Origin of the sequence: Chryseobacterium sp. AG844 (assembly GCF_003182335.1) — a bacterium.
Taxonomy (GTDB): domain Bacteria; phylum Bacteroidota; class Bacteroidia; order Flavobacteriales; family Weeksellaceae; genus Chryseobacterium; species Chryseobacterium cupriresistens.
Genome location: NZ_QGTV01000005.1, coordinates 125,063 through 182,733, shown reverse-complemented (window position 1 = coordinate 182,733; position 57,671 = coordinate 125,063). Strand labels below are relative to the sequence as shown.

Below are 57,671 nucleotides of genomic sequence, written 5' to 3'. Positions count from 1 at the left end.
CTGCCGCTTTTTGGTTATTAGCCGGACTTGCACCATAATCTGCAGATCCTGAGAACTTCCAGAACAAATTAGCGTCAGTACCTGTTGCCGTAGGGTTTATACTGCTCCAACAGTTGGGTGCTGCTCCACTATCAAAGTTTTGAGCAAAAGGAGCCATAGCTGTTCCGCAAAGTGTATTGAAAACAGCAGCCTGAGAACTCCACGCACTCTTATCGGAAGAACTACATACCGATCTCACCCATAAATAGTAAGTACTGGAAGGAGATAAACCGGACAAAGGAGCCGAAGTGGTAGTACTGGTTCCGGAAGCTGCAGTAGACGCTGTAGGAGCTGTACTGCTTGTAGAATAGTAATACTCATATCCACTTCCAGGAGCAGTAGCCGGAGCAGTCCAGGAAGCATTTGCTCCATTGGTTGTCATGCCTGAAACATTAACAGCCAATGGTTCAGAGCAGCTAGGAGTTACATCTATATTGATATCATCAACATAAATCTGGTTCATATTAGCAGCAGAATAAGCCTGGAATCCTAAATAATAAACTCCTGTTGCGCCTGGTGTAAAGTCTACAAATGCATATGTAGCAGTTCCACCTGTAATATTAGCGTGGTCAGCTAAAGTATTTGTCATTGAAGCACTTGCAGCAGAAGAACCGTAAGCAACTTTTAATTTTTCAGGATATTGTGTGGTTCCTGATGCATTCGCATACTTATATTTGATTCTGTAGCTAACTCCTGCAGTAAGATTTAAACCTTGGGTAAAGAACCATGTATTGGCAGCATTAGAACTATTATAGGAATAATTAAGCACTTTCCCTGTAAATCCAGCCGGAGCGGTTGCTGTTTTCCATGAATTTCCGGAACCACTGTTTACCACTGTTGTACAAATTGGTAATGCAGGTGTTGTAACATTTTCAAAATCTAAAGTATAAGGTAAATTAGATGAATTACATACCGTCTGGAATGATCTTACCGTACATGCGGTAGCAGGCCCTGCAATATTAGCTGTATAAGAAGTTACAGAATAATAATAGGCAGTACCAAAATTTAAAGGAGCAGCGAAAGTATAAGAATTATTCGTTCCGCCTGCGATATCCATATCTGCAATATCATTTCCTCCAGAGGTAGTTCCAACTTTCAGTTTATACCCGGCAGCGCCATTTATTGCATTCCATGTAATCGTAGGGGTTACACTTACTCCTGTAGCATTGGATGCAGGAGCGGTAACGGTAGGACATAACCCAAGTGTTGTAAAGTTTGCAGAGCTGGACCAATTTCCTTTATCTGTTCCATTACAGTTTCCTCTTACCCAATAATAATACTGAGTTGAAGGAGTCAGACCAGATAAATCAGCTGTTATTACCCCGGCACCTACAGATCCTGAAGGCGTAGCCGTTGCAAGCGGAGTTGTTGAAGATGTAGAATAATAATACTCATATCCATTACCCGGAGGTGTTGTAGAAGCTGTCCAGGTTATTGTTGCGGATTCAGGAGTCAGAGCAGAAGAAGAAAGACCGGTTACCGTACTTGCACAGTTAGGTGTAGTGGTAAAAGACCCTGAGGAGGCATACCCATTCCCCGTTCCGGCTGCATTTGGAATATGAGAATAGATAGATTTTACAGATCCGTTTAAAGCCTGAACCTGAACCTGGTAGCTTGTATTCTGAGTTAACCCTGTAATTGTAGCAGTTGCAGCAGAAACCGGATTACCAACAAGATCTGTCCAATCACAGTTTCCGACTTCTCTAAACTGAACATTGTAAGCTGTTGCACCTGTCGGAGCCGTCCAGTTTACAGTAGCAGCATTGTTGGTAATTGCAGTGGCAGCTGCAAAAGTCCTTACCGGAGCCTGTGTGCCTGGTGTCCATTTATATTGCAGCCCGGCAGGGATTTTAACACTTGCGTTGGTTGTGCTGGAAAAAAGCATTGTACTGCTAGCAGCATTACCGGTAACAGCTTTAGACCAGTCACAGGTAGTTCCTGACGGCACGTTTCCGATCATCAGGGAATTTACATTGGAAGCATAAGTAGTACTGTTTCCTCTTATCCCTACCTGTGGAGTACTGCCAGAAGTGCTGGTACCCGGATCTGTACAGCTTCCATAAATGATCTTTATTTCACCTGTAGCATAAACCAATCTGATCTGAAAATTTAACTTTTCAGTAGATCTGTTAAAGTAATTGGCATGATCCTGCCACTGTACAACAAATTCAGTTCCCAGGTCTTCATATCTCACTTCATGATTTCCCGCTGGTTGTGTTGCATCTGATGATGAAAAGCCTCCATCCTGCCCAAAAGCAGAAATTGCCCCTGTAGTTGATCCCAGACTTGACATTGGAGTATAATTTGTCCCGGAAGGAGCTGCTCCAAACGTTATAAATCCATTGGCACTCACATAACATGTGGTCATGGCAACACCACCGAAATTAAAAGGAGAAGACAATGGAATTGCTGCGGATACATCATTGTCATAAGTAGTATTAGTCCCTGAAGGGAATAATTTTGTACCTCCTGTAATGGAAGTATAAGCCACCCCGGTACTTTTTGAAAAAGTATAGTTGGCGACGTCGGTTTGCGCATAGACTCCCATACTCAGGGAAGCCAGACACGAAAGTAGTAATTTCTTCATAAAATAGTAAATAATAACAGTTAGGGCGGTAAATGTATAAATATTAATTTAAATTTTAAATGAAATATTAGAAAATATCATAAATTTTTATACAAAAACAATAAAAAATACCATTAAAACATTATATAATTAAACATTTATTTAAATTATATAATTATTTCGCAATATAATGAAAAATAATAACTAATTAAATACCAAATACTTAACTACTATACAATCAAAATAGACTTCAGTAAATTTTTCTATCTTAAGAGAAAAACTATTTAAAATTTTTCATCAATATTGATAATATATAAACAAAAAAAAGAGTGGCAAAAGCCACTCCTTTCTTTATCATGTATTTTTCTAGTTTAAATAAAATTCATATTTATTAAGAAGTTGAATTTCTTTTATCAGATCACCATTCAGATCCACAGTATGTTTCATAGACTGAACTTCAATATGGGAGTCATCTTCCAGGTTTTTGATAAAGAATTTCAATTTTTGGTTTCCTTTGTTTCTGTCGAGAACCGTTCTGAAAAAGTCGAGATCTTCAGGTCTTACATCCATCACATCCATTACCAATGATATACTTTTTGCAAATCGTTCAAATGCTTCCTGAAGTTCAATGACATCATTTACATTAACGAAGACCCTACCATCTTTTACCTGAGCAAATTTTATCTTAAAAATCACAAATCTCTGAACTTCCAGCTTTTCTTTCAATCTCATGTAATCTCTGTCTCCCAGTCTGAATGAATAGGATCCGGAATAATCTTCCAGTGTAACAAAAGCTACTTTCTCACCGCTTCTGAAACCATCCTGAACCCTGTATTCGGTAATAAGGCCGGCTACAGTATATTCTTTACCACCACCGCCATTTTCCCTCTCTTTCTGAAGGGTCTTCCAGTCTTTCTTTTTCTCTTCAAACAGTTCTTCCTGTTTATTAGAGAAAGCCTGTTCTTTGTAAGCATCCACCTCATCCAGATTCAGGAATAAGAAATTCCCCTTTGGCTCTGCCTTCTTAGTAACTTCTTCTATCACTTCCTCTTCTCCTGCCAATACATCATCTGAAACAATTTCCGTAAGATCCACCGCATCATCCAGTGCATCCTGCTCCAAAACAGGCGCTTCATCGGTAACGGCCTTGTCTTCTTCATTTTTCTCAAGAACCGCTTTTTTAGAAAGCTGCCCCTGCATAAACTGGAACTGATATTTAAATTCGTCCAGCGGGTGAGCCGAAAGATAGAAGCCAATGATCTCTTTTTCTTTATTAAGCTTATGCATATTGGGCCATTCCGGACATGGAGCCAGTTTCGGCTGTTCAATCTGAACTTCTTCTGCGAAATCCGCAAATAAAGAGTGCTCCATCTCGTTTTTGCTTTCCTGGAAACTCTGCCCGTATCTGATCAGTCTTTCAAGATTGGTCTTTCCTGCCATGTCAATATCAAAATACTGTCCTCTGTGGAAAGCATCCAGTTCATCAAAAGCACCTGCAAGCACCAAACTCTCTGCTACCCTCTTGTTCATCTGTGAAGGCAGTATTCTTTCGAAGAAATCATAAATATTTTTAAACCTTCCGTTTTCTCTTTCTCTTGTAATTGCTTCACTCGGCCCTTCTCCAATTCCCTTTATCGCTCCCAACCCAAAGCGGATCTGTCCCTTTTCGTTTACGGAGAATTTGTATTGAGATTCATTCACGTCCGGTCCCAGAACATCCACACCCATACTTTTACAGTCTTCCATGAACATAGTGATTGAATCCGTATTGTTAATGTTATTACTCATTACACTCGCCATGTATTCTGCCGGATAATTAGCTTTTAAATAGGCGGTCTGATAAGCGATGAATGCATAACACGTTGAGTGGGACTTATTGAAGGCATATTCTGCAAAAGCTTTCCAGTCATTCCAGATTTTCTCCAGCCTTTCTTCATTAAGGTTGTTTTTTCTACCTCCTTCAATAAATTTCGGGTACATTTTATTAAGAACATCAATCTGCTTTTTACCCATTGCCTTTCTTAAAGTATCGGCTTCACCTTTGGTAAAGTTGGCCAGTTTCTGGGATAAAAGCATTACCTGCTCCTGATAAACGGTAATTCCGTATGTTTCTTTTAAATATTCTTCTGTTTCCGGTAAGTCGTAGACAATCTCTTCAATTCCGTGCTTTCTGTTGATGAAGTTCGGGATATATTTAATCGGACCGGGACGGTACAAGGCATTCATGGCGATAAGATCGGCAAAAACCGTCGGTTTAAGCTCTCTCATGTATTTTTGCATCCCAGGACTTTCATACTGGAAAATCCCGACCGTTCTTCCTTCTTTAAACAACTGATAGGTTTTGGCATCATCCAGCGGAATAAGATCCGGATCAATATCCACTCCATATCTTGCTTTAACAAGCTTCAATGCATCTTTAATAATAGTCAGCGTTCTCAGCCCCAGAAAATCCATCTTCAAAAGACCGGCACTTTCCGCAACAGAGTTATCAAACTGCGACACCAGGATATCAGCATCTTTTGCTGCAATGGTAACCGGAACAAGATTACTCACATCTTCCGGCGTAATGATAACCCCGCAGGCGTGAATTCCGGTATTTCTGATACAGCCTTCCATTTTTTTAGCACTTGCTAAAACTCCGTGTCGTGCATCATCCGGACTCTCCAGAACATATCTCATCTCATCAACGAGCATCTGCTCTTCCGGCTTTAGTTTATCATATTTCGCTAAAGCTTTTGCAATGTTCATTCCGGGAGTGGAAGGAATCAGCTTGGCAATATTATTCGTATCAGGAATCGGAACATCCAGCACTCTTCCGGCATCTTTAATGGCAGATTTTCCTCCAAGTACAGAATAGGTAATGATCTGTGCTACCTGGCTCTGTCCGTATTTTTCAATTACCCATTTGATAACCCTGTCTCTTCCTTCATCATCAAAGTCAATATCAATATCGGGCATGGAAACCCTTTCAGGATTCAGGAATCTCTCAAAAAGGAGATCATATTTAATAGGGTCTACGTTGGTAATTCCGATACAGTACGCCACCGCAGATCCCGCCGCCGACCCTCTTCCCGGACCAACCCAAACTCCCATTTTACGGGCTTCATTACAGAAGTCCTGTACGATAAGGAAGTAACCCGGATAACCGGTATTGGCAATTACCTCAAGCTCAAAGTCAAGACGTTCTTTGATATCGTCGGTAATACCATCTTCTCCATATCTTTTCTTGGCACCTTCATAGGTAAGATAGGTAAGATAAGCCATCTCCCCTCTTTTTCCGCCGTCTACCTCATCTTCTGCATGGATAAATTCCGCAGGGATATCAAATTTAGGAAGAAGTACGTCTCTTTTTAAGGTATAAGGTTTAAATTTTGCTGTAAATTCTTCATATGCATCAAAAGCATCCGGATAAGCTAAAAAGGCTTCTTTTATTTCATCAGAATTTTTGATGTAATATTCACCTGTAGCCAGCCCTCTTCTTTTACCAAATCCTTTTCCAATAGGCGTAGTAAGCTTTTCACCATCTTTAATACAGCTTACAATATCCTGGATATTAGAATCATCTTTATTGGTGTAAAAGGTTTCGTTCTGAGCTAAAATTTTCACATTATATTTATCTGCCAGATACAAAAGAACTTCATTTAAATGTTCTTCTTCAGGAAGTTTATGATTCTGAATCTGCACATAAAAGTCCTCTTCAAAGGTGTCTTTCCACCATTTGAAAAGTTCCTCTCCTTTCTGCTCACCGGTATTTAAGATCGCATCAGGAATATCCCCCATAATTCCGGATGTTAAAGCTATGACTCCTTCCTTATATTGAGCAATCAATTCCCTGCTCACCCTGGGAACTCCGAAATAGAATCCTTTCAGGAAACCGATACTGGAGAGTTTTGCCAGGTTTTTATATCCATTAAAATCTTTCGCCAAAAGCACAACCTGTGTTCTTCTGTCCGGATCATCTTTGGTAAACTGCTTTTGTTCGTAACGGTCTGAAATATAAAATTCACAGCCCACTACGGGAATAAGCGGTTCTGAAACAGGTTCTTCTTCAGTAAATTCTGTCCCGTTTTCTTCTGCTTCCTGTTTTTTTGCCAGGTATTCTTTATGCTTTTTCGCTCTGTCTGCATTAGCTCCTTCTACTGCAGAGACGAACTTGAAAGCTCCCATCATATTTCCAAGATCCACCATTCCGACAGCAGGGAAATTTTCATCAGAGGCTTTTTTAATCAGGTCATTAATGCTTGAGGTAGCCGTAAGCGTAGAGAAAACACTATGGTTATCAAAATTGAAATATTTACCTAAATCAATTTCATCAATACTTCCGAAATCCTGCTGCTTTTTCTTATTATGAAAATCAGCAACCTGTCTTCTGATGACAATATTGAAAGGCTTGATCGGGTCCGGATAAAGACTTCTGAAATAGGCAAGCTGATCTTCTGAAATCTTTAATGTCTCGGCAGGAACTACGCCTATTCTTACCATTTCAAAGAAAGCTCTGGCCGTTGCATTAACGTCGGCTGCAGCATTATGGGCTTCATCAAATTTGTTCCCATAAAGCTTTTCATATAATTCTTCAAGTTTCGGAGGTTTAAAACGGCCTCCGCGGCCTCCTCCAAGCTGGCAGAAGTCCGTTCCCAAAATCATGGTATCCGCTTTTGGCTTTTCCTGAAGGTTATCTTTCAGGTTTTTTCTGTAAAATTCTGCTCCTACGATATTGTAGTCGAACTCCACATTATGTCCGGAAACCACCCTGATTCTTTCAAGAACCTTAGAAAATTCTTCAAGAACTTCCTGAAGGTCACGTCCTTCTTCATTGGCGATTTTGGTTGTAATTCCGTGAATACGGGCAGCGTTGAAGGGAATATCATACCCTTCAGGTTTTATTATATAATCCTGGTTTTCAATCAAGTTTCCATCATCATCGTGCACCTGCCATGCAATCTGGACCATTCTGGGCCAGTTATCCGAGTCTGAAAGCGGAGCGTTGAAATTTTTTGGTAAACCGGTTGTTTCTGTGTCAAAAATTAAATACATATAATGTTCTAACTTTTTTATAAAAAGAGAATGTAAAGTTACTTCATTTTTTTCTAATCACACCCTGGTTTCAGAATATAAATCTCGGCCTTTTTTAAAAATACAAAGCTTAATTTCTTCTACTCCTATGGATTTGCTTTTTTCAATTAATTATCCATAAAATGATAAATTATAGCATATAAAACACCATAGAGTGCAAATCTCAGAGTTTTTCCAACTGTTTTCCTGTCAAAAAGCATCAATTCTCATTTAAATCCAGTAAAATAAAAAACTACAAACACAAAGTAAAATATTAAAATATTCATAAATACCTATAACAACAACTAAAACAATCAACAAAAACAACATTTAATCACTCAAAAACAAAAATAAAAGCACTTTATGTATATATTTAACAATCAAAGAAAACAAAAAAAAAAAAAAAAAAAAAAAAAAAAAAATAAAAAAAAAAAAAAAAAAAAAAAAAAAAAAAAAAAAAAAAAAAAAACACAATGAAACAAATCTTTATTTCGATCGGCGTACTGACAACCATTGTCATGAATGCACAAAACAGTAATGAAATTTTAAAAAAAACATTAGAACGACAACGAATAGAAAACAACAAAAAATTTGATCTGTTTCTCTCAAAACATTTTGAGTCTGATAAAAACCCTGAGACACTTAAAGAACTCGAAGAACAGCTAAAAAATCTGGCAGGATTTGATCCGGATGGAAAGCCTTACTTCTATCAGTCGGATGACTTGGATCAAATAAAAAACTCCAATGCAGACTTTTTACAGAATGGTACCATCACAGGGTTGACAGGTTCATTTAACGGCGAAAATATTAAATATACCATCTTCGATGGTGGAAGAGCATTTGAAGGACATGTTTTCTTTAATAATGCAATAGGCAGGGTAAATAATAAAGAAGCCAGTACCATGAATTACAGTTCACACGCCACTGCTGTTACAGGATTTATCGGCACCAAAGACTATCCTTATACGCTTACATTTACCAATGGAACAACCCGGGTTACGAATTTCAGAGGAATAGCACAAAATTCAACTTTTGACAATTACGCCTTTGCGACTACAATATTAGCAGGAGCTTCTGCTCCCAGTACGGTATTCGAAAAGATAATCCTGGCACAGCCCAAAATATCCAATCATTCGTATGGAATCAATCCCGGATGGGATATGAAAGCAATAAACGGAGCTTATGCATGGATCTGGTTTGGGCAGTTCATAAGCCCTGGAACCACTGCTGATCTACAGGGAACCTATCTTGATAGCGACCAGACTTATGACAATATCGTGTATAATAATCCCACCTATGTTATCGTTAAATCAGCCGGAAATTCATATGGAATGGGGCCAACAGGAAACACCTTAGCTAAATATTATGAAAACAGTGCTGGAACTTATGTACAATTTGCAGCTACAGACACACTTCCACAAAACAACTGCGCTTTAGGATATGACTGTATTGGTTTTGGTTCTTTGGCAAAAAATATTATTGTAGTAGGTGCTTCTGATATCCTGACTGCCAGCGACAAAAGATACTCCTCTCCTTCTGATGTTATAAAATCAACCTACAGCAGCGCAGGTCCAAGAGATGACGGCGCTATAAAACCGGATATCATTACTACAGGAACGAATGTAGCGTATGCATCCACAGCGGAAAACACAACAGGCAGCAGCTTATATAACGTGGGCAGTGGAACCTCTTTTTCCGGGCCTATTGTTACCGGAATCATAGGAGTCTGGATGCAGATTTATAAGCAGCTGTATCCTGCTCTTGAGCTTAATGCAGCCTCTGCAAAAACATTAATGATCCACTCTGCATCGGAAGCAGGAACCGTTGGTCCGGATCCATGGAATGGCTGGGGGTACATCAATGCCAAAAAAGGAGCCGAACTTCTTGTAGGAAAATCCAACAATACCATACTATTTAATGATGAAACCTTAAATAACGGTTCGGTTAATACTCAAACGGTGAAAGCATCCGGATCTGAGCCCTTAAAAGTAACCATATCCTGGATTGATCCTGAATATGTAGTTTCTGAAAACTTAACATGGGCAGAGGCTTACAACAACAGAACATCCAGATTGATAAACGATCTGGATCTAAGAATTATAGATACCGGAACAGGCACCATTTATCAGCCCTGGAAATTAAATGCATTAGATCCAATGACACCTGCCACAAAAGGAGACAACACAGTAGACAATGTAGAGCAGGTTGTTATTGATAACCCAACACCAGGAGCTGTTTATAGAATTGAGATTTCTCATAAAGGAACATTAAAAAATAACGCTTCTCCAAGTGTTACTTCTCCTCAGAATTATTCTATCATTACATCAGGATTTAGTGAAGTGCTGGGAACCAAAGATGCCGGATTAGAAAAGTCTGATGATATAACGATCGCACCAACAGTTGTAAAAGACTTTACCCGTATATTAAAAGCTCCTAAGAAATCTACTTTTAATGTTTATGATCTTTCAGGTAAAAAATTACAGACAGGTATCATTAACAATGATCAAGAAGCGGTAGATTTATCCACTTATACAAAAGGAATTTACATCATTGAAATAAAAACAGACAAAAATGTTATTTCTAAAAAAGTGATCAAGGAATAACCTATATAAACAAAGATTTTTCACAAAATACTAACAGTTGTTAGTATTTTGTTTTTTTATGTATATTTGCTTCCTATGGAAAATGCACTTCACGAAAAAGTTTCACAGGATATATTACTCAAAGCGTATAATCATATGATGCTGGCCAAGGCAATGGCGGATATTTATGAAGAAAACAGAAACGTATGCAAATACGTTCACAGTACTTCCAGAGGGCACGAGGCAATTCAGCTTGCAACAGCCTATCAGCTAAAGAAGGAAGACTGGGTTTCTCCTTATTACAGAGACGAAAGTATTCTTTTAGGAATTGGTTTTGAACCCTACCAACTGATGCTTCAGTTACTGGCTAAAGCTGATGATCCTTTTTCAGGCGGAAGGTCTTATTACTCACACCCTTCAAGCAGGGATGAAAACAAACCCAAAATTGTTCACCAGAGTTCTGCTACAGGAATGCAGACTATTCCTACGACCGGAGTAGCACAGGGGATCAAATACATTCAGGATTTCAATCTTCAGCAATTTGAAAACAATCCTGTTGTAGTTTGCAGCCTCGGAGACAATTCCGTTACAGAAGGTGAAGTAAGTGAAGCTTTACAGTTTGCTGCTCTGCACCAGCTTCCGATTATCTTCCTTGTTCAGGATAACGAATGGGGAATTTCCGTAACGAAAGACGAAGCAAGAACCTGTGATGCATACGATTTTGTAGCAGGATTCACAGGGTTAAGCAGAATGAGAGTAGACGGAACTGATTTTGTGGAAAGTTTCGAAGCCATGAAAAAAGCCGTAGATTTTGTAAGAACAGAAAGAAAGCCTCTTGTTGTCTGTGCAAAAACGGTATTGATCGGCCATCACACTTCAGGAGTAAGAAGAGAATTCTATAGAGACGAAGAAGATTTAACAAAACACAGAGCCAAAGATCCGGGAGAAATCCTTAGAAAACATTTACTGGAAACAGGTGTTGATGAAGATCTTTTAAAGCAAATCACTAAAAAGGCGCGTCTTGAAGCAGAAGAAGCTTTTGAAAAAGCTAAAAATGCAGAGGATCCAAAGCCTGAAACCGTAATGCAGCACGTTTTTGCCCCAACTCCCATTACTGAGGAAACAGGGACACGTGAACCTGCCAACGGAGAAAAAATTGTAATGGTGGATGCTGCCATCCATGCCATCCAGGAACTGATGTGGAAACACCCTGAAGCACTTCTTTACGGACAGGATGTAGGTGAAAGAATCGGTGGAGTTTTCCGTGAAACGGTTACTTTAGGAAAAAAATTCGGAAGCAAAAGAGTATTCAATACGGCCATTCAGGAAGCTTATATCATAGGATCTACTGCCGGGATGAGTGCTGTTGGACTGAAGCCAATTGTTGAGGTTCAGTTTGCAGATTATATTTATCCGGGAATCAACCAGTTGATTACGGAAATTTCAAAATCAAGTTATTTAAGCGGCGGAAAATTCCCGGTAAGCAATATCATCCGTGTTCCTATCGGAGCTTATGGCGGCGGCGGTCCTTATCATAGTGGAAGTGTGGAAAGTATCTTAGCCAATATCAAAGGAATCAAAATAGCATACCCAAGTAATGCTGCAGATTTTAAAGGTTTGCTAAAAGCAGCTTATTATGATCCGAACCCGGTAGTGATGCTGGAGCACAAAGGATTGTACTGGAGTAAAGTTCCGGGAACTGAAGATGCCAAAACGATAGAGCCTGCTGAAGATTATGTTCTTCCATTTGGAAAAGGTAAAATAATTATTGAAGCAGATAAGGATGAAACCGAAAAAGGCAGAACTTTATTGGTAGTTACTTATGGAATGGGAGTTTACTGGGCCAAAGAAGCAGCTAAGAGTTTCAACGGAAGAGTTGAAGTGATCGATTTAAGAACATTGATTCCTCTTGATGAAGAACTTGTTTTCGAAAGAGTGAAAGCGCATGGAAAATGTATCGTTCTGACAGAAGAACAGCTTAACAACTCTTTTGCAGAAGCTTTTGCACACCGTATTTCCAAAAATTGCTTCAGGTATCTTGACGCACCGGTAGAAACAATGGGATCACTGGATGTGCCTGCTGTTCCTATCAACCTTGTTCTGGAAAAAGAAATGCTTCCAAATGCTGAAAAGCTCAGCAGCAAGATCGAAGAAATGCTGAAATATTAAATAATTGAAACCTCTGAAAAATCAGAGGTTTTTTTTATTAATTTTAATCAACAGAACAGATGCCTCATTTTGGTATCTATTTTGTTGATATGCACCAAAAATTCCATACTTCTTTATGATCACTACTAAATACGTCAATTATAAGCAGGTTCTCAATTTATCAGGTTTTCATCTTATACTGATTTCAATCTGGTGTACGCTGATCGCTGTCCTATTCTATTTTTTCAATTGGCAGTGGATGACGATTCCATGGGTTCCTGTAGCTTTGATTGGTACAGCAGAAGCATTCCTTGTTGGTTTTAAAAACAATCAGGCTTATGACAGACTTTGGGAAGCCAGAAAAATCTGGGGCGGAATTGTGAATTCCAGCCGTTCATTTGCCTCTATGGTATATGCCTTCGATACTAAAAATGAAGAAATTGGTGTTTTTGATCTTGAAGACCGTAAAAGAAGAATCGTTTACCGTCATATAGCATGGTTATATACTTTCCGGGAACAGCTTTTGATTCCTACAGAATGGGAGCATATCAGCACAGAAAATAATAAATTCGGTAATATCAACCTGAGAAGAAACAGGTTAATAAAAGCCGGTTTTCCTGACTACGGAAGAGCTCCTATTTTCCTGCACAAATATCTGTCAGAGGAAGAGTATGATCTTAAAAATGATTATAAAAATTTTGCTACCTATCTGATTGCCCAGCAGGCGAAAGACATCAACGAGCTGAAAAATATGAATGCCATTACGGATTTCAATCAGACTCAGCTTCAAAACAGCCTGAATGAATTCTACAATTTCCAGGGACAGGCGGAGAGAATTAAAAAATTCCCTTCTCCAAGACAGTTTGCCAGTACAGCTTTTGTTTTTAATATTCTGTTCATCATGCTTCTTCCACTGGGATTAGTGAACGAGTTTGCCAAATTGGGAGATTGGGGAATATGGACTTCTATTCCTTTCTGTATCATCATTGGATGGATTTATATCATCATGGAACTGGTAGGAGATTATTCTGAAAATCCTTTTGCGGGATTAATGTTTGACGTCCCTATGCTGTCTATCTGCAGAACCATTGAAATAGATCTTCTCCAGATGAGCGGAGAAACAGATCTTCCGGATCCTATTGCTTCCAAAAACGGAGTATTAGTATAATTTCTGAGGATCATTTATTAAAACAAAACTGCAATAAAAATATCAGGTAAAATATATTTTAAAAGTTCATTGTTTTTCATAATTTAGGGCTTTGAAAGCATCAGCTATATTAATTCATCCGGATCAATATAGTTTTTACTTTTTCCATCAGCTAATAATTTATCCCTTCTTTTTAAACAATGAGATCCAAGCAACTCCTGCTGGTTATGACGATACTATGTCTTACCTTATTCTGCCCTAAAGTGAAGTCGCAGGCGGCCTTCAATAAAGAGTTACCTAAAGAATTTACAGATCAGTTCACCCAGGAGATCAACGACAGTATTCCTTCTCTGGGATCGTTCATTGTTTCTCAAAATGATAAACTGATTTATGAGCATTATTTCCACGGAGCCAACAAGGAAACCATCTTCAGCATAAAGTCCGTTACCAAGAGTATCGTCTCTGTTCTGGCAGGTATTGCTCAAGATAAAAACATACTTCCCAATCTCAATACACCGGTTTTAAAAATTCTTCCGGAATACAATGTCTCAAGAAGCAGTTTCAAAAACATCTCCAATATTGAAGGAAAGGTAGCTCATGATTCGATCAGAAATACGTTAACGTTAAGAAATCTGCTGACCATGCAAGGTGGTTTCGATTGGATTGAAAATTCAAAAATATCAACAGCCATGTCATTTTCCGGTGATCCTGTAAAATTTGTACTGGATCTTCCTTTTGAAGAGTATCCGGGAACCGTATTTAATTATAACAGCGGTGAAACCCACCTTTTCGGAGCAGCACTGGCAAAAATTGTGAAAACCAATCTGAAACAATTTGCATCAGAAAACCTTTTTAAACCACTAAAGATCAATGTTCCACGATGGGATACAGATTCCATGAACAGGAATATTGCAGGTTCGGAAATGTTTATGAAACCTGAAGATATGCTGAAATTTGGTTTGATGATTCTGAATAACGGAAAATTGGGAGGCAGACAGATTGTTTCCTCAAAATGGATTCAGGAATCGACAGCTGAGCATGTCAAACTGGATTCCTGGGATGTGATGCCAGGTGCCAATGGATACGGCTATTACTGGTGGCGGAGAAAAACCAACGGACATCAGGCTTTTGTGGCTACCGGATATGGCGGACAGCTTATCTGCATCATTCCTGATTTAAAAATGGTTATCGTGACGACCTGCTTTCTGAATGACAAAAACAGAGGCAGAAGCGAGATTAAAAGACTTCACTATTTTATCGACAAAATGACCAAAGAAGATATTTATAAACATTGATCTTCCATACAGTTTAAATCAAAAAACCTGTGATAAGCTTACAATACAATCGCCGTCGTATTTTTAACTTCGGAAATCATAAATGAGCTGTGCGTACTTGCGATGTGCTGAAGTGTTGTTAGTTTCGTCAGCATAAAACTGCGGTAATCTTCAATATCTTTCACTCCTATTTTAAGGATATAATCATAATCTCCGCTTACATGGAAACATTCCGTAACTTCCTGAAGGTCCATTACCTCTTTTTCAAACTGAAGAACAAATTCTTTTTTATGCTGGCTTAGTTTCACATGGCACAAAACGATAAAATTTTTCTTAACTTTACTCTTGTCCAGCAAGGCTACATATTTTGAAATAACCCCTGCATTTTCAAGTTTTTTTACACGCTCATAAATTGCTGTAACGGATAATCCAAGCTTAGCGGACAGTTCTTTGGTGGTTTGTTTACAGTCTTCCTGTAAAAAAGACAAAAGTTTCTTATCAGTTTCGTCAAGTTCCATAGATAATTTTTTGGTAAAAATTTAATACTATCGAAGATACTAAATATTTTTTCTAAATAAACAATATTTTACAGTTTTATATTCTATAAATTCAAATTTATGTTGTAATAATTAACAATTTAATGCAAATTAGAACCATAAAATAAAAACAATATTTATGGAAAACTTTAACGCAGCCAATGAGATCCAGGATCTTCAGTATTTTGGTGAATTCGGGGGAGTGAATCCTTCTATCTCTGACAGCTCTACCTATACCTTCCTTTCTGCAAAGACAATGTTTGATACTTTCGAAGGCAATGCAGAAGGATGCTATCTGTACTCCAGACATTCATCACCGATGAATCTTTATCTGGCCCAGGCTCTTGCCAAGATGGAGAACACAGAATCTGCCAACGTTACAGCATCCGGAATGGGAGCAATAACTTCTGTTTTGATGCAGGTGTGCAAAAGTGGAGACCATATTATTTCAAGCCGGACTATCTACGGAGGAACCTATGCTTTTCTAAAAAATTTCTTCCCTCAGTTCAATGTAGCGACCACTTTTGTAGATATCAATAATTTTGAATCTATAGAAAAAGCAATTACTGCCGATACTAAAGTCATTTATTGTGAAAGTGTGAGCAATCCGCTGCTTGAAGTAGCAGACCTTAGAAAGCTTTCCGAAATCTGTAAGAAACACAACCTGAAACTGATTGTAGATAATACCTTCTCCCCTCTTTCAATTTCTCCAACATTATTCGGGGCTGACGTCGTGATTCACAGCCTCACAAAGTTCATCAACGGAAGCAGTGATACGGTAGGAGGAGTATATTGTGCCACTCAGGCATTTATTGATGATACCAAAAATGTCAATTCCGGAGCATGTATGCTTCTTGGCCCAACCATGGACAGCTTACGATCTTCAAGTATCTTAAAAAATCTGAGAACATTACACATCAGAATCAAACAGCACAGCCACAATGCCATGTATCTGGCTGAAAGATTTGAAAAAGATGGTTTAAAAGTATCTTATCCGGGCTTGCCATCCCACAAAAACCATGAATTAATGAAAAGCATGATTCATGAAGAATACGGATACGGAGGATTACTGACTCTGGATGCCGGAACAACAGAAAAAGCAAACGAACTGATGGAACTGATGCAGACAGAAAACCTTGGTTATCTTGCTGTGAGCTTAGGGTTCTATAAGACCTTATTCTCATGCTCAGGAAAATCTACCTCATCTGAAATCCCTGAAAAAGAAAGAGCATCTATAGGAATTTCAGACGGACTGATCAGGTTCTCCATCGGTCTTGACCACGATATCAAAAGAACTTACCAAAAAATGAAGGAATGCATGCTGAAAGTTGGAGTTCTTAACCACCATGAAAACATTTCCATTTCCTAAATTTATTGTAAAAAGGCTGTTTCATTTGTGAGAAACAGCCTTTTTTATTTATCAATCTACCTGTTTTGATATTGATTAACAAATGTTATGTATAGTCTTTTATAGGTTTAGGCTAAAGCTTTTGGAAGATTTTATTTATTTTGATGAATGGGCTAAAGCCCCATTCCTATTGAATTTCTTTTACAGATAATCATCCCTGCTATTTCTTATAATAATGATGCGGAAAAGCATCCTCGGGCTTCATTCTGAAAACATTCAGCAAAATCCAGGACTTTAAGAATCCGTATCCGTAAGAAAACATCTGAATATAAGTGGAAATAACTGCCATTCCGGCAATACTGATATTTTTTGTCAGCAATAAAGCGTGAAACAACACCAGAAAGGTATACAATCCATAAAAGGCAAGGATGATTCCTCTTCCCATAATAAAATACTCCAGAAAGCCCATCACATATCCCAGCATAAATAAAGTAGGAAAAGCAAAGGAAATTTTTACATAATTGGGGTGTCTCTGGTTAAGAATTGGTCTTGCACAGCCAAATTGGTAAACCTGTTTGGAGAATTTCCCAAAATCAACCCTGCGTTTATGATAAACTGCAATATCATCAAAAAAAGCAGTAGTAAAACCATTTTCCCATAGGGTCATGGAAAGATCCGGGTCTTCACCAATTCTCATTTCGGAAAATCCGCCTACTTTTTTAAAGACTTCTTTTTTCACTCCCATATTAAAACTTCTGGGCTGAAATTTCGAAACCGCTTTCTTACTTCCCCTTATTCCTCCGGTTGTAAATACAGACGTCATGGAATAGGAAATAGCTTTCTGCATCAGATTAAATCCTTTATGCGCTTTATCAGCCCCGCCAAACGCATCACAAGAAATGGTCAGGATATCGTTTTTAATATGCTCAATATAATCTTTTTCAACAATGACATCACTGTCTACAAATACCAGCCATTCGTTAGCGGCTCTTGCCGCACCGTAATTTCTTGTCAGTCCCGGTCCTGAATTATCTTTTCTGAAATATTTAATATCCAACCCCTGTTCAAAGTTTTTGATAGTAGGTTTCAGATCGATCAGAGAACCGTCATCCACGATAATAATCTCAAACTCCTTATCTGTTTGTTGAGTAAGAGAAGTCAGCAACTCAAAAAGTTCATCTTTCCGGTTGTAAATGGCAACGACAATAGAAATAGTAGGCTTCAAATTGAAAATTTTTCAAAATTACTTATTCGCAGAACAACCTACAAACAGTTTAACAGCTTATTCAGAGAAATTAACGAAGTTACATTGTATTCTTCTCACTGTATGCATTTGACCAATGAAATTCTGAACCAAGTAATTTGGCATTTTAAACAAAATAAACGTCCGGAATCCCTACTAATTTTGCTATAGAAATTTAAACCAACAAAAAATGGAACCAATTATCAGCACATTACAGCAACCCGTTCAGTCAGGCTTTAATGCTTATTCAACAGCACAGGAAGTTATTCAGGGAATTGATCTTACCGGAAAAACAGTGATCATTACCGGTGGCTATGCAGGAATCGGTCTTGAAACTACAAAAGTACTTACTTCAGCCGGAGCCCATGTCATTATTCCTGCAAGAGATATTGAAAAGGCAGGAAAAAATCTTACAGGAATTGAAAATATCGAACTTGAAAAAATGGATCTGATGGATCCGGCATCCATTGATGCCTTTGCAGAAAGATTTGTCTCATCAGGCAGAAAACTGGATCTTCTTATTAATAATGCCGGGATTATGTGGGTACCACTCCGCAGGGACAGCAGAGGTTTTGAATCTCAGCTGGCGACCAATTATCTTGGACAGTTCCATCTCACCTCAAAATTATGGCCGGCTCTGAAAAAAGCAAATGGAGCAAGGGTTATCAGTGTTTCTTCGTATGGACATCAGATGGCTCCTTTTAATTTTGAAGACCCCAACTTTGAGGAAAGAGATTACGATACCCTTTCCGGATACGGACAATCCAAAACAGCTTGTAATCTGTTTGCCGTAGAACTCGATGAAAAAGGAAAAGAATTCGATATCAGAGCTTATTCTCTCCATCCCGGTTCTGTATATGGTACTGATCTGGGCAGAGAAGAACCTGTTGAGCTTTTTAAACAGCTTGGAACGCATGACGAAAACGGAAATATAAAACCTGAAGTTGAAGCACGATTAAAAACAATTCCACAAGGGGCTGCTACTACAGTCTGGTGTGCTGTGACGCCTCAACTTAACGGAATTGGCGGAGTATATTGTGAAAACTGTGATATTGCAGAGGTAGACAGGGGGCAAATTGAGCACAGATTTGATGAACCAGCTACTATTCGTGGAATACAACCCTATTCTATCGACAAAAACAATGCTGAGCGCTTATGGAAATTAAGCGAAGAAATGCTGGGGTTTAAATTTGATACCAAATAACTGTTTTTTAAATACATTTGTAATGAAAAACTTTTGACAATGGATTTCCAGATACAATACCTCACGCCGGATATCAAACTTTCCAGTTATGATGACAAGCTCTTCAAAACGGAAACAGTTTTTGAATACCATATGCTCGTTTGGTTCATATCAGGAGAAACGAAAATTATCCAGGCAGATAAAACCTATGTTTTCAAAGCTGGAGATATTTTCCTGATTCCTAGAAATCATCTTGCCACGATTATCAATTATCCCAAGGATGGGCTTCCACATAAAGCTGTAGTAATGCATCTTACCACAGAACGGCTGAAGAATTTTTATAGCTCTGTTGATTATGAAAGGAAAAACGGACATCGGGAATCCAGCATTCACAGTTTCAGCAGCCATCCGCTTCTGAACAGCTGTCTTGCGTCGCTCATACCTTATTTTGAAATGGAAGGTCCGCTTCCTGAGAATATTGCCCATTTAAAAATCACTGAAGCTATCAGTATTGTAAGGGAAATTGATCCGGATATAGATTATATACTTGCCGATTTTGATGAGCCGGGAAAAGTAGATCTGATCAGTTTTATGGAAAAAAATTATATGTTCAATATGCCTTTGGAACGGTTCGGATATCTGACAGGAAGAAGTTTATCTACTTTCAACCGGGATTTCAGAAAGATTTTTCAGACAACTCCACAGCGGTGGCTTACTCAAAAGCGTCTTGAACTGGCCTATTATCATTTGTCAGAAAAAAATAAAAAGCCTTCCGATGTTTTTCTGGAAGTAGGTTTTGAAGACCTGTCGCATTTTTCGCATGCCTTTAAAAAACAGTATGGCTTTGCGCCTTCACTGGCACGATAAAAACAAAAAGGTTGTACTAATCTGTACAACCTTTTATTATTTCAATTAAACTTATAATGTATGACAAGTTAATTTTTCTTTGGAATATCTGTATCTTTTAACTGCTTCTTTTGAGATATCACATTATGATTTAGAGCTTTTCGTTCAGGTTTTGAAGGTGATGATTTTGATCCGGAACCAAGCAGACCAAATAAATCAAGAACCACATCAAATATATCTAAAAAATTCCAGGACATTTCAATCTCAGAGTTTATTACTTCTTATCTTCCAGTTTATGTACCTTTTTCGTTCCTTCATACATTTCATACTGCAAAAATCTTGTTTCCAGTTTTCCGTTGAAAAGTTTGATCTTTCTTGAAGGACGTAAACCGATTTTCTTCACCGCTTCCAGATCGGAAGAGATCAGCCATGCTAAGGTATTTGGATAATGGGTTTTAAAGGTATCTCCGATTTTCTTGTAGAAATCATCATCATTGATGGAAATTCTCTCATCGTATGGCGGATTGAATACCATTAATAAAGGGAACATATCTTTTTTAGAATCAAAGAAGTTTTGTTTTTTAATCTCAATCACATCTTCCATTTCCGCTGCTTCCACGTTCATTCTTGCCGCATTCAGCATTCTTGCATCGATGTCATATCCAACAATTTTTCCATCAAATTGTCTTACTCTGTTAATTCTGAATTCTTTAATTTTTGCAAACAAGTCTGCATCATAGTTATTCCAGTTCTGGAATCCGAACCTTTTTCTGAAAATCTGAGCCGGAAGATCCATTGCAATCATTGCTGCTTCAATCAATAATGTTCCTGAACCGCACATCGGATCAAGGAAATTACCTTTTCCGTCCCAGCCTGCCAGCTGAAGCATTCCGCTTGCCAATACTTCGTTGATAGGCGCTTCTCCCTGCTCTCTTCTGTACCCTCTTTTAAACAAAGGATCTCCTGAAGAATCCATGGAAATCATCACCAGTTCCCTGTCAATATGAAGATGGAATTTGATATCCGGATTTCTCGTTTCTACATTAGGCCGTCTTTTGAATTTTTCCTGGAAATAATCCACGATCGCATCCTTCATTTTTAAGGTCACAAACTGAGAATGCTTGAACGTTTCAGAATTGACCGTAGCATCGATAGAGAAAGACTGATCTACATCCATGAAATTATCCCATTCAAATTTGAATAACCTGTCATAGAACTGATGCTGATTAAAAGCTTTGAATTCATGAATCGGCACCAGGATTTTCAATGCTGTTCTCGCAGAGTAATTGATTTTATAAAGAAAACCAAGATCCCCTTCACAATTTACCGCTCTGTTTTTAATTTCAACATTTCTTCCGCCCAATTTTTTGATTTCTTCCGCCAGAATCTGCTCCAATCCGAAGAATGTCTTTATCTGTATTTTAATATTTTCTGTATCCATAAGTATGTATTAAAAGATTTAAAGCTTTAAAAATTAAAAGATTAACCACCCAATTTCTTATTCAATTGAATTTTTCAATCTCTTAATGTTGTAAAATACTTTGCTTTTAACCGCACAAATTTAGTTATTTTTGCATTATGGAATGGTTTGAATCTTGGTTTGATACCCCTTATTATCATTTGCTTTATAGCAACAGAGACTATACTGAAGCTGAAAACTTCATTACAAAGCTCACAGCGGATCTTCAGCTTCCGCCTCAGTCGAAAATCATAGATCTTGCCTGCGGAAAGGGAAGACACTCTGTTTTCCTTAACAAATTAGGGTATGATGTTTTGGGACTGGACCTTTCAAGACAAAGTATTGAATCTGACAAACAATATGAAAATCAGACACTGCTTTTTGAAGTTCATGATATGAGAAACCCTATTGATGCAGATCCTATGGATGCTGTATTCAATCTGTTTACCAGTTTTGGGTATTTTGACAATGAAAATGATGATAAGAAAGTATTTCAATCTGTTTACAATGCTTTAAAACCAGGAGGATATTTTGTACTGGACTACCTGAATGAGGAGTTTGTAAGAAGTACTTTAATTCCTGAAACAACGATCACGAGAGGGAATATTGAGTTCAGAATCCTAAAGAAAATCGAAGGCAGACACGTCATCAAAGACATCCGTTTTGAGGCTGACGGTAAGCCGTTTCATTTCTTTGAAAAAGTAAAACTCCATACTTTGGAAGCCATTCATGCCTATGCTTCTGAATGTGGGTTTGAAAGAATAAAAATCTGGGGAGATTATCAGCTGAATGAATTTAAGAAAGAAAATTCCCCGCGTTGCATCAATTTATTTAAGAAAAAATAATGACAACAGTACTTTTACTGATTTTAAGTGTCGTAACAGGAGTATTCCTTGGAAAACACTTTGGTAAAAAAGAGAAGCTGGCCAAAAATCTATTGATACTGAGTGCCGGTTTTTTGATTACAATCTGTCTCAACGAAGTCTTCCCTCAGGTGTATACCTCTTCCGGAAGCAGCAGCCTTGGGATATTCGTAATCGCGGGAGTTCTGCTGCAGATGATCCTGGAAGCTCTTACCAAAGGTTTTGAACACGGGCACTTTCATCATCATAGCGAACACAATATTCTTCCTGTTGCTTTAATGGTAGGATTATTCATTCATGCTTTTATTGAAGGAATTCCTTTGGCTAACGAGCAACACGAAATGTCGCCTTACCTTTGGGGAATTGTATTTCACAATCTTCCTATTTCATTTATTCTGGGTGCATTTTTATTTAACAGAAAGGGAGAATCAAAAAGTTCCTCATCTTATCCTTCTATTCTCATTGTAGCTTTATTTGCACTGGCTTCTCCAATGGGAATGTTATTAGGAAATCATTTCAATCCTAACCTTCAGCCTTATTTCCTGGCTATTGTAGGAGGAATTTTCCTTCATATCTCATCGGTGATCATTTTTGAAAGCAATAAAAATCACAATATCGATTGGGTAAAAATCGGGCTGGTTGTTTTAGGAGTTTCACTCGCATTGATGATGCATGTTTTCCATCAACACCCCACTGCTCATTCTCATTAAATATAAAAAAGCTTCGGATTTCGAAGCTTTTTCATTTTAGCCAGTATTAATAATTCATTTTCCCCATCATACCGTCGATCTTTACTCAATAGCATTTTAGATAAATAAGTTAAAAATTGTTTTTTAAAAAATATTTTACATTAAAAAATAAATAAAAATTAAATAAAATTAAATATTTATATTTAAAAATACAAAAAAATATATCATTTAACATTTTTTAACAAACTATTAACAACGATACATTGTTTTTCGTACATTAGCCACATTACCATCATCTAAAAATTGTATGAAAAAACAAAAAAACTTAACAACATCAGTCTCTGCCATCACTGACAGGCGTTGAAAGACAATACATGAATATTGGTGATGTCAAAAACAAAGGTTGGGAATTCAATGTAAATTACTCCATTATCCGCTCAAAAGATATCAGCTGGGATCTTGGATTCAATATCAGCACTTATAAAACAAACTGGATCTCGACAGACAATATCCCGGAACTCATTTAAGTGGAAGCAATGCTTTTTATAAAGTACCTTATACCCATAACAGAGTGGTAGAATATATTCCGGAACAGCAGATCCAGATCCAGCCAAATCTGGTGCAGAATCCGGATTAAGAATAATACGGAAATCAACAGCATTCAAAAATTTCAAACCAACAAAAAAGAGGCTGTCCTGAATATGGGCAGCCTCTCTTTATATATTTTGATATCTAAACTTAGAATTTCCATCCTACTGTAAGGAAGAAATTATTTCTGTTGTTTTTCACCTCACTTGCCGCATACGCATCACTTTCAAAGATGTTATTAGCAGAATAATAAGATGAATCAGAATTTCCATCCATATATCCTCTCATGAAAGGATTAGTATACTTAGATGAGATGTTCTGATAAGATGCATCTACATAGAATGATTTGAAGTCATACCCGATACCAAAAGAAAGGGTATTTCTGTCACTTAGCATCATATTGCTGTACGATTGATCTCCTACAGTACCTGCATCATTAAATCTGCTGATCGTAAGGGCATCAAAAGGAGTTGACTGGTAGGCGTAACCACCTCTCAATCTGAACTGCTGTACTCTGTACTCCGCTCCTACTCGTACTTCTGAAAGATTTTTATAGTTCTCCTTAAAGAAGTCATTCAAAGCTCTTTCCGCACCTCCATATACCTTATAATCAGGCTTTGTAAGTCCAAGGGTATAATCTACGTTCAATGAGAAATTTTTACTCGCTACAAAAGCAGCACTCACTGTTGCTTTAAGCGGTGAAGTGAACTTTCTGTTTTCAGCTCCCATATCATCTCCATACACAGGATCGTTATAGAAATAATAATTTCTGTCTATTGTCCAGAATGTAGGCGTTTCAAGAGATGCTCCCAATCTGAAATTAGGACTTAGCTTACCGATTACTCCTAATGAAGCAGAAAAACCTGATGATCTTTCTGAATAAGGAGTATCCTGCTTACTGAATCCTTCTGTGGAATTATTGGTCAGATTTCGGTAAAACAAACTATCATACTGATCCAATGAAGCATTGAAAAAATTGAAACCTGCTCCTAAATATAAATTATGATTATAGTTGGCACCTACCCCGAAACTCATCTTTGACAGGTTACCGTATCTTTCATACATATGCCCTGCCAATGCCGCGTCTTTGGTAATATCATCCTTATCAAAAGCATAAACGATATTATTATTACCCGGCGTCTGGATTACATTATCCAGCGTCTGGTTAGAAAAATTAATACCAATATTGATGAACTTCCAGCCGGTTTCTGTCATCAAAGGAAAAGCAATGATCCCTCCGGCATTCCCTAAATCTCCTTTGGTTTTGCTGTAGTCAATCGAAGATCCCGCCAGAGAACTGGTGTTTTTATTTCCTAAAATAGATAAAGTTCCTGAAACCTCTCCTGAAATAGCGACTCCTAAACCTGCAGGGTTGGTAAGCAAAGAATTTGCATCACCTCCCAGCGCACCATTAGCACCAGCCATCGCATTAAACTTAGCTGATCCCACCATAGGAGTACTTGAATAAACCTCTACTGTATTTCTTATGACAGAAACATCCTGAGCCTGTGCATAAAATGCAGCAGAAATACTCATTAATACTAAAGATTTTTTTAACATTATTTTTAAATAGTTTATTAATTTGAAAATTATCTGAAGCCACCTCTGCCTCCGCCGCCGGATCTCATTCCACCGCCTCCTGAAGAACCGCCTCTGAAGCCACCTCCACCGGAGTTGAAGCCACCACTGGATCTGAAACCTCCTGAGTCGTTAGATCTGAAACCTCCGTTATTGTTGTTATATCTTGGCTGTGGCTGCTGATAATTGTAATTGGGTCTTGTTTGTGGTGCAGAATTACGGAATCCACCGTTAGACTGTGTATTTCTGAAACCTCCTGAGTTACCATTTCTGAATCCGCCATTACTGTTACTGTTTCTGAAACCTCCGTTGGAATTAGTGTCTCTGAAACCACCATTGTTATTGGTATTTCTGAAACCACCATTCGTATTTCTGAAACCTGAATTGTTGGTATTCGTTCTGTAAACTGCGTTGGCTACCCCTGTATTCTGGAATCCGCCTCCGCTGACACCACTTCTTCTGTAAACAGGTCTGTTGTAGTACCCACCACCCCAGTAACCTCCACCGTATCCCCAATATGGGTTACCGTAGTATCCGCCCCAGAATGGATCATAGTATCCGCCATAGCCGTATCCCCAGTATGGACTTCCCCAGCCGAAAGAGCCTCCCCAGCCCCAGCCGATTGATCCGCCCCAACCCCAGGACATACTTGCACCCCAGCCCCAGCCGCGGTTCCAGCCCCAGCCCCAATATGGGCTGTAACCACCATACCATCCCCACGGAGATCCCCATCCCCATGAGTTGTCATAGTAGTTCGTTTGTGAACCTGCATAAAGTCCCCAATCTGAATCTGTAGCATTGGAATTCCAATTGGTGTTGGTATTGCTCCAGTCATTATATCTGTTTTGCTGCTCTCTGGAATTCGTCTGTGCATTCTGAATTACATTGGAATCCTGATAGTAGTCATAATATTCTCCTACTCTGTTTCCGCTATCATTGATGATAACTCCTTCAGGTAGCGTATCCTTATTGGGGTCGTAATACACCCCATCTGTCTCGCTATACCCTCCCATCTGAGCACCACAAGACACAAGTAATAATCCGCCCGATACAGCCAATATCCCTTTGGATCTTAGCAGACCAAGCAAATTTTTATGTATATTTCTTTTCATGATAACGTAAAAATTTTTAATTTAAATTATATTTGCAATCTGTACCAAAAATGTACCAAAATACTGGTAAAAAAATCTATCAAAAATAGATTTTTATTTTTAGATAACAATAATGTACAAAAGTTAAAAAAATTAAAAAAAATAATGGCAAAACTAACCTCAAGAAGCGAAGATTACAGCAAATGGTATAATGAGCTGGTTGTAAAAGCTGATTTAGCTGAAAACTCAGGCGTGCGTGGATGTATGGTGATCAAACCGTATGGCTATGCGATCTGGGAAAAAATGCGTGATGAAATGGATAAAAAGTTCAAAGAAACAGGTCACGTTAACGCATACTTCCCGCTTTTTGTGCCCAAGAGTTTGTTTGAGGCTGAGGAAAAAAATGCAGAAGGTTTTGCAAAAGAATGTGCTGTTGTTACCCACTACAGGTTAAAAACCGATCCGGACAACCCATCCAAACTGATTGTAGATCCGGATGCAAAACTGGAAGAAGAACTTATTGTTCGTCCTACTTCAGAAGCAATTATCTGGAATACCTACAAAAACTGGATTCAGTCTTACAGAGACTTGCCGATATTAATCAACCAATGGGCGAATGTTGTTCGTTGGGAAATGAGAACACGTCTTTTCTTAAGAACCGCAGAGTTCTTATGGCAGGAAGGGCACACCGCTCACGCTACAAAAGATGAAGCTGTGGAAGAAGCAGAAAAAATGAATAAAGTATATGCTGATTTTGCAGAAAACTTTATGGCTATTCCAGTTATTCAGGGGTTGAAAACACCTTCTGAAAGATTTGCAGGAGCCGATGAGACTTATTGTATTGAAGCATTGATGCAGGACGGAAAAGCTTTACAGGCTGGAACCTCTCACTTCTTGGGACAAAATTTCGCAAAAGCATTTGATGTAAAATTCACCAACAAAGAAGGAAAAATTGAACATGCATGGGCTACCTCATGGGGAACTTCTACCCGTCTAATGGGAGCATTAATCATGACCCACTCTGATGATTTCGGATTGGTACTGCCTCCTACCCTTGCTCCAATCCAGGTCGTGATTGTTCCTATCTTTAAAGGAGAAGAGCAGCTGGAGCAGATCAGTGAAGTGGCTTTGGATATTCAGGCTAAACTGAGAGCAAAAGGAATTTCTGTGAAGTTTGATAATGACACCCAGAACAAACCAGGATGGAAATTTGCAGAATATGAATTGAAAGGAGTTCCTGTAAGAATTGCTATGGGACCTAGAGACCTTGAAAATAAATCTGTGGAAATCGCAAGAAGAGATAACCTGACTAAAGAAGTGCGTTCTATTGAAGGACTTGATTCTTATATCGAAGATCTGTTGAAAACCATTCAGCAGGACATTTATAACAAAGCATTTGAATTCAGAAAAAATAATATCACGAAAGTGGATACTTATGAAGAATTCAAAAAAGTTCTGGAAGAAAAAGGTGGATTCATCTATGCACACTGGGATGGGACGGCTGAAGAAGAGGAACAGATCAAGGATGAAACGAAGGCAACCATCAGATGTATTCCTTTGGATGATGATGTAGAAGAAGGAATTTCATTGATCTCAGGAAAACCATCTAAGAGACGCGTGTTATTTGCAAAAGCCTATTAAAAATATTAATGATTTAGAAAAAAATCGTTAATATTTAAAGAAATATTCAAAAAAAAGTGACATTTGGATGGATTTTTGTTTAAATTTATCTCAACATTAATCAAAAAAATTTATTATTATGTCTTTAAATGTCATTGATTTAATTAAAGGACAATTAGGTCCCGCATTGGTTTCACAGGCTGCATCGCAGTTTGGAGAAAGTGAATCCGGTATTTCTAAAGCAATTGGCGGATTATTACCTGCTGTAGTAGGTGGATTAGCCAATAATGCAGATAAGCCTGGCGTTGTGGATGCAATTACACAAGCCTCTTCAAGTGGAATTTTAGGAAATTTATTAGGAGGTTCGTCCAGCAGTCCTGTTATTTCAAACTTGTTGTCTTCCATTTTTGGAGATAAAGTAGGTGCGTTAGTGAATTCCATTGCCAGTTTTTCAGGTGTCAGCAATACCTCTGCAGGTTCTTTGTTAAACCTGGTGACTGGAGCTACAGTAGGCACTATTGGAAAATATGCAGCAGACAATAATCTGGGTGCTTCAGGTATTTCCAGCTTACTGCATGATCAGAAAGGCATTGTTTCTTCTTTACTGCCTGCAGGTCTTTCTTTGGCATCCTTTGGATTAGGAGCTGAGAATTGGTTTGGACAGGCTAAAGAAACGGTTTCTTCAGTAACGTCTACTGCTAAAGATAACATCGCTGAAGGTGTTGCTACAGCAAGAGAAAATGTTTCAGAAGGAGCAAGAGAAGTAAGAGAACGATTTGAAAATAATAACAACAATAATCAAGGCGGAGGTTCAATCTGGAAATGGTTGCTTCCGCTTTTATTATTGATAGCTGCTGCTTATTTCTTATGGAAACAGTGTGAGAAAAAGCAGACGACTACCACTACTACCACAACATCTGACTCAGCAGCAACCAGTACAGCAACAGATACTGCTGCTACAACGGGAACAGCAACCCCTGCTCCGGCAACAGCTAAAACAGATGAAGACATTGATCTTAACGGAGTGATGTTAAAAGGTTATAAAGGAGGAATGGAAGATCAGATGATTACATTCCTGAAATCCGGAAACTATAAAAATGCCGCTGATGATGCAGCATTGAAAGATAAGTGGTACGATTTCGATCACGTAAATTTCAAAATGGGAAGTGCTACTGAACTTGAGGCAGGTTCACAAGGGCAATTGGATAACCTAGTGGCGATCCTTAAAGCTTTCCCAGATGCAAAAATCAAAATCGGGGGTTATACGGATAAAACCGGAAACGAAGCCAACAATGTAAAACTATCAAAAGCCAGAGCTGAATATATCAAGGCTGCTTTAGTAAAAGCAGGAGTTGGTGCTCAGGTTTTAGAAGCTGAGGGCTATGGAAGTAAATTTGCTAAAGTTGATGCTACAGCTTCTGATGCTGAAAGAGCTGCAGACAGAAAAATGGCTGTAAGATTTGCTAAATAATCTTTAGATTCAATAAAAATTAGATCCCGGAAAGCAAATTTCCGGGATTTTTTTATCCGATGATTTTTCTGTTTACATTTATTTAATTAAATTTGTTAGTCATTTCTAACATTTATGAACTTCAATATAAAAAGCGCCTGGCGAAAAGATAAAACAAACCATTCCCTGTCAGAGGTTTACTCATCAATCAAAGTCCCTAAAAATGCAACTGTCTGGAGAAAGTATCTTGCATTTGCAGGACCAGGACTGATGATAGCTGTAGGTTATATGGACCCGGGAAACTGGGCAACAGATATTGCCGGGGGAGCCCAATTCGGTTATACACTCCTTTCGGTCATCCTTATTTCCAATATTTTTGCAATGGTTTTACAGCACTTATCCGTAAAACTTGGTGTTGTTGCAGAAAGAGATCTTGCTCAGGCCTGTAGAGACCACTTCAGTCCTACCACGAATTTTATTCTTTGGGTGTTCTGCGAAATCGCCATTGCGGCCTGTGATCTTGCCGAGGTTATCGGTTCTGCTATTGCGTTAAATTTGCTATTTCATATCCCGCTGACCTGGGGAATTGTTATTACAACAGTAGATGTATTAATCATCCTTTTACTTCAGGCAAAAGGCTTCCGATGGATCGAAAGTATTGTAGGAGGACTTATTTTCATTATTTTGGCGTGTTTCGTATATGAAATCATTATTTCAAAACCTGCTTTCAATGAGATTCTGGGAGGTTTGGTTCCACAAAAGGAAATCATTCAGAATCCTGCCATGCTTTATATAGCAATCGGGATTTTAGGAGCTACCGTAATGCCACACAATCTGTATCTGCACAGCAGTATTGTACAGACCAGAGATTATACCCGTGATACCGAAGGAAAAAAAGAAGCCATAAAGTTTGCCACCATAGACAGTACCGTTTCATTAATGTTGGCATTTTTCATCAATGCAGCAATTCTTATTCTGGCTGCTGCTACATTCCATACTACAGGTAATGAACATGTGGCGGATATTCATGATGCCTATAAAATGTTAACCCCAATTTTAGGAGCTTCTATGGCTAGTATTGCATTTGCCATTGCTTTATTAGCATCCGGACAAAATTCAACATTAACTGGAACTCTTGCCGGACAGATCGTCATGGAAGGCTTTCTGAACATCAGATTAAAACCATGGCTGAGAAGACTGATCACCAGACTTATCGCTGTAATTCCTGCGCTTATTGTTGCCATTCTTTACGGAGAACAGGGAACAACCGAATTATTGGTGTTAAGTCAGGTAATTTTATCCATGCAGCTGAGCTTTGCTGTTGTTCCGCTGGTAATGTTTACCAATGATAAAGCCAAAATGGGTGAATTTGTCAATAAACCATTCCTGAAAATCTGTGTATGGATTATTTCCATTATTATTATTGTTTTAAACCTTTATCTGTTATATCAGACATTTACAGGAGAATAAAGGTACAATGACAGTTTTTAAATTGACTGTTGGACATTATTAAGTGAATGGTTAATGGTCAATTTTGCTTTGCAAAGTCAATTTTTTATCCTACTCCACAATAAATTCACATGCGAAGCGCATTGACGTATTCACCATTGATAAATGAATGGTCAATGGTCAATTTTTGCTTTGCAAAGTCAATTATTAATCCTACCCTACAACCAATTCACAAGCGAAGCGCATTGACATCTTCACCATTGATTAGTGAATAGTCAATGGTCAATTTTTGCTTCGCAAAATCAATTATTAATCCTACCCTACAACCAATTCACATGCGAAGCGGATTGACATCTTCACCATTGATTAGTGAATAGTCAATGGTCAATTTTTGCTTCGCAAAGTCAATTATTAATCCTACCCTACAACCAATTCACAAGCGAAGCGCATTGACATCTTCACCATTGATTAGTGAATAGTCAATGGTCAATTTTTGCTTCGCAAAATCAATTATTAATCCTACCCTACAACCAATTCACATGCGAAGCGGATTGACATCTTCACCATTGATTAGTGAATGGTCAATGGTCAATTTTTGCTTTGCAAAGTCAATTATTAATCCTACCCTACAACCAATTCACATGCGAAGCGCATTGACGTATTCACGATTCACCATTACTTCTTTTTTCTGCCTTAATGTCCAGATTTTAGATTTGGCAGACTCTTTGTCAAACAATCAGTAAATAAATATTGAATTATGGAAAACCAGGATATTAACGAAGAAAGCATCAATAATCAGGAAGAAAACAATGTTCAGAATGACGCAACATCACAGGACAATGTGACAGCTGCACCTTCTCCGGAGGAACTTTTGGCAGAAGAGAAAGACCGTTACATCAGACTGTATGCTGAATTCGAAAATTATAAAAAAAGAACAAGCAAGGAGAAGATGGAATTCTTCCAGTATGCCAACCAGGAAATGATGGTTTCAATGTTAGGAGTTTTGGATGATTTTGAAAGGGCTTTAAAAGAAATCGCTAAAAACGGAAATCCGGCTGATCTTCAGGGTGTAGAGCTTATCTATCAGAAATTCAAGAATAAACTTACCGAAAAAGGCTTACAAACAATGGAAGTAAAGGCTGGTGACAGCTTTAATGTTGATTTCCATGAAGCGATTACCCAGATCCCAGCTCCATCGGAAGATTTGAAAGGAAAAATCGTAGACGTTATTGAAACAGGGTACACTTTAAATGATAAAGTAATCCGTTTTGCAAAAGTAGTAACAGGAAATTAAAATTCATAAATGATAAATGATGAGTGATAATTGAATGTTTCACTTATTAGCTTTAGAATATCTTTTATCATTTATCAACAATCAATTATAAAATTGTCATGTCAAAAAGAGATTATTACGAGGTTCTTGAGATCAGCAAATCTGCATCAGCCGACGAAATAAAAAAAGCATACCGTAAAATGGCCATCAAATTCCACCCGGATAAAAATCCAGGGGATAAAGAGGCTGAAGAAAAATTTAAAGAAGCTGCTGAGGCTTATGAAGTTCTGAGCGATGATCAGAAACGTGCCAGATACGACCAGTTCGGACATGCCGGAATGGGTGGAAATGGTGGTTTCGGAGGCGGAGGCTTCGGAGGCGGAATGAATATGGAGGATATTTTCAGTCAGTTTGGAGATATTTTCGGTGGCGGTTTCGGTGGATTCGGCGGTGGCGGTGGAGGCCGTCAGCAGGTGAAAGGTTCTAATTTAAGAATCAGGATCAAGCTGAACCTTGAGGAAATGGTAAACGGTACTCAGAAAACCATCAAAGTAAAGAAAATGAAGATGGCGGAAGGTGTCACTTCAAAAACATGTCCTACCTGTAACGGTTCCGGTGTTCAGTTAAAAGTGATGAACACGATGTTCGGTCAGATGCAGACTCAAACTACCTGCGGTACATGTCAGGGAATTGGAAAAGTTGCTGACAAAATTCCTGCAGGGGCGAATGCACAGGGTCTTATTAAAGATGAAGAGGAAATTACCATCAACATTCCGGCAGGTGCAAGAGACGGTATCCAGCTTAATGTAAGAGGAAAAGGAAATGATGCCCCATTTGGAGGTGTTCCGGGAGACTTATTGGTGATTATTGAAGAGGAAGTAGATCAAACGATCAAAAGAGAAGGTGATAATCTTCACCAGGAATTATATGTTTCATTTGCTGAAGCTGCTTTAGGAACCAAGAAAGAAATTCCTACCGTTGGCGGAAAAGTGAAAATTACCGTTGATCCGGGAACTCAGTCCGGAAAAATCTTAAGATTGGCTGGAAAAGGACTTCCAAGCATCGACAGCTATGGTAAAGGAGACATGTTCATCCACATCAATGTATGGACACCGCAAAAGCTTACCAAAGAGCAGAAGGAATTCTTTGAAAAGCAGATGTCCAGCGGAGAAATGGTTGCAGAACCATCCGGAAAGGAAAAAACTTTTTTTGATAAAGTAAAAGATTTATTCAATTAATATAAAAAAGAGACTTGTAAAAAGTCTCTTTTTTGCTTTGAAGAAGGCTCCGGTTTTGTGGCAATGAGAAGAGCAAACAGTGACTATTTTGTTACTGAAAAAGCTTTATCAATAAACCTATGCTTATAGTAAATCAACCTACGTTGTTTCAACTTTTTGATATTCCTTTTAGTGGCAATAGCTTCGACAGGCTCAGCCTGACAATGTTTAAAATTTTGATTGATATTTGGGTTATCAACCTGAGCCTGTCGAAGGGCTATCAATAAGAAAACCTTATGATTAATCTCGAGTATTAATTAAAGGAAGGCTTATCAACTTTAATTCATTTAACTAAAAGATATTGAATGAACCTAAAAAAAGTCCTGTACTCTCTCGAATACAGGACTTTTTGATTATTTAATTTTAATTCTGTTTTATTTTTTTGTCGCCAGGGAATAGATTGCTTTTCCTAAAGTGAAAACCAATACTGCAGCAATTCCCCCTACAAGACCGAAAGTAAATTCTTTCAGCATAGAAGGCCACGTTGGAAGCAGCTCATGTAAATAATGAATATTATGAGCAAAAATTCCTCCTGAAACCAGGATCAAAGCAATCGTTCCTACAACTCCTAAAAGTTTGATGATAACTGGTAATGCCTTTACCAATAAATGACCAAGCTTGGAGAAGAATCCTTTGTCATGACTCTTTTTAATTAAACTGAAACCTGCATCATCCATTCTTACGATCAATGCAACAATTCCATACACTCCTACTGTTGCAATAAATGATACAAAAGTTACCGTTAAAATCTGTGTAAGAAGCGGATGTTCCTGCTGGATAACCGTTCCCAATGCAATAATTACAATTTCAATGGAAAGGATAAAATCTGTTCTGATTGCTGAGTTTATTTTTGCTTTTTCAGAAACTTCAGAATTTTCTTCTTCTTCACTTTCTTCGATGACTTCGTGCCCTTTTTTGGAACGGTGGAACAGGAATTCTATAATTTTCTCTACTCCTTCAAAGGCAAGATATATTCCCCCTAAAATAAGAATCACTTCAATAGCCGGTTTGTACAGCCAGTTGAGAAGAAAGGCAATAGGAAGAATGATCAGTTTATTGATAAATGATCCTTTGGTAATAGCCCACAGAACCGGAAGTTCTCTGGAGGAAAGAAAGCCCGTGGCTTTTTCTGCATTCACAGCCAGGTCGTCCCCTAAAATTCCTGCTGTTTTTTGTGTAGCAATCTTACTGGTAACTGCTACATCATCCATCAATGCTGCAATATCATCCAAAATAGCAAAAAAGCCTGATGCCATATTTTAATAATTTTTTAATCTTTGTTAAGTTCAGCAAAAATAATTATTTAATTCCGTTTTTGGATTCATAATATGACAATAATTTTCAAAATTATGAGAATCATTAAGCAGTCCTTCACTTTCAATATTTATATCTTTGTTTAAAACCTATTCAATGGATAAAAACTGGGAAGACCAATTACAAAGTTTATGGCTACAACTGGGAACGATAAGTAATGAAGCGTTTATTCAGCAAATTAAAAATCATGTAGAGTTACTTACAGACAACAATTCCCAGGCTATTGCCGATTTTGAAAGAGCCTGTGCTTTTGACTCCACCGGACATGAAAAGGAAGCAGAGCCTTTGTACAGATCGGCATTAGATCACGGATTAACCGGCTTACGAAGAAGAAGAGCAAGAATCCAGCTGGCAAGCACCTTAAGAAATATTGGAAAAACAGAAGAAAGCATTCATATTTTAAGGGAAGAAAAAGCCCATTATTCTGATGAATTGAACGATGCGGTAGATTCTTTTTTAGCGCTGTCTCTTTCTTCGGCCGGGAAATACGAGGAAGCATTATCATTAACTTTAAAGGCACTTTCCCACCATCTGCCAAGATACAACCGATCTGTTTACAACTATGCCAAGGGTCTGAATAAGGAATTGTAATAATATTTTTTTATTTTTACTTTATGAAAAAGCTCATTCTCCGGTATCATTTTTTCGCTATGGGATGTGTTGGCTTCGTGCTGCAGTCCTGTAATACGAAATTCAGGGTCTGGGTAGGCCCCGGAGGCCAGCAGAAGATTTACAATCTGAAATATGGTGAGCATAAAAGACAGAAAATGGATGTCTTTCTTCCCAAAGATTATGCTGAAAATTCCCCTGTAGTCCTTATCGTTCATGGCGGCGCCTGGACTTTGGGTAAAAAAGAGCATATGATCCAGGTTCAGAAGATGCTTTTTGAAAACAAGATTCCAAGCATCAATATGAATTACAGGCTGGTTTCTCCAAAAGAAAAAATCACTTATAAACAACAGCTTGAAGATATTGCCCTTGCCATTGAAAAATTCAATTCTCTGGCGGAAAAAGCAGAGCTTCAGCCCAATAATTACATTCTTCTGGGAGAAAGTGCCGGCGGACATCTCGCCTTACTTTACGGTTATCAGCATCCCGAGCAGATCAAAAAAATCATCTCTTTAAGCGGCCCAACAGATTTTTACAGCTCAGAATATCTTAAATCGTTTTATTCAAAATATACTTCTCCTACTTTTCAGAAAGTAGTAGGAACTAAGTTTGACCGGAAAAATATTTCTGAAGCCTTCAAAGAAGCCAGTCCTATTGCTAATATTACCAACGTTCCCACATTGTTGTTTCAGGGAAACAATGATGTACTGGTCAACCAGCATCAGGGAATCGCCATGGATTCAGCGCTTACCCAAATGAATATTCCGCATAAATTCATTTTCATGAAAGGAGCCGGGCATGCCCCCAGATTCTTCAGTAAAAGAAAAAGAGACAGCATTATCTATCCTAATATTTTGGAATGGATTAAAAAGTAAAGATGTCTAACAGAATTTTTTTGATTATTAAACGTTCTATGTTAACTTGTAAATAAATATGCTAAAAAATTAATTGATAAGCAATAAAAAAGCCATCTCATGATTGAGACGGCTCTATATTTTTTGATTGAATTCTTTATCTATTCAAAGTCCTGGTCTTCATATTTGGAAAGATCTTCTTTTTTCCCGAAAACAAATTTGATAATTACCGGAAGTGTTGTTACCAATACGATTACAATAATGATGTATTCCAGTTTCTCTTTCAGGTTGATGCCAAACTGCTCCATAAAAAGCTTGTCAAGATAATGTCCTGCAAAGATCAGAATAAAAGACCATAATACAGCTCCAATAATATTATCTCTTAAAAACTCTTTTTTATCCATCTTTACGATACCTGCTACAATAGGAGTAAAAGTTCTTACAACCGGTAAGAATCTTGCCATAATAACTGCTAATGCTCCGTGTTTTTCAAAGAAATCGTGTGCCTGGTAAAGGTATTTTTTCTTAAATAGCATTGAATCCGGTCTTTTATACAAAGCTGGTCCTGCTTTTCTTCCGAAGTAATATCCTACTTCATTTCCAATAATAGCAGCAAGAGCTACTCCTGAAGCCAATAAGGTGGTATCTAAAAAATCGCTCCCTGTAGAGCCAAAAGTCTCTTTGATGATTTCAACGGCATAAATTCCCGAAACGAAAAGTAGAGAATCCCCAGGTAGAAAAAATCCTACAAAAAGACCCGTTTCAGCAAAAACAATAAACAAAATCAGCCAAAACCCTCCCATTTTTATATAAAATTCCGGGTTTAATAAATCCTTCCAGCTATTGAAATCTTCCATAAATATCGATGAACAACAAAAGTAAGTCTAAAATGTCTGAAACAAAAATTAATTATAAGATTTTAACTAAAATTCAAACATGATTTTTATAAGTCGAGATCATCATCGGAAACTGCGGTTCCATCGGCCATTAAGAATGCTTTCAGGAAAGGAGTGATATTACCATTCATTACCGCATCCACATCTGACGTTTCATGACCTGAACGTACATCTTTTACCAGTTTGTAAGGATGCATGACGTAGTTTCTGATCTGGCTTCCCCACTCGATCTTCATCTTGTTGGCTTCAATCTCGTTTCTGGCTTTCATACGCTCTTCCAATTCCATTTCGTAGAGTCTTGAACGAAGGAGCTGCATTGCCTTTTCTTTATTCTGAAGCTGAGAACGGGATTCTGAGTTTTCAATAATAATTCCTGTAGGAGCGTGGCGAAGACGTACAGCCGTTTCCACCTTGTTTACGTTCTGTCCTCCTGCTCCGGAAGCTCTCATCGTTTCAAAGCTGATATCGGCAGGATTGATGTTGATTTCAATGGTATCATCCACCAAAGGATAAACATATACGGAAACAAAACTGGTATGGCGTTTCGCATTACTGTCAAAAGGAGAAATTCTTACCAAACGGTGTACTCCGTTTTCACCTCTTAAATATCCGAAAGCAAATTCACCTTCAATTTCAAGGGTAACAGTCTTCACTCCGGCCACATCCCCTTCCTGGAAGTTCAGTTCACGGATTTTATAGCCTTGTTTTTCTGCCCACATGGTATACATTCTCATCAGCATAGCTGCCCAGTCACAACTTTCTGTTCCTCCTGCTCCTGCTGTTATCTGCAGCACTGCAGAAAGCTCATCGCCTTCATTGGAAAGCATATTTTTGAATTCCAGGTCTTCAATTTTTTCCACCAATTGCGGGAATGTTTCATCCAGTTCTTTTTCAGAATCCGGATCTTCTTTAGCAAAATCAGCCAAAACCTGCAGATCTTCAAACTGTGTCTGGATCTCATCATAGCTTTCTACCCATTTTTTCTTGGAACGAAGCTGCTTTAAAAAAGCTTCAGCTGTTTTTGGATTGTCCCAAAATTCCGGTGCTGCAGTTTTTTCATCATCATTGGCAATTTCAATCTTCTTTTTCTCAATCTGAAGGTATCTGTGTAAGTCTTCAATCCTGGATTGAACTTCTTTTATCTGGTCGTTGTTAATCACGAATGTTTTTTTTTGCAAAAATAAGGAATTCTTTTAGAGTGGAGAGGTTTAGGATTCGAGTTTTCGAGGTGCGGGATTCGAGTTGTAGAGTTTGAGAGTTTTAGGGTTTGAGAATGCATCCGTTTTGGATTCGGGTAGTGGGGTTTGAGGATTTTAGAGTTAGAGCGTGTTTGAGGAAAAAGTTTCAAGATTCGATTTATAGAGTTTTGGAGTCGAGAATGTGCCCTTAGCTTCCAACCTCCAGCTTCTAGCTTCCAGCCAACTTCTAATTTCTTTTCAATAAAAACTTATTAATCACAAATTTTATACTACCAATCCATCTATTAAATCATTTCTGCTATTATCTCTCCTATTTTCGGAGCTAAAGCAACTCCCATTCCTGAAAGTCTTACCGCGCAAAACTGTCTTTCTGAAAGTTGTTTTACAATAGGTGACTTTTCTTCGCCCATAGCCATTATTCCTGACCAGCGAAGGGCAATTTTAAAATTATTACCGGGAAGAACAATTTCTTTTAAAAACTTTTCCAGATGATCCTGTAAAAATTCCGTTGTTTCAAAAACCGTTGTTTCTTCTGTTTTAAAATCCTTATTTCGCCCGCCACCTAGTAATATCCGGTTTCCTACATTTCTGAAATAATAGTAGCCTTCATCGTAATGGAATGTGCCCTTGAGCTTCAATCCTTCTATCGGTTCTGTCAGAAGAACCTGCCCACGGGCCGGAATGATATTTTCTTTTTCCAGAAATTTTGAAGTGAATGCATTGGTACAATAAATAAGCTGCTCGGCGATTACAGAAAGATCAGTTGAAAGCTGCACCTCAACTTTGTCTGTTTCTTCAATATTTTGAACTTCCGTTCCAAATAAAAACTCAATTTTCAGTTCGTGACATTTCTCCAGCAGTTTCTGTACTAACTTGCCGGAGTGAAGACCTCCTTCACAGGGATTTTCTATCAGGAATTCAGATTTTCCGAGTCCGAATTCCTGTATTTTATTTTGATTCAAAGCATAAGTCTGAGCCAATCCGGTTATTGTTTTCAGTTTTTCATTGACTACTTCAATATGAGATAAAGGGTCTTCATTATTTATAATTTCATAACCTCCATTCAGTTCAAAATCAATTTCATCATGTTTAAAATAATGCTGGATTTTCTGAAGTCCGTTAAATCTCATTGTAACAAGCTCCAGTGTTTTTTCCCAGCCCATTTTCTCAGAATCGGCAATGACTTCGGTAAGACTTCCAAAGCAGGCAAATCCGGCATTTCTTGTGGAAGCACCCAATGGAATGCTATTCCGCTCAATAATGAGAACAGATTTTTCAGGATACTTCTCCTTTATGGATATGGCTGTCCAAAGCCCGGAAAACCCCGCACCAATAATGATGATGTCTCTTTTTCTGTAGAAAGTATCCAGTTCCCAAATACTGTTCATAAATAATGAGTAATAGGTAATGAGTAATTTTTATAAAGCCTTAAACTTTAACCTTGAACTTTAAACGCGGTTATCCTTTATCTCCTTCTTGATTATGCTGGAATCCTATTGCTCTTTGCGGCTCTTCGACAACTCTGTAGGTTTCCAGTTCATTTTTCAGAGCCTGAATCCTAAACCTGAAGTCATCAAAATTATTGATAATGGCATCCGCAAGAAATCGTGCTACCTGATCAAGATATTCTTCAGTAAGTTTTGATCCTGCATCCCTTAATGCGCTGTCTAAAATTTTCTGATCAATTTTCAGCTTTTCGTTTCTGGTTCTCTGATAAAGGTTTTTGATTCTTTTCTTTAAACTTTGGGTAAAGTCTATCAGCATTGTGTTACTGAAGGCTTTCATCTTTGAAGAGATTTCATGCCAGAATGGAACCTTATCAGCCTTGTTGTTTTTAAGTATTTTATAGAGTAAAGAATCTTCTTCCAATCCTCTGGTCATGGCGTAAAGAATGATTTCCGAGCGCTCAGCAGCATTGGGTGGAAAAATAGGAATCAGCACATCAAATCTTCCGGGTGCAAGAATTTCCTCATCAATTTCAGCCACAGAATTAGCTGAACCTACCATTAAAACACCTTCTTTTTCAAACTTTCCGATGTAGTGAAGAATCAGTTCCTGAGCCTCAAGATTGCAGGAAGCAATGTCTGTTTCCGCCCTTCTCTGCATCATAATTTCATCAAAATCATCCATAAAAAGAAGCATTTTGTTTTCCTTCATCATACTCACCAGGAAATCACTGAAATTGATCTCATTTCCATCAATCAGCGAAGTTCCCAAATAATGTTTTTTGACTTCTTTAAACTGATACCCGATAATTTCAGCAATTTTGTTGGCCCAGAATATCTTACCGCTTCCGGGAGGTCCGTACAGAATAATCCCTGCAGGCTTGTTGATGCCCCAGTCTTTGATCTGCTGCGGATTCAGGAAGGGTTCCAGAACAGTAGATGTATAAAAAAACAGGTCTCTGTATCCGATAAAATCTCTTTGCTGAAGGCTGGTTTTGTGCCCAAAATAATCGTAGACAAACTGATAATTCCCTCCCAGTTTATTATCAATTCCATAGCTTGATATGGAGGATTTGTAAAAACCATTATCGAAAATATTGAGATTATTGTCTTTGATCACCTTTTCAACCTTGTCTTTTGGCTGCTTAATGACTTCGGCAATCTGCTCCAGGGTTTTATTCTTATCAAGATCTTTTTCATACAATCTTAAAAAATCTACATTTTCGCGGGCAAATTTTTCAAAATCTTTTTTTACCTCAAAATTGGTACTGATACAATCTACCAGTTCAAGATCAAAATCCTGGATAAACTGTTTTATGGCTTCTGCAGATACATTTAATTCTTCTGCCAGTTCAATTAGCTTCATAACTGTTGATTAATTCTATCAAATTTAATGTATTTGTCCATAAATTAATATTGATTTATGATAATTCTGTAACATTCTCTAATTTATATAGACTACTACTATGTAAAACAAATTACATGGAAAAGATTTTATCAGTAAAAAATTTGACGAAAAAATTCAAAAGAGTTGTGGTCAACAATATTTCTTTTGATGTCGAGAGAGGAAATGTTTATGGCCTTTTGGGACCGAACGGAAGCGGAAAATCCACTACTTTCGGGATGCTGCTTTCAACCATCAATCCCACCAGCGGAGACTGGTTCTGGTTTGGCAAGAAAGGAACTGATCCTGACACCTTAAAAAAGATCGGAGCAATTATCGAACAGCCTAACTTTTATCCTTATTTAAGCGCAGAAACCAACCTTAAGATTGTCGCTGAAATTAAGCAAACACCCTACTCAAGGATTGACGAAGTTCTGAAAACGGTTAATCTATATGAAAGAAGAAAAGATACTTTCAAAACTTTCTCTTTAGGAATGAAACAGCGTCTGGCCATAGCTTCAGCGATGCTCAACAATCCTGAAGTGATGATATTGGATGAACCCACCAACGGACTGGATCCTGAAGGAATCATTCAGATCAGAGAAATTATCAGTGATATTGCCAAGCAGGGAATCACCATTATCATTGCAAGCCATCTTCTGGATGAAATTGAAAAAATCTGCAGTCATGTCATTGTCTTGAAGGAAGGAAATTCCATTTACTGCGGAAGGGTGGATGAAATGACTTCCAACAACGGATATTTTGAGCTGAAAGCTGATAATAACACATTACTTTTAAATGCGTTGAACGAACTTCAGTGGTTCTCGTCCATCAATCAGGAAGGTGATCTTATCAAAGCTCAGATCCGTGATGACGCTTCTATTTCAGCTTCGGCAATGAATCAGAAACTAGCTGAAAAAGGAATCTATCTTTCTCATTTAACAAAGAAAAAATTATCTCTAGAATCTCAATTCCTTGAACTTGTAAAAAACACCAATTAATCATGATCAAATTATTAAAACTTGAATATTACAAAAACCTGAACTATAAACCGTTCAGAGTTTTCACGATACTTTATTTCGCCATTCTTATTGCTTTACTTTTCATTGGATTGGTTGACTTTGATGTTTTTGGAGGAACGATCAATTTAAAAGAACAGGGAATTTATAATTTCCCGGAAATCTGGAATTTCACCACATGGATTGTTGCTTTATTGAAAATTTTCCTGGGACTGATCATTGTTTTCTCTATTTCCCAGGAATTCAGCAACAGAATGTTCAAGCAAAACACGATTGATGGGCTAAGCAGAAAGGAATTCATCACTTCAAAATTGCTGACGATAAGCATTTTCACTATTGTTTCGACAGCCATTGTGTTGGGAATTACTTTGTTTCTGGGCTATCAATATTCGAATACAACGGACTCTACCAAGGCTTTTGCTGAAATGTTCTTTATTGGAAATTATTTTGTGAAGCTATTTACGTTCTTTTGCTTCTTAATGTTCCTTTCCATTTTACTGAGAAAATCTGTTTTTGTTTTTCTTGCCCTTTTCGTTTTCTGGATTGGCGAAGGAATTTTAACCGCTCTTGAAACGTATTCAAAAGTAAAGGGAATGCAGGGACCGCAAAGAAATGAGGTTCTTCAGAATGATTTTTTTATCTCGCACCTTTTACCGCTTGAAAGCATGTCCAGCCTTATTCCTAACCCAATGATGAGATTAAATATGGCTAAAATGATGGGCTTACAATATGAGTTCCACTACCCTACGGAAAGCCTTATCGCTTGTCTGGTGTGGTGTGCTATTTTTATATTCGGTTCGTACTGGATTCTGAGAAAAAGGGATTGGTAGACGGCTATATTTAGGATTTAAAGATTTAAAAAATTAAAATATTTAAAGATTATTTTTAAGTGGTTCGTTTTCGGATCACTTTTTTTGGCTTAAAATTTTCATTCGGTACTGTTAAAAACCAGCCATGAAAAAAATATACTACTTTCCAGGATTGATCAGTGCCTTGCTGATTCCTGTTTTATTCTGGTATTATGGAAACCAAAAGTTTGAAGATATTAATGTTTCTGTGATAGATATTGGACTTCCTGCCAAAGAAAGAGAGGGGATTAAAAATACTTTTGCAAGTTTTGAACCTGTAAGAAACTGGAATTACCAAAAAATAAAAATAGCCCCTGGTACTGCTAAAGAAAATTCAAAATCATATGTTTCTGAACTGAAAAAACTCCAGAAAAGAAATGAGAAAGAGTCTGGTATTGAGTTTATTTTAGATCAAAATAATAGTTATGGTGATTTTGTCTCAGTTTTGAATGATCTTGCAATTGCCAAACAGGAACAGTATGCCGTTGACCTTGAGAAAACAGGACATATTTTTGCGGTTTATAGCTATATTGATCCTAAGGTGCAATATCCTGAATATGAATGTTTACTTTGTAATGATGTTATCAGACCAGAATATAAACCTGATTTTTTTGAAAAAATACAATTGCGTCTCGCAGAACTTCCGAAAGATACCTATTACTTTATTTTCGGATTTCTCCTATTTCTGAACATCTCCATGTTCAGCATCAAAGAAAGATTTCAACTACATCATTAATTCAATATAAAAAGGCTGCCCAACGGCAGCCTTCCTTTCATATTACTTTTTATCTAACAACGGAAGATATTTTCCGTATCCTTTGCTTTCCATTTCAGCTTTCGGAATAAATTTCAGTGAAGCACTGTTGATACAGTAACGAAGTCCTCCTTTATCCTGCGGCCCGTCTGTGAAAACGTGTCCCAGGTGAGCATCCCCCGTTTTACTTCTTACTTCTACTCTATCCATACCATGGGAACGATCCAGTTTTTCATCAATCAAACCTTTGGTAATCGGTTTTGAGAAACTTGGCCATCCGCATCCGGATTCAAATTTATCGGTAGAGACAAACAAAGGTTCCCCTGTTGTAATATCTACATAAATTCCTTCACGGGTTTCATTCCAGTACTCATTCTGGAAAGGTCTTTCGGTACCGTTTTCCTGGGTAACATTATATTGTTCTGCAGTCAGTTTTTCTTTTAAAACTTTTTTATCCTGCTTTTGGTAAGCCGGTTTTGGAAGCGGGTTGGCTTTTTTGGCCATTTCAAAAAGTCCCGGTTCAATATGACAGTAACCGCCTGGATTTTTATCCAGATAATCCTGATGATAGTCTTCAGCTCTGTAGAAATTTTTCAATGGAATAGTTTCTACAACTACTGGTTTATGATAATTCTTTGCCAGCTTCTGAACTTCCGCTTTTACCACCGCTTCATCTGTTTTATCAGTGAAATAGATTCCTGTTCTGTACTGGTTTCCTCTGTCATTTCCCTGCTGATCTTTGCTTGTAGGATCAATGGTTTTAAAATACAGATCAATCAATAGTTTCAGATCTACCTGCTCAGGATCATATTTTACTTTTACGGTTTCTGCGAAACCTGTTGTATGGCTTACGACTTCTTCATAAGTAGGATTTTTGGTATTACCGTTGGCATAACCAACTTCTGTTCCTACCACGCCACGAATCTGTTGAAAAAAATGTTCTGTTCCCCAGAAACATCCACCTGCAAAATAAATCTCTTTAACGTTCTTGTTATCCATAATTTCCTCATTTTCTTTTTTTATTTCCACCACATTGGACTTTGCTTTTCTGAAAAGCCCTGATTCCGCAGCAAATACTGCTATACCCAGAATGATTCCGAGTGCAATTAATATATTCTTCATTTTTACTTTTTTATTCATTACTTATTATTTTGAATGATCATTACTCCAAATCCTAAAAACATAAGGTCTTTCAGAATAAAGAAATCCGTCACAGGCACTCCGTCCACTATTTTCCACATTCCCGGTGTTGTCAATAAATAACTTAATGTTACCAGAAAAGTTACGATCATTCCTACACCTGCATACTTTTTGAGTACAGCAAATTTCGCACTAAATATCAGGAGTAATGCAATGATAATTTCTATCGCTCCGATAAGATTTGACACTGCCTGAGCACTCATAATCTTATATACGAAAAAAGTTAAGAAATGGTTTTCTACCAAAGGTTTTATTGCAGCTGCTTCTGTGGGAGTGAATTTGAATATACCAATCCACAGTAAAATAAGTGCTGCTCCGAAAAGCGAAATATAATACCCGATTCGGGTTAATTGATTTTTAGATTCCTGTACTGTTCCGACCATATTTTTAAGATTTTAAATGAATACTTTATTGTTTTCAAAAGTATAGTCGGTGCTATTTTAAAATCCTGACAGAAATTATCCTAGAAATTTAATTTATCGATCATTTTATTTTTAAAGTCCTGAATTTCAGAATCATTAATTTCAGTTTCTTTTTCAGAAAAAGTCTTTTTAAAAGCTTTATCCAGAAGAGCCAGCTTTTCATTGTACATCCTGCACCATTTACAGATCATCAGGTGCATGCTGAGCATCCTGTTTTCTCTGGCAGATATGGATTGGGCATTCCTCTTTTCCATCAGTAAAGTAGCTTCACTGCACGGTAAAAATAATTTATGTAGTATTCTTCGTATCATGATTTCTTATGATTTTGAAAACCAGTTGAACTCCAGACATTCTCTGAGCTGCATGCGGCTTCTCTGCAAAATCTTCCATAGATTAGTCGTGGAAACATTCAATTCCTGACTTACTTCCGGTGCTTTTTTTTCTTCAATATAATACATTTTCAACAGAATCTTCCATTTGGAGGGCAATTCCTCAATACATTCCTCGAGTGTTTTATTAAAATCCTTGTTGTCTAAAAGCTCATCCCCTTCTCCTGATACATTCCAGTCATTTAAAACATCATTGTGTTTCCATGATCCTGTTTCATCAAAAAAATGATCGAGTCGGATATTGGGTTCAGATTTATATTTTTTACGGTAAAAATCGGCCACTTTCCTGTTCAGAATAGCCATCAGCCATGTAAGCGCATTGCTTTTCCCTTCAAAAGAATCAAAAGCTGAGTAAGCAGCAAAAAAAACTTCCTGAACAACATCCTGTGCATCTTCTTTATTTGAAAGTACGTACAGTGCCCGCTTCAAAAGCGGCCCTGAATATTGTTCTATCCAGCTTTTCAGTTCTTCATCTTTTGTCATTGGAAGGATTTTTTGTCTTTTTTCAGATCGCAACGAAGGTAGGAAGTTAAATGGAAAATTGCAAAATGAGATCGATTATTATTGATTACAGTCATTACAAACTTGCCATCTCAAACCTTACAGGTTTTGAAAACCCGTGAGGTTTAGGACACATCCATATCCAAAGCCGGGCACCATTCAAAACATAGCATAAAATTATTACAAATCGCTTAAAAATAGTAAATTTGCATCTTATCAAAATTTGATACTAAAAAAAGCAAAAGCAATACTATGACATCACAAGAGATACGTCAAAAATTTTTAGATTATTTTAAAAGTAAGGAGCATTTAATCGTTCCTTCAGCTCCTATTGTGCTGAAAGACGACCCTACCCTTATGTTTTCCAACTCCGGAATGACGCAGTTCAAGGATTTTTTCCTTGGCTACAAAACCCCTACCGCCCCTAGAATTGCCGATACACAGAAGTGTCTGAGAGTTTCAGGGAAGCACAATGACCTGGATGATGTAGGGAGAGATACTTACCACCACACTATGTTTGAAATGTTGGGAAACTGGTCTTTCGGGGATTACTTCAAAAAAGAGGCTATTGCTTTTGCCTGGGAATTACTGACTGAAGTATACGGAATTCCAAAAGAAAATTTATACGTTACCATTTTTGAAGGGGATGCTTCAGAAAATCTGGACAGAGACCAGGATGCTTATGACTTCTGGAAATCTCACATTTCAGAGGACAGAATCATCAACGGAAATAAAAAAGATAACTTCTGGGAAATGGGAGAAAGCGGACCGTGCGGGCCGTGTTCGGAAATCCATATTGACCTGAGAACTCCTGAAGAAAAAGCAGCAGTTCCGGGAATTTCCCTTGTGAATCAGGACCACCCGCAGGTTGTTGAAGTATGGAACCTGGTTTTCATGGAATTCAACAGAAAGGCAGATAAATCTTTAGAGAAGCTTCCTGCTCAACACGTAGATACGGGAATGGGCTTTGAGCGTCTTTGTATGGCGCTTCAAGGGAAGTCTTCCAACTATGATACGGATGTTTTCACTCCGCTTATTGCTAAAGTTGAGGAACTTTCAGGTAAAAAATATACCGGAATTTTACAAGACGAAAAGGATATTGCGATCCGTGTTGTGGTAGACCACATCAGAGCAGTTTCTTTTGCTATTGCAGACGGACAATTGCCTTCCAACGGAGGTGCGGGATATGTTATCAGAAGAATTTTAAGAAGAGGAATTTCTTATTCTTACCGATTCCTGGATATGAAAGAGCCTTTCCTTTACAAACTGGTGGCTGTACTGCAGGAGCAGATGGGAACCTTCTTCCCGGAAATCGAAAAACAGGGAAAACTTGTTGCTGAAGTGATCAAAAGTGAAGAAGATTCTTTCTTAAAAACTATTGAAAATGGCCTGATCAGAGTTGAAAAACTGATCCAGCAAACAATTGGCAATAACCAGAAAGTATTACCAAGTGAAGAAGTTTTTGAACTGTATGACACGTACGGTTTCCCTGATGACTTAACAAGAATTATTGCTGAGGAAAAAGGATTAACAATTGATGAAGCTGGTTTCAAAGCTGAAATGGAGAAACAGAAGCTTCGTTCAAAAGCTGATTCTGCCCAGAAAGTTTACGACTGGGTTACTTTGGAGGAAAGAGATGAAAACTTTGTAGGATATGATCAGCTTGAATCTGAAACCTATATTACAAGATACAGAAAGGTAGAAAACAAAGACGGAGAATTCTATCAGGTGGTATTAAGCAGCTCTCCTTTCTATCCTGAAGGAGGTGGACAGGTTGGAGACAAAGGTATTCTTGAAAACGCTGTTGAAAGTTTTGAAGTGTTGGAAACTAAAAAAGAAAACGGATTGATTATTTCATTGATCAACGGTCTTCCTAAAGATGCTGGTGCTGTTTTCTATGCTAAAGTAAACGCTTCCGAAAGAAAAAATTCTCAGGCCAACCACTCTGTGACTCACCTTCTGCACGAAGCTTTAAGAGAGGTGTTAGGAACTCACGTAGAACAGAAAGGTTCTTATGTAGGTCCTGATTATCTTCGTTTCGACTTCTCTCATTTCAACAAAATGACGGAAGAAGAATTAGCATTAATTGAAGAAAAAGTAAATAAAAAGATCAAAGAAAGTATTGCTTTACAGGAATTCAGAAATATTCCGATTCAGGAAGCTCTGGATAAGGGAGCAATGGCTTTGTTTGGTGAAAAATATGGTGACAGTGTGAGAATGATCCAGTTTGGAAGTTCAAAAGAACTTTGCGGAGGAACTCACGTAAAAAACACCAGCGAAATCGGTCATTTTAAAATCACTTCCGAAGGTTCTGCTGCTGCAGGAATCAGAAGGATTGAGGCTATTTCGGGAGATAAATCCGAAGAGTATTTCAACAATCTTGAAAAACAGATCACTGAGCTTTCCCAGCTATTAAAGTCTAAAGATGTGGTAAGATCGATCGAAAAACTGATCGAAGAAAACACTTCATTGAAGGCTGAAGTAGATGCTCTTAAAAAGGAAAAAGCAAAAGGAGAAATCGGAGAATGGAAGAATGCTTATGAGCAGAAAGGCAACAAGCAGCTTCTTGTGAAGAAAACTTCTCTGGATGCAGGTTCTGTAAAAGACATCGTTTTCCAGTTAAAGAGAGAAATTCCTACTTCAGTAACGATTATTCTTTCTGATGCAGACGGAAAACCAATGATTACCGTTGGAGTTTCTGATGATCTGGCAGCAGATTACCAGGCTGGAGCTATCGTAAAAGACCTTGCTAAAGAAATCCAAGGCGGCGGTGGTGGAAACCCAGGTTTCGCTACTGCTGGTGGTAAAAACCTTGAAGGGTTAGAAGACGCTTACCAAAAAGCATTGAATATCTAAAATAGAAACCTCTACTATAAATTTTAACTCCGGCTGTCTCAATTTTGAGACAGCCGGAGTTGTTTTACCCTAGCTCTCCTATTATATTCTTAACGCAAAGTTTTTCGTATAGCACTTCGTATAGAAGGGAGCAGAGAAGAAAATCAACTTCATTGATTCTGACGAAGCGTGTGTAGTATTCTTACTTCTTGCAGATGAAACAGATTGCGCAGATTTTCCACAAACATCTGCATAATCTGTGGAAATCAGCGGGAAATAAAAATAATTTGAAAAATTACACAAGCCGGATATAGGTTTTATTTAACGCTAAGGATCACAAAGAAACGCTCATGCTATCATCAATATTTTCGTTCGCAAAGGCATTTTATTTAGCAAAAAACGCTATTATTTCATAGCTGAGTGTAACGCCTTTGCGAACGAAAAAGCGGAAAATAAAAATTTTGCGTACACTGCGTTATAATATATTATTCTTATTACGAACATATTCATCAAAGGCTTTCTATTTATATCCGTTCTAATTATTGATCTTATCTTAACAAACCATTACTTAATCTTAAACTATTTGTTTTATCTTTTTAAAACTCAGTTAATACAAGACCTTTAGTTTTGCCATAATCGAAATTCAAAAAATGTAATTATGAAAATAAACAAAACTATTGGAGCTCTGGTCTTTGCTTCTCTTGTATTTCAAGGCTGCAATGATGACAACGGTAACTCGGACACTCCTGTCAATGATAAAATCAAACTTGAAAATTTTTCTAAAGAACCCGCTTTCGTTTATGGAATGCAGGGTTTTGAAAATTTAAATATAACCACCCTTATTTCCAGTTCCGATATGCTTCCAGGTTCACCGGATTTCGTTTTCGGAGGACAGCCGGACGGAATGGGACTTATGAAAGATCCAAACTCTGACGGTTACCTGATGATCACAAATCACGAGATCAAACAATCGGTATCAAGAGTCTATTTAGACAAAACTTTTAAGCCTGTAAAAGGAGAATATATCTTAAACGGAACCGGAGGAATGACAAGGTTATGCTCCGCTACATTGGCAACTCCGGAAATTCATGGTTTCAGTGCATTCCTTACCGCAGGAGAATCAGGTGAAGAAAGTATGGTACATGCTTTAAACCCTTTGGCACCAGTGTCTCAGGCAACTGATAAAACAAGGGTAAAACCGGCATTAGGAAAGGCTTCTATGGAAAATGCAGTTCCGCTTCCTAAAGATGTTTCTAACGGAAAAACCTATATCATCATTGGTGAAGACCAGTCTTATTCTTCTTCACACCAATCTGCAGGACAGCTGATCATGTATGTAGCAGATACACAGGGAGATCTTGATAACGGTAAGTTGTATTCTTTAAAAAGAACCAACAGCAACTATACTGAAACGGATATGACGAAAGGAAGCAGCTACGACGTAGAGTTCGTAGAAATTCCGAACGCTAAAAACCTTACCGGAGCTCAGATCAACCAGAAAAATATTGACAATAATGCGATCCGCTTTTCAAGAGTAGAAGATGTAGATTACAGAAAAGGAGCTGGAAAAGGAAGAGAAATCTACTTTACTGCTACCGGAGAATCTTCTGACGGTGTTAATCCAAAAGCCGGATTAACCATGTGGGGAAGAGTTTACAAGCTTGTTCTGAACGCCAATAATATGCTGACAGGAAAACTGGAAGTGGTGGCTGAAGGAGACTCTAATCCGGGAAATAATCTGATCAATCCTGATAACTTATGTGTGACTGAAAATTTCGTATACATCCAGGAAGACGGAGATTCTTATTACAAAAATGCAAAACACGATTCTTATATCTGGCAGCTGAATATTGCCACCAAACAATACAAACCATGGCTGAACATGAGGCACAACAGAGGTGACTCTGCATGGCAGACTGCTTACAACCAATCCGGAGACCTTCAGAAATTCGGTTCATGGGAATTCGGGGCAATGGTTGATATTTCAGACATCATCGGAATTCCGAATACATTCTCTGTGAATATTCACTCTCATACCTGGCAGCTGGATAAATTCAAAAATCCTGACGGTTCCGGAATCAACGCCAACAAAGAAGGCGGACAGATTGTTATCATCAGAAACGTAGAAAAATAGTTTTAATTCCTTCATATCAAATTCAATTAAAGTATCAATAGAAAACCTCTGTTGATACTTTTTCATCCTTATGAGTAAACTTTCAAAATACCCGATACTCCTTTTCTTATACTGTGCAGCAGCACTTTTTACGCTTTACCATTGCAAAAATGATAAGCAGCAGCCCGTATACGAAGATCTTGGTTCTGTAAAAAACAGGATCATCAAAACCAATGCTGATTTTGAAAAACAGATCAATGAACTGAAGGCTCTTGTTGCTAAAGATGCTGATGAAAAACTTCTTCAGGAGAAATTCCAGGATATCCGAAAAACCTACAATAAAATGGAATGGGCTGTAGAATACTTCCTTCCCCACTCTGCAAGGTTTATCAATGGCCCGGCCCTTCCCGAAATAGAAATGGATGAACATACTGAAATAGAACCTGAAGGCTTACAGGTGCTGGAAGAGATGTTCTACCCTTACGAAAAAGCGAATAAAGAAGAAGTAATCCGAATGCTCAATAAGCTCATCAATAAAAGCAATACCATAGAAACCAACTTTCAGGTTATTACTATCAGTAAAGATCAGGTCTTTGATGCCTTAAGACAGGAGGCTTTCAGAATTTCCAGTCTGGGAATTTCAGGTTTTGACACTCCGGTTTCGGGAACATTTTTACAGGAAATGCCATCTTCTCTGCAAGGAATTAAAGAAACTTTGGAACAGATCTCCACTGACCACTCTAAAAACAAAGCTTTAAAAAATATTGTTACAGCAATCAATTCAACCATTGAAATACTGAAAAAAAACACAGACAAAAATACGTTTGACTACGTGAATTTCATTCCGGATCATTTGAACAGGATCACAGCTCTGATGCTTGATTTTAAAAAGCAGGAGAACATTCCTGATGTTGAGGTAACCACTGCTTTAAACAAAAATACAGCTACATTCTTTAGTAAAAATGCTTTTAATCCTAATGCTTTCACTCCCGGAAAAGAATACGCCTACTCTGAAGAAAAGGCAGCTCTTGGACATCAGCTTTTTAATGATAAAATATTATCCAACAGCAATAACCGAAGCTGTGCAACATGCCATATTCCAGAGAAAGCATTTACAGACGGTCTAGCCAGAGCAATGTCCCTTGAAAATTCGGAACTGGCAAGAAATACCCCTTCGCTCAATTATGCAGGCTATCAGCATGGCCAGTTTTGGGATATGAGAAAGGATGACCTGGAAGGGCAAAGCTCTGATGTAATCTCCAATAAAGAAGAAATGCACGGTGATCTGAATGTTATTCTTTCCAAAATCAATCAGGATAAAAACTATCAGGCCGCATTTAAAAAGATCTATCATTCACAAAAAACAGAGGTCTGGCAGCTTCAGAATGTACTGGCGAGCTATATTCGTTCGCTCGCAAAATTCAATTCAGATTTTGATGAATATATGAGAGGAAATAAATCAGCGATGACAGACAATCAAAAGCGTGGTTTCAATCTTTTTGTGGGAAAAGCCCAGTGTGCCATCTGTCATTTCCTTCCCTTATTCAATGGAACGGTTCCTCCGAATTTCAAAAAAACAGAACAGGAAGTCCTGGGAGCAGCAATTAACGGAGAAAATAAAACATTTGACACGGATCCGGGACGGGGAAAATTCCATGAAACAGTTTTTTCCCTGCAGCATTCCTTTAAAACGCCAACACTTAGAAATATTAACAAAACAGCTCCTTATATGCACAACGGCGGGTATAAAACCCTGAAAGAAGTGATGAATTTCTATAACAAAGGCGGTGGAAAAGCTTTCGGATTTAAAGTAGATAATCAGACACTTTCTGATGCACCATTACAGCTTACCGACAAAGAAGTTGATGATATTATTGAATTTATGAAAGCGCTGGATGATCAATAAACGATTCTAAAACACAAATAAACAATAAAAACTCCTGAATATGAACTGTCCGGGAGTTTTTTTATTTAGAAATTCTGGTAAAACAAAGAAAGACTATGTGGCTCATTTCTTTGTTTGATTTTACCTTTGGAACTTCCATGAAAACATTAGATTAAATCAATGTTATACTCTGTTAAAAACTTTTTTACAACAATAAATATCATTATTTTTGACGTAGTTTTTTTACATGAAAAGGGGTTTACTGTTATTATTTTTCCTGATCTGCTTTTTGGGGTATTCACAATCAAAAATTAAGGTTGTGGATGACGCCAGCCAAAAACCTGTCCGTAATGCAAAAATATCCTGTGACAATTCCGTTATCGGATATACGAATGAACAGGGTATTCTGGAGTTTAAAACAGGATGTAAAAATATTGATATTGATGCAGATTCTTATCAGAGAGAAAGTATCACAGTTGAGAGCAGCATGGAAGTTTCCCTGCTTAAAAAAACATCACAGACAACCAACATTGAAGCGGTTGTTATTGAAGACAAAAGTGATCCCAGGGCTCTGGAAATTCTTAAAAAAGTCAATAAATTATTCAAAGAAAACTCACCCAAAAGTTTAGGATCCTATTCTTACAAATCCTACGAAAAAATCTCTCTGGATATTGATGAGGACAGTCTTTCGCAGTTTAATCAGTATTTTAATGATTTAAATATTTTCAAGAAAAAAAGGGAAAAAGACTCGCTGAATAATATCAACGCAAGAAAAATATTTTCAAAAAGTAAACTCTTCCTTTGGGAAAGGGCTCAGGAGTTTTTGTACTCCAAAAAGTATGGTGAAAAGATCAATATTCTGGACAACAGAATCTCCGGTCTGAAGCAGCCTATTTACGAAATGATCGCGCTACAGCAAAGTAACAGGGATGTTGTTCCCGAACAGATAAAACCCGAAAACAGAGGACTGTACAGATTCTTTCTTTCAGATACGGTTACCCTTGACGGAAGGAAAAACTTTGTGATCCGCTTCCGTGAGGTAAATTACAAAAAGCCGGACAGAAAACGAAAGTATAACGGTGCTATTTATGTAGATACTGAAACGTACGGAATCAAAAAAATCGAGAATTTCAGTAAAAATAAAAACGAAGGAATTATTACCAGTACCTGGGTATTCTACAATAACAAATGGTTCCTTGCCCATGAAAAAGCCAAGCTTAAAATGGGTAAAATGGCCATGGATGACAAAGTGCATGCCGATGATAAGAAAGACAAAAAAAGCTTTGGGACCTATGCTTTTCTTACCTCAAAATATTTTGATTTCGAATCTCCTATTGAAGAAGATCCAAAGGATTTTAAAGGCTATACTTTCTCGGTAAAAAATATTGACGGTCAATCTCTGGACCGCTACAGGACAGATCCCCTTACCGAAAGGGAACAAAATACCTATAAAACCATCGACAGTTTAGGTAAAAAATATAAAATCGACAGCAAAGCACAGATTTTATCAGGTTTACTGAACGGGCAGATCAGAGTCGGTTCTGTAGACTTTGCTGTGGATGAAATTGTCAATTATAACTCCTATGAAGGTTTCAGATTAGGTTTAAAAGCCAAGCTGAATGAAAATTTCAACCCTTATTTTTCACCCGACTACTATTTTGCATATGGTGTGAAAGACCGAAAATGGAAGTACGGAATGGGGCTTGATATGAAAACCACACTGGAAAAGAATTCCTTTTTCAGATTTGAAGTGTATGATGATGTGACAGCATCCGGAGAATTCAACCGAAAAATGTGGAATTTCAAGATGAGAATGATGAACTTCGGGAATAATCTGAACAATGACCGGTATTTCCACTTTAAAGGAATGTCATTATCTTACCTGAACGATGTCACCAACGGACTTACCGTTGCTCTTGCCGTAAGAAGAAACACAGAAGAAGCTGAATTCGATTATCAGTTCAGAGACCGGGGAACATCTTACAGAAACTTCAATACCCTTTTCACCCTGAAATATTCTCCGAATTCTACCAATATTATGACCCCTCAGGGAAAATCTCTGATTGATCAGAAATATCCTGAACTGTATTTTAATTATGAGCAGAGTTACAAAATACTGCAGGGGGATTTTAATTATTCCCGTTTTGATGGTTTGTTTGTTCATAATTTCAAAACACCGATCGGGACTACCGGTTTCAGATTGTACGGAGGTCTTGTGCTGGGCGGAGCGCCTATCTGGAAAAACTTTACGATGAACGGACTTGCCTCTCCTGGTAAAGATTTCAATTTTAACCTTACATCTTACCTTGGGTTTGCCACACTGGAAGGCGGAAAATACTATAATGACAGGTTCATAGCGTATTACTTTACACATAAACTTCCATGGTATCTGAAAAGTTTCGGACACAATGTTTCCAGCTTTGATTTTGTCTTACGAGGAACTATAGGAGATATGAAACATCCGGAATACCACCAGTTTAAATTCAGAAAACTGGATCACCTGTATCAGGAAGTCGGTGTGGAATGGAACAATTTCCTATCCAGCTATTTTAATCTTGGGGTATTCTACAGAGTGGGTTATTATGCAACGCCTCATTTCAAGGAAAACTTCGCCATTCAGTTTAAGCTGAAATTTCTCGAGTTTTAATCGTCCGGAAAATACTAAATCTTTATTTTTGGATGAGAATTCAGAAATATCAACGATACTATATAAAAAAGAACATGCAGAAAATCGAAATCAAAGCAGAACAGTTTTTTGAATTATTAAAATTAAAAGATACTCCAATGTGGGAAATTTTCTCACAGATGATCGATGGAAATGAAAAGGAAATTATCTTTTTAGACCATGAAGACAAGATCCTTTTTAATTATATTCTACCTTCTACACAGGAAAAACTGGAAGAAGACAGAAAGGAGTTTTCAAAACAGTTTTCAGAGAAATTGGCTAACTTCAATTAAGAGTTCTTATGAATAAAAATTATGTTTTTTCTCTCCTTGGGCTCTTTATATTTGCCTTTGGAAATGCTCAGAATTATAAAAAACCTTTGGTTTCTGCCATCAAAGAATCTGATCTCCGCACCGATATGTATGAGCTTGCTGCAGACCAGTTCTGGGGCCGTGAAGCCGGAACTCTGGATGAATTGAAAGTCTCTATGTGGCTGGCTGATAAAGCCAAAGAAACCGGAATGAAACCTGCCGGAGATAATGGAACATTTTTCCAGTTCTTTGATATGTACAGACATCAGGTGATCCCGCAAAGCAGCCTGAAAATCGGAGATAACAGTTTAAAATTATGGAAGGATTTTCTGGTTGCAGAACCTGTAAATGCTTCTGTAGACGCTGAAGTTGTATATGCCGGAAACGCAGAACCTGAAGAGCTTGTGAAATTGAATATCAAAGGGAAAGTTCTTGCAGTAAACGCATCCGACAAAAATATTTCTAAGGATATGACTCTTTTTGTAAGAAGATATCCCGGATTTGTAAGAAATAAATATTACAATAAAGCTTCTGAACTGGGAGCCAAAGCCATTATCTTCATCACCGATGATATCTCCGAGCAAAGCTGGGTAGAAGTACTGCCTCAAATGACAAGAGGAAGCTATGGCGTAGAAGGATTAAGAGAAAAAATCACCAATAATATTCCTGTTGTGTGGATCAAAAGAGAAAATGCCGGCTGGGTAAAAAACAATCCTAAAGCCTCTCTGAACCTGATCACTGAAACTTACAAATACCCTTCAGTAAATATTATCGGAAAAATAGAAGGTACAGATCCTGTTCTTAAGAATGAATATGTTTTACTAAGCGGACACCAGGATCATGACGGAATCAGACATCCTGTAAAAAACGACACCATCTATAACGGTTCTGATGATAATGCAAGCACCTGTGTTGCCATGTTAGCAATGGCCAGAGCTTACAAAAAACAGCCGGGAAAAAGAAGTATCCTGTTTGTTTTCCATGGCGCTGAAGAAAGAGGATTGCTGGGTTCAAGATGGCATGCAGCTCATCCTGTTGTTCCGAAAGAGAAAATTGTTGCCGTACTGAATGGTGACATGATCGGGAGAAATGACAATAATGAAGCTGCTTTATTAGGAGGAAATGCTCCTCACAAAAATTCTGAAGAACTGGTAAAAATGGCCGAAGATGCCAACAATGAAAGTACAAAGTTCAAATACCTTAAAGATTGGGATTCTCCAAGCCATGCTGAGTATTTCTATTTCAGAAGTGACCATCTTCCATATGCTAAAATTGGTATTCCTGCTGTATTCTTTACCAGTGTTCTGCATGATCAGTACCATACTCCGCAGGATGAATCAGAAAATATCAATTATAAAAAGCTGTATAAAATGACGGAATGGATGTACAGAACATCCTGGAAAGTTGCTAATGAAGCTGAACGTCCGAAAGTAATTTCGAATTTTTCGCTTGAAAGATAATTTATAAAAAGAATTATATTTTTTTTGTCTTGAAACAAAAGAATCAAAAATTCAAGACTTAGAAACTTCAGCTAAAAATGAAATCTGTTCTCTAAAAACTCTAAACTCGTGCGGAAACGATCTATGTTTAGAATCATATTTGGTCCCGCACTCAAACACCAGAGTTTTTTTAACGTTCACAGAATTCATTTTCTTAACGCTTCAGTTTCTTATGTCATTTGATATTGCCAGAAACATAAAAGCTTCACAAAAATTGTGAAGCTTTTT

General features: G+C 37.8%; 43 protein-coding genes (1 of these 43 cut by a window edge). 26 read left to right on the top strand and 17 right to left on the bottom strand.

The genetic code is table 11. From position 1 onward, the window contains the following. Positions 1-2,626 carry the 5' portion of a fibronectin type III domain-containing protein gene (locus DEU40_RS07660; protein ID WP_110009286.1) on the bottom strand. It extends 656 nt beyond the left edge of the window, so the window shows 2,626 of its 3,282 coding nt (coding positions 1-2,626); the start codon lies at positions 2,624-2,626; the stop codon falls past the left edge of the window. 345 nt (positions 2,627-2,971) lie between these two features. Next, entirely contained in the window at positions 2,972-7,639 is a 4,668-nt protein-coding gene (dnaE, locus tag DEU40_RS07655) for a DNA polymerase III subunit alpha (RefSeq protein WP_110009285.1), read from the bottom strand. Between the two features lie 491 nt (positions 7,640-8,130). Here dnaE and DEU40_RS07650 point away from each other — a divergent pair, with 491 nt between their 5' ends. The 4 genes from DEU40_RS07650 (at position 8,131) to DEU40_RS07635 (ending at position 14,829) form a co-directional block, all read left to right on the top strand. Next, a complete protein-coding gene (locus DEU40_RS07650; RefSeq protein WP_110009284.1) occupies positions 8,131-10,260 on the top strand; it encodes a S8 family peptidase in 2,130 nt (709 codons plus the stop codon). 75 nt (positions 10,261-10,335) lie between these two features. Next, positions 10,336-12,408: a thiamine pyrophosphate-dependent enzyme gene (locus tag DEU40_RS07645; RefSeq protein WP_110009283.1), complete on the top strand. Its 2,073-nt coding sequence runs from the start codon at positions 10,336-10,338 to the stop codon at positions 12,406-12,408. A 115-nt stretch (positions 12,409-12,523) separates the two neighbouring features. Continuing rightward, on the top strand, positions 12,524-13,555 hold the full coding sequence (locus tag DEU40_RS07640; RefSeq protein WP_110009282.1) for a bestrophin family protein: 1,032 nt from the start codon (positions 12,524-12,526) through the stop codon (positions 13,553-13,555). 179 nt (positions 13,556-13,734) lie between these two features. Next, positions 13,735-14,829 (top strand): serine hydrolase domain-containing protein, encoded by a 1,095-nt coding sequence (locus DEU40_RS07635; RefSeq protein WP_110009281.1) that lies wholly within the window; start codon positions 13,735-13,737, stop codon positions 14,827-14,829. Positions 14,830-14,867: 38 nt separating this feature from the next. Here the strand turns inward: DEU40_RS07635 and DEU40_RS07630 are convergent, their stop codons facing one another. Then, positions 14,868-15,326, bottom strand: a complete 459-nt coding sequence (locus DEU40_RS07630) for an Lrp/AsnC family transcriptional regulator (protein WP_110009280.1) — start codon at positions 15,324-15,326, stop codon at positions 14,868-14,870. Between the two features lie 157 nt (positions 15,327-15,483). On the opposite strand from DEU40_RS07630, the gene DEU40_RS07625 reads away from it, so the two are divergent. Beyond that, the gene (locus DEU40_RS07625) at positions 15,484-16,713 is read left to right on the top strand and encodes an aminotransferase class I/II-fold pyridoxal phosphate-dependent enzyme (protein WP_110009279.1); all 1,230 of its coding nucleotides are present in this window, start codon (positions 15,484-15,486) and stop codon (positions 16,711-16,713) included. A gap of 199 nt (positions 16,714-16,912) precedes the next feature. Here DEU40_RS07625 and DEU40_RS07620 read toward each other — a convergent pair whose 3' ends face one another. Next, entirely contained in the window at positions 16,913-17,917 is a 1,005-nt protein-coding gene (locus DEU40_RS07620) for a glycosyltransferase (RefSeq protein WP_110009278.1), read from the bottom strand. A 208-nt stretch (positions 17,918-18,125) separates the two neighbouring features. Between DEU40_RS07620 and DEU40_RS07615 the strand changes: the two genes are divergently transcribed. Beyond that, complete coding sequence (locus DEU40_RS07615) at positions 18,126-19,139, top strand: SDR family NAD(P)-dependent oxidoreductase (protein WP_110009277.1); 1,014 nt, start codon at positions 18,126-18,128, stop codon at positions 19,137-19,139. A gap of 39 nt (positions 19,140-19,178) precedes the next feature. After that, positions 19,179-19,985, top strand: a complete 807-nt coding sequence (locus DEU40_RS07610) for an AraC family transcriptional regulator (RefSeq protein ID WP_110009276.1) — start codon at positions 19,179-19,181, stop codon at positions 19,983-19,985. 68 nt (positions 19,986-20,053) lie between these two features. Here DEU40_RS07610 and DEU40_RS22380 read toward each other — a convergent pair whose 3' ends face one another. Next, positions 20,054-20,221, bottom strand: coding sequence for a hypothetical protein (locus DEU40_RS22380; RefSeq protein ID WP_171006319.1), 168 nt, complete (start codon positions 20,219-20,221; stop codon positions 20,054-20,056). Positions 20,222-20,238: 17 nt separating this feature from the next. Beyond that, positions 20,239-21,405, bottom strand: coding sequence for a class I SAM-dependent RNA methyltransferase (locus DEU40_RS07605; protein ID WP_110009275.1), 1,167 nt, complete (start codon positions 21,403-21,405; stop codon positions 20,239-20,241). A gap of 137 nt (positions 21,406-21,542) precedes the next feature. On the opposite strand from DEU40_RS07605, the gene DEU40_RS07600 reads away from it, so the two are divergent. The 3 genes from DEU40_RS07600 (at position 21,543) to DEU40_RS07590 (ending at position 23,502) form a co-directional block, all read left to right on the top strand. After that, entirely contained in the window at positions 21,543-22,268 is a 726-nt protein-coding gene (locus tag DEU40_RS07600; RefSeq protein ID WP_110009274.1) for a class I SAM-dependent DNA methyltransferase, read from the top strand. Then, positions 22,268-22,996, top strand: coding sequence for a ZIP family metal transporter (locus tag DEU40_RS07595; protein WP_110009273.1), 729 nt, complete (start codon positions 22,268-22,270; stop codon positions 22,994-22,996). The genes DEU40_RS07600 and DEU40_RS07595 overlap by 1 nt, the downstream gene beginning before the upstream one ends. A 353-nt stretch (positions 22,997-23,349) precedes the next feature. After that, the gene (locus tag DEU40_RS07590) at positions 23,350-23,502 is read left to right on the top strand and encodes a hypothetical protein (protein WP_110009272.1); all 153 of its coding nucleotides are present in this window, start codon (positions 23,350-23,352) and stop codon (positions 23,500-23,502) included. A gap of 211 nt (positions 23,503-23,713) precedes the next feature. On the opposite strand, the gene DEU40_RS07585 is transcribed toward DEU40_RS07590, so the two are convergent. Both DEU40_RS07585 and DEU40_RS07580 read right to left on the bottom strand, forming a co-directional pair. Next, positions 23,714-25,099 (bottom strand): OmpP1/FadL family transporter, encoded by a 1,386-nt coding sequence (locus tag DEU40_RS07585; protein WP_227943975.1) that lies wholly within the window; start codon positions 25,097-25,099, stop codon positions 23,714-23,716. A gap of 53 nt (positions 25,100-25,152) precedes the next feature. Beyond that, entirely contained in the window at positions 25,153-26,253 is a 1,101-nt protein-coding gene (locus DEU40_RS07580) for a prolyl-tRNA synthetase (protein WP_110009270.1), read from the bottom strand. Between the two features lie 144 nt (positions 26,254-26,397). Between DEU40_RS07580 and proS the strand changes: the two genes are divergently transcribed. The 5 genes from proS to dnaJ all read left to right on the top strand — a co-directional run bounded on the left by proS (position 26,398) and on the right by dnaJ (position 33,262). Further along, positions 26,398-27,873: a proline--tRNA ligase gene (proS, locus tag DEU40_RS07575; protein WP_110009327.1), complete on the top strand. Its 1,476-nt coding sequence runs from the start codon at positions 26,398-26,400 to the stop codon at positions 27,871-27,873. Positions 27,874-27,991: 118 nt separating this feature from the next. After that, positions 27,992-29,323 carry an OmpA family protein gene (locus DEU40_RS07570; RefSeq protein WP_110009269.1) on the top strand — a complete coding sequence of 444 codons (1,332 nt, stop codon included), beginning with the start codon at positions 27,992-27,994 and terminating at the stop codon, positions 29,321-29,323. A 114-nt stretch (positions 29,324-29,437) separates the two neighbouring features. After that, positions 29,438-30,772 (top strand): Nramp family divalent metal transporter, encoded by a 1,335-nt coding sequence (locus tag DEU40_RS07565; protein ID WP_110009268.1) that lies wholly within the window; start codon positions 29,438-29,440, stop codon positions 30,770-30,772. Between the two features lie 733 nt (positions 30,773-31,505). Further along, on the top strand, positions 31,506-32,045 hold the full coding sequence (locus tag DEU40_RS07560; protein ID WP_395974916.1) for a nucleotide exchange factor GrpE: 540 nt from the start codon (positions 31,506-31,508) through the stop codon (positions 32,043-32,045). A 98-nt stretch (positions 32,046-32,143) separates the two neighbouring features. Then, positions 32,144-33,262, top strand: a complete 1,119-nt coding sequence (gene dnaJ / locus DEU40_RS07555) for a molecular chaperone DnaJ (RefSeq protein ID WP_110009266.1) — start codon at positions 32,144-32,146, stop codon at positions 33,260-33,262. 413 nt (positions 33,263-33,675) lie between these two features. On the opposite strand, the gene DEU40_RS07545 is transcribed toward dnaJ, so the two are convergent. Further along, a complete protein-coding gene (locus DEU40_RS07545; RefSeq protein ID WP_110009264.1) occupies positions 33,676-34,557 on the bottom strand; it encodes a DUF808 family protein in 882 nt (293 codons plus the stop codon). Between the two features lie 154 nt (positions 34,558-34,711). On the opposite strand from DEU40_RS07545, the gene DEU40_RS07540 reads away from it, so the two are divergent. Next, complete coding sequence (locus tag DEU40_RS07540) at positions 34,712-35,206, top strand: tetratricopeptide repeat protein (RefSeq protein ID WP_110009263.1); 495 nt, start codon at positions 34,712-34,714, stop codon at positions 35,204-35,206. Between the two features lie 23 nt (positions 35,207-35,229). After that, positions 35,230-36,099, top strand: a complete 870-nt coding sequence (locus DEU40_RS07535; RefSeq protein WP_110009262.1) for an alpha/beta hydrolase — start codon at positions 35,230-35,232, stop codon at positions 36,097-36,099. Positions 36,100-36,239: 140 nt separating this feature from the next. Here the strand turns inward: DEU40_RS07535 and DEU40_RS07530 are convergent, their stop codons facing one another. From DEU40_RS07530 to DEU40_RS07515, 4 genes are all read right to left on the bottom strand, one after another. Then, positions 36,240-36,935: a DedA family protein gene (locus tag DEU40_RS07530; protein ID WP_110009261.1), complete on the bottom strand. Its 696-nt coding sequence runs from the start codon at positions 36,933-36,935 to the stop codon at positions 36,240-36,242. 86 nt (positions 36,936-37,021) lie between these two features. Next, positions 37,022-38,134: a peptide chain release factor 2 gene (gene prfB / locus DEU40_RS07525; protein WP_062671212.1), complete on the bottom strand. Its 1,113-nt coding sequence runs from the start codon at positions 38,132-38,134 to the stop codon at positions 37,022-37,024. Between the two features lie 323 nt (positions 38,135-38,457). Further along, the gene (locus DEU40_RS07520) at positions 38,458-39,561 is read right to left on the bottom strand and encodes an NAD(P)/FAD-dependent oxidoreductase (protein ID WP_110009260.1); all 1,104 of its coding nucleotides are present in this window, start codon (positions 39,559-39,561) and stop codon (positions 38,458-38,460) included. A gap of 70 nt (positions 39,562-39,631) precedes the next feature. Then, positions 39,632-40,984 carry an ATP-binding protein gene (locus DEU40_RS07515; protein ID WP_110009259.1) on the bottom strand — a complete coding sequence of 451 codons (1,353 nt, stop codon included), beginning with the start codon at positions 40,982-40,984 and terminating at the stop codon, positions 39,632-39,634. Positions 40,985-41,100: 116 nt separating this feature from the next. Here DEU40_RS07515 and DEU40_RS07510 point away from each other — a divergent pair, with 116 nt between their 5' ends. From DEU40_RS07510 to DEU40_RS07500, 3 genes are all read left to right on the top strand, one after another. Next, entirely contained in the window at positions 41,101-42,003 is a 903-nt protein-coding gene (locus DEU40_RS07510; RefSeq protein WP_110009258.1) for an ABC transporter ATP-binding protein, read from the top strand. Between the two features lie 2 nt (positions 42,004-42,005). Beyond that, positions 42,006-42,851, top strand: a complete 846-nt coding sequence (locus tag DEU40_RS07505; protein WP_110009257.1) for an ABC transporter permease — start codon at positions 42,006-42,008, stop codon at positions 42,849-42,851. Positions 42,852-42,975: 124 nt separating this feature from the next. Next, positions 42,976-43,605, top strand: coding sequence for a hypothetical protein (locus DEU40_RS07500; RefSeq protein WP_110009256.1), 630 nt, complete (start codon positions 42,976-42,978; stop codon positions 43,603-43,605). A 42-nt stretch (positions 43,606-43,647) separates the two neighbouring features. On the opposite strand, the gene msrB is transcribed toward DEU40_RS07500, so the two are convergent. The 4 genes from msrB to DEU40_RS07480 all read right to left on the bottom strand — a co-directional run bounded on the left by msrB (position 43,648) and on the right by DEU40_RS07480 (position 46,117). Continuing rightward, the gene (msrB, locus tag DEU40_RS07495; RefSeq protein ID WP_110009326.1) at positions 43,648-44,745 is read right to left on the bottom strand and encodes a peptide-methionine (R)-S-oxide reductase MsrB; all 1,098 of its coding nucleotides are present in this window, start codon (positions 44,743-44,745) and stop codon (positions 43,648-43,650) included. 17 nt (positions 44,746-44,762) lie between these two features. Beyond that, positions 44,763-45,206 (bottom strand): DUF417 family protein, encoded by a 444-nt coding sequence (locus DEU40_RS07490; RefSeq protein WP_110009255.1) that lies wholly within the window; start codon positions 45,204-45,206, stop codon positions 44,763-44,765. An 80-nt stretch (positions 45,207-45,286) separates the two neighbouring features. Next, entirely contained in the window at positions 45,287-45,556 is a 270-nt protein-coding gene (locus tag DEU40_RS07485) for a hypothetical protein (RefSeq protein ID WP_110009254.1), read from the bottom strand. Between the two features lie 6 nt (positions 45,557-45,562). Continuing rightward, complete coding sequence (locus DEU40_RS07480) at positions 45,563-46,117, bottom strand: sigma-70 family RNA polymerase sigma factor (RefSeq protein WP_110009325.1); 555 nt, start codon at positions 46,115-46,117, stop codon at positions 45,563-45,565. Between the two features lie 270 nt (positions 46,118-46,387). Between DEU40_RS07480 and alaS the strand changes: the two genes are divergently transcribed. The 6 genes from alaS (at position 46,388) to DEU40_RS07450 (ending at position 57,404) form a co-directional block, all read left to right on the top strand. After that, positions 46,388-48,991, top strand: a complete 2,604-nt coding sequence (gene alaS, locus DEU40_RS07475) for an alanine--tRNA ligase (protein WP_110009253.1) — start codon at positions 46,388-46,390, stop codon at positions 48,989-48,991. A 637-nt stretch (positions 48,992-49,628) separates the two neighbouring features. Continuing rightward, positions 49,629-51,104, top strand: a complete 1,476-nt coding sequence (locus DEU40_RS07470; protein ID WP_110009252.1) for an alkaline phosphatase PhoX — start codon at positions 49,629-49,631, stop codon at positions 51,102-51,104. Between the two features lie 70 nt (positions 51,105-51,174). Then, positions 51,175-52,989, top strand: coding sequence for a cytochrome-c peroxidase (locus DEU40_RS07465; RefSeq protein ID WP_110009251.1), 1,815 nt, complete (start codon positions 51,175-51,177; stop codon positions 52,987-52,989). 298 nt (positions 52,990-53,287) lie between these two features. Next, positions 53,288-55,615, top strand: coding sequence for a hypothetical protein (locus DEU40_RS07460; RefSeq protein WP_228406462.1), 2,328 nt, complete (start codon positions 53,288-53,290; stop codon positions 55,613-55,615). Between the two features lie 74 nt (positions 55,616-55,689). Further along, complete coding sequence (locus DEU40_RS07455; RefSeq protein WP_110009324.1) at positions 55,690-55,926, top strand: hypothetical protein; 237 nt, start codon at positions 55,690-55,692, stop codon at positions 55,924-55,926. An 8-nt stretch (positions 55,927-55,934) separates the two neighbouring features. Continuing rightward, positions 55,935-57,404 carry a M20/M25/M40 family metallo-hydrolase gene (locus DEU40_RS07450; protein ID WP_110009249.1) on the top strand — a complete coding sequence of 490 codons (1,470 nt, stop codon included), beginning with the start codon at positions 55,935-55,937 and terminating at the stop codon, positions 57,402-57,404. The last annotated feature ends 267 nt before the right edge of the window (positions 57,405-57,671 follow it).

Coding starts and splice junctions, on each gene's coding strand:
- dnaE (WP_110009285.1), bottom strand. CDS start 7,639: ATGTATTTAATTTTTGACACAGAAACAACCGGTTTACCAAAAAATTTC.
- DEU40_RS07650 (WP_110009284.1), top strand. CDS start 8,131: ATGAAACAAATCTTTATTTCGATCGGCGTACTGACAACCATTGTCATG.
- DEU40_RS07645 (WP_110009283.1), top strand. CDS start 10,336: ATGGAAAATGCACTTCACGAAAAAGTTTCACAGGATATATTACTCAAA.
- DEU40_RS07640 (WP_110009282.1), top strand. CDS start 12,524: ATGATCACTACTAAATACGTCAATTATAAGCAGGTTCTCAATTTATCA.
- DEU40_RS07635 (WP_110009281.1), top strand. CDS start 13,735: ATGAGATCCAAGCAACTCCTGCTGGTTATGACGATACTATGTCTTACC.
- DEU40_RS07630 (WP_110009280.1), bottom strand. CDS start 15,326: ATGGAACTTGACGAAACTGATAAGAAACTTTTGTCTTTTTTACAGGAA.
- DEU40_RS07625 (WP_110009279.1), top strand. CDS start 15,484: ATGGAAAACTTTAACGCAGCCAATGAGATCCAGGATCTTCAGTATTTT.
- DEU40_RS07615 (WP_110009277.1), top strand. CDS start 18,126: ATGGAACCAATTATCAGCACATTACAGCAACCCGTTCAGTCAGGCTTT.
- DEU40_RS07610 (WP_110009276.1), top strand. CDS start 19,179: ATGGATTTCCAGATACAATACCTCACGCCGGATATCAAACTTTCCAGT.
- DEU40_RS22380 (WP_171006319.1), bottom strand. CDS start 20,221: ATGTCCTGGAATTTTTTAGATATATTTGATGTGGTTCTTGATTTATTT.
- DEU40_RS07605 (WP_110009275.1), bottom strand. CDS start 21,405: ATGGATACAGAAAATATTAAAATACAGATAAAGACATTCTTCGGATTG.
- DEU40_RS07600 (WP_110009274.1), top strand. CDS start 21,543: ATGGAATGGTTTGAATCTTGGTTTGATACCCCTTATTATCATTTGCTT.
- DEU40_RS07595 (WP_110009273.1), top strand. CDS start 22,268: ATGACAACAGTACTTTTACTGATTTTAAGTGTCGTAACAGGAGTATTC.
- DEU40_RS07590 (WP_110009272.1), top strand. CDS start 23,350: ATGAATATTGGTGATGTCAAAAACAAAGGTTGGGAATTCAATGTAAAT.
- DEU40_RS07585 (WP_227943975.1), bottom strand. CDS start 25,099: ATGAGTATTTCTGCTGCATTTTATGCACAGGCTCAGGATGTTTCTGTC.
- DEU40_RS07580 (WP_110009270.1), bottom strand. CDS start 26,253: ATGAAAAGAAATATACATAAAAATTTGCTTGGTCTGCTAAGATCCAAA.
- proS (WP_110009327.1), top strand. CDS start 26,398: ATGGCAAAACTAACCTCAAGAAGCGAAGATTACAGCAAATGGTATAAT.
- DEU40_RS07570 (WP_110009269.1), top strand. CDS start 27,992: ATGTCTTTAAATGTCATTGATTTAATTAAAGGACAATTAGGTCCCGCA.
- DEU40_RS07565 (WP_110009268.1), top strand. CDS start 29,438: ATGAACTTCAATATAAAAAGCGCCTGGCGAAAAGATAAAACAAACCAT.
- dnaJ (WP_110009266.1), top strand. CDS start 32,144: ATGTCAAAAAGAGATTATTACGAGGTTCTTGAGATCAGCAAATCTGCA.
- DEU40_RS07545 (WP_110009264.1), bottom strand. CDS start 34,557: ATGGCATCAGGCTTTTTTGCTATTTTGGATGATATTGCAGCATTGATG.
- DEU40_RS07540 (WP_110009263.1), top strand. CDS start 34,712: ATGGATAAAAACTGGGAAGACCAATTACAAAGTTTATGGCTACAACTG.
- DEU40_RS07535 (WP_110009262.1), top strand. CDS start 35,230: ATGAAAAAGCTCATTCTCCGGTATCATTTTTTCGCTATGGGATGTGTT.
- DEU40_RS07530 (WP_110009261.1), bottom strand. CDS start 36,935: ATGGAAGATTTCAATAGCTGGAAGGATTTATTAAACCCGGAATTTTAT.
- DEU40_RS07520 (WP_110009260.1), bottom strand. CDS start 39,561: ATGAACAGTATTTGGGAACTGGATACTTTCTACAGAAAAAGAGACATC.
- DEU40_RS07515 (WP_110009259.1), bottom strand. CDS start 40,984: ATGAAGCTAATTGAACTGGCAGAAGAATTAAATGTATCTGCAGAAGCC.
- DEU40_RS07510 (WP_110009258.1), top strand. CDS start 41,101: ATGGAAAAGATTTTATCAGTAAAAAATTTGACGAAAAAATTCAAAAGA.
- DEU40_RS07505 (WP_110009257.1), top strand. CDS start 42,006: ATGATCAAATTATTAAAACTTGAATATTACAAAAACCTGAACTATAAA.
- DEU40_RS07500 (WP_110009256.1), top strand. CDS start 42,976: ATGAAAAAAATATACTACTTTCCAGGATTGATCAGTGCCTTGCTGATT.
- msrB (WP_110009326.1), bottom strand. CDS start 44,745: ATGAAGAATATATTAATTGCACTCGGAATCATTCTGGGTATAGCAGTA.
- DEU40_RS07490 (WP_110009255.1), bottom strand. CDS start 45,206: ATGGTCGGAACAGTACAGGAATCTAAAAATCAATTAACCCGAATCGGG.
- DEU40_RS07485 (WP_110009254.1), bottom strand. CDS start 45,556: ATGATACGAAGAATACTACATAAATTATTTTTACCGTGCAGTGAAGCT.
- DEU40_RS07480 (WP_110009325.1), bottom strand. CDS start 46,117: ATGACAAAAGATGAAGAACTGAAAAGCTGGATAGAACAATATTCAGGG.
- alaS (WP_110009253.1), top strand. CDS start 46,388: ATGACATCACAAGAGATACGTCAAAAATTTTTAGATTATTTTAAAAGT.
- DEU40_RS07470 (WP_110009252.1), top strand. CDS start 49,629: ATGAAAATAAACAAAACTATTGGAGCTCTGGTCTTTGCTTCTCTTGTA.
- DEU40_RS07465 (WP_110009251.1), top strand. CDS start 51,175: ATGAGTAAACTTTCAAAATACCCGATACTCCTTTTCTTATACTGTGCA.
- DEU40_RS07455 (WP_110009324.1), top strand. CDS start 55,690: ATGCAGAAAATCGAAATCAAAGCAGAACAGTTTTTTGAATTATTAAAA.
- DEU40_RS07450 (WP_110009249.1), top strand. CDS start 55,935: ATGAATAAAAATTATGTTTTTTCTCTCCTTGGGCTCTTTATATTTGCC.